The sequence below is a fragment of the Candidatus Krumholzibacteriota bacterium genome (assembly GCA_016931295.1).
In the GTDB taxonomy this organism is placed as follows: domain Bacteria; phylum Krumholzibacteriota; class Krumholzibacteriia; order Krumholzibacteriales; family Krumholzibacteriaceae; genus JAFGEZ01.
The window spans coordinates 1-57,671 of the sequence record JAFGEZ010000019.1 but is presented as its reverse complement, the minus strand read 5'-3'; the positions used below and the strand labels follow the sequence as shown (position 1 = coordinate 57,671).

General features: G+C 69.4%; 48 protein-coding genes and 1 riboswitch (1 of these 49 running past the window's edge). Of the genes, 2 read left to right on the top strand and 46 right to left on the bottom strand.

The genetic code is table 11. The annotated features are described in order from the left end of the window. From JW876_05620 to JW876_05425, 40 genes are all read right to left on the bottom strand, one after another. A protein-coding gene (locus tag JW876_05620; GenBank protein MBN1884983.1) for a UDP-N-acetylmuramate--L-alanine ligase crosses the window boundary here: on the bottom strand, positions 1-101 show its 5' portion. The gene continues 1,279 nt to the left of window position 1, outside the view; 101 of the gene's 1,380 nt are visible here — the first part of the coding sequence; the start codon lies at positions 99-101; the stop codon falls past the left edge of the window. A gap of 29 nt (positions 102-130) precedes the next feature. After that, entirely contained in the window at positions 131-1,243 is a 1,113-nt protein-coding gene (gene murG, locus JW876_05615; GenBank protein ID MBN1884982.1) for an undecaprenyldiphospho-muramoylpentapeptide beta-N-acetylglucosaminyltransferase, read from the bottom strand. Continuing rightward, complete coding sequence (gene ftsW, locus JW876_05610; GenBank protein MBN1884981.1) at positions 1,240-2,409, bottom strand: putative lipid II flippase FtsW; 1,170 nt, start codon at positions 2,407-2,409, stop codon at positions 1,240-1,242. The genes murG and ftsW overlap by 4 nt, the downstream gene beginning before the upstream one ends. Continuing rightward, positions 2,409-3,749, bottom strand: coding sequence for a UDP-N-acetylmuramoyl-L-alanine--D-glutamate ligase (gene murD / locus JW876_05605; GenBank protein ID MBN1884980.1), 1,341 nt, complete (start codon positions 3,747-3,749; stop codon positions 2,409-2,411). The genes ftsW and murD overlap by 1 nt, the downstream gene beginning before the upstream one ends. A gap of 22 nt (positions 3,750-3,771) precedes the next feature. After that, complete coding sequence (locus JW876_05600; protein MBN1884979.1) at positions 3,772-4,857, bottom strand: phospho-N-acetylmuramoyl-pentapeptide-transferase; 1,086 nt, start codon at positions 4,855-4,857, stop codon at positions 3,772-3,774. Further along, entirely contained in the window at positions 4,857-6,254 is a 1,398-nt protein-coding gene (murF, locus tag JW876_05595; protein ID MBN1884978.1) for a UDP-N-acetylmuramoyl-tripeptide--D-alanyl-D-alanine ligase, read from the bottom strand. Before murF ends, JW876_05600 begins: the two co-directional genes overlap by 1 nt. Next, positions 6,244-7,746 (bottom strand): UDP-N-acetylmuramoyl-L-alanyl-D-glutamate--2,6-diaminopimelate ligase, encoded by a 1,503-nt coding sequence (locus JW876_05590; GenBank protein MBN1884977.1) that lies wholly within the window; start codon positions 7,744-7,746, stop codon positions 6,244-6,246. The genes murF and JW876_05590 overlap by 11 nt, the downstream gene beginning before the upstream one ends. Further along, entirely contained in the window at positions 7,743-9,851 is a 2,109-nt protein-coding gene (locus tag JW876_05585) for a PASTA domain-containing protein (protein MBN1884976.1), read from the bottom strand. Before JW876_05585 ends, JW876_05590 begins: the two co-directional genes overlap by 4 nt. Then, complete coding sequence (locus tag JW876_05580) at positions 9,848-10,273, bottom strand: hypothetical protein (GenBank protein ID MBN1884975.1); 426 nt, start codon at positions 10,271-10,273, stop codon at positions 9,848-9,850. The genes JW876_05585 and JW876_05580 overlap by 4 nt, the downstream gene beginning before the upstream one ends. A 1-nt stretch (position 10,274) precedes the next feature. Further along, entirely contained in the window at positions 10,275-11,180 is a 906-nt protein-coding gene (gene rsmH / locus JW876_05575) for a 16S rRNA (cytosine(1402)-N(4))-methyltransferase RsmH (GenBank protein MBN1884974.1), read from the bottom strand. Between the two features lie 21 nt (positions 11,181-11,201). Further along, a complete protein-coding gene (locus tag JW876_05570; GenBank protein ID MBN1884973.1) occupies positions 11,202-11,564 on the bottom strand; it encodes a hypothetical protein in 363 nt (120 codons plus the stop codon). An 8-nt stretch (positions 11,565-11,572) separates the two neighbouring features. After that, positions 11,573-12,004: a division/cell wall cluster transcriptional repressor MraZ gene (gene mraZ / locus JW876_05565; protein MBN1884972.1), complete on the bottom strand. Its 432-nt coding sequence runs from the start codon at positions 12,002-12,004 to the stop codon at positions 11,573-11,575. 280 nt (positions 12,005-12,284) lie between these two features. Beyond that, the gene (locus JW876_05560; protein MBN1884971.1) at positions 12,285-13,082 is read right to left on the bottom strand and encodes a class I SAM-dependent methyltransferase; all 798 of its coding nucleotides are present in this window, start codon (positions 13,080-13,082) and stop codon (positions 12,285-12,287) included. Next, the gene (locus JW876_05555; GenBank protein MBN1884970.1) at positions 13,079-14,584 is read right to left on the bottom strand and encodes a glycosyltransferase family 39 protein; all 1,506 of its coding nucleotides are present in this window, start codon (positions 14,582-14,584) and stop codon (positions 13,079-13,081) included. Before JW876_05555 ends, JW876_05560 begins: the two co-directional genes overlap by 4 nt. After that, complete coding sequence (locus JW876_05550; GenBank protein MBN1884969.1) at positions 14,581-15,855, bottom strand: glycosyltransferase; 1,275 nt, start codon at positions 15,853-15,855, stop codon at positions 14,581-14,583. The genes JW876_05555 and JW876_05550 overlap by 4 nt, the downstream gene beginning before the upstream one ends. Then, positions 15,852-17,405, bottom strand: a complete 1,554-nt coding sequence (locus tag JW876_05545; protein MBN1884968.1) for an oligosaccharide flippase family protein — start codon at positions 17,403-17,405, stop codon at positions 15,852-15,854. The genes JW876_05550 and JW876_05545 overlap by 4 nt, the downstream gene beginning before the upstream one ends. Continuing rightward, positions 17,351-18,322: a GNAT family N-acetyltransferase gene (locus JW876_05540; protein MBN1884967.1), complete on the bottom strand. Its 972-nt coding sequence runs from the start codon at positions 18,320-18,322 to the stop codon at positions 17,351-17,353. Before JW876_05540 ends, JW876_05545 begins: the two co-directional genes overlap by 55 nt. Beyond that, positions 18,319-19,770, bottom strand: a complete 1,452-nt coding sequence (locus JW876_05535; protein ID MBN1884966.1) for a polysaccharide biosynthesis protein — start codon at positions 19,768-19,770, stop codon at positions 18,319-18,321. The genes JW876_05540 and JW876_05535 overlap by 4 nt, the downstream gene beginning before the upstream one ends. After that, positions 19,767-22,094 carry a T9SS type A sorting domain-containing protein gene (locus JW876_05530; GenBank protein ID MBN1884965.1) on the bottom strand — a complete coding sequence of 776 codons (2,328 nt, stop codon included), beginning with the start codon at positions 22,092-22,094 and terminating at the stop codon, positions 19,767-19,769. Before JW876_05530 ends, JW876_05535 begins: the two co-directional genes overlap by 4 nt. Beyond that, a complete protein-coding gene (locus JW876_05525) occupies positions 22,091-24,142 on the bottom strand; it encodes a glycosyltransferase (protein ID MBN1884964.1) in 2,052 nt (683 codons plus the stop codon). Before JW876_05525 ends, JW876_05530 begins: the two co-directional genes overlap by 4 nt. Before the next feature lie 6 nt (positions 24,143-24,148). After that, positions 24,149-24,880 carry a polyprenol monophosphomannose synthase gene (locus tag JW876_05520; GenBank protein MBN1884963.1) on the bottom strand — a complete coding sequence of 244 codons (732 nt, stop codon included), beginning with the start codon at positions 24,878-24,880 and terminating at the stop codon, positions 24,149-24,151. Between the two features lie 5 nt (positions 24,881-24,885). After that, positions 24,886-27,330: a hypothetical protein gene (locus tag JW876_05515; protein MBN1884962.1), complete on the bottom strand. Its 2,445-nt coding sequence runs from the start codon at positions 27,328-27,330 to the stop codon at positions 24,886-24,888. A 76-nt stretch (positions 27,331-27,406) separates the two neighbouring features. Further along, positions 27,407-28,291, bottom strand: coding sequence for a glycosyltransferase family 2 protein (locus JW876_05510; protein ID MBN1884961.1), 885 nt, complete (start codon positions 28,289-28,291; stop codon positions 27,407-27,409). Next, positions 28,288-29,466, bottom strand: a complete 1,179-nt coding sequence (locus JW876_05505; GenBank protein ID MBN1884960.1) for a glycosyltransferase — start codon at positions 29,464-29,466, stop codon at positions 28,288-28,290. The genes JW876_05510 and JW876_05505 overlap by 4 nt, the downstream gene beginning before the upstream one ends. Further along, entirely contained in the window at positions 29,459-30,400 is a 942-nt protein-coding gene (locus tag JW876_05500; protein MBN1884959.1) for a glycosyltransferase family 2 protein, read from the bottom strand. The genes JW876_05505 and JW876_05500 overlap by 8 nt, the downstream gene beginning before the upstream one ends. After that, positions 30,397-31,365: an NAD-dependent epimerase/dehydratase family protein gene (locus tag JW876_05495; protein ID MBN1884958.1), complete on the bottom strand. Its 969-nt coding sequence runs from the start codon at positions 31,363-31,365 to the stop codon at positions 30,397-30,399. Before JW876_05495 ends, JW876_05500 begins: the two co-directional genes overlap by 4 nt. Continuing rightward, positions 31,362-33,932: a DUF2723 domain-containing protein gene (locus JW876_05490; protein MBN1884957.1), complete on the bottom strand. Its 2,571-nt coding sequence runs from the start codon at positions 33,930-33,932 to the stop codon at positions 31,362-31,364. The genes JW876_05495 and JW876_05490 overlap by 4 nt, the downstream gene beginning before the upstream one ends. Before the next feature lie 141 nt (positions 33,933-34,073). Then, positions 34,074-35,039: a flippase-like domain-containing protein gene (locus JW876_05485; GenBank protein MBN1884956.1), complete on the bottom strand. Its 966-nt coding sequence runs from the start codon at positions 35,037-35,039 to the stop codon at positions 34,074-34,076. After that, positions 35,036-36,157, bottom strand: coding sequence for a glycosyltransferase family 4 protein (locus JW876_05480; GenBank protein MBN1884955.1), 1,122 nt, complete (start codon positions 36,155-36,157; stop codon positions 35,036-35,038). The genes JW876_05485 and JW876_05480 overlap by 4 nt, the downstream gene beginning before the upstream one ends. Further along, a complete protein-coding gene (locus tag JW876_05475) occupies positions 36,154-36,945 on the bottom strand; it encodes a class I SAM-dependent methyltransferase (GenBank protein MBN1884954.1) in 792 nt (263 codons plus the stop codon). The genes JW876_05480 and JW876_05475 overlap by 4 nt, the downstream gene beginning before the upstream one ends. A 9-nt stretch (positions 36,946-36,954) precedes the next feature. Next, entirely contained in the window at positions 36,955-37,686 is a 732-nt protein-coding gene (locus tag JW876_05470; protein MBN1884953.1) for a metallophosphoesterase family protein, read from the bottom strand. Then, a complete protein-coding gene (nusB, locus tag JW876_05465; protein MBN1884952.1) occupies positions 37,683-38,090 on the bottom strand; it encodes a transcription antitermination factor NusB in 408 nt (135 codons plus the stop codon). The genes JW876_05470 and nusB overlap by 4 nt, the downstream gene beginning before the upstream one ends. A gap of 13 nt (positions 38,091-38,103) precedes the next feature. Next, a complete protein-coding gene (locus JW876_05460; GenBank protein ID MBN1884951.1) occupies positions 38,104-38,574 on the bottom strand; it encodes a 6,7-dimethyl-8-ribityllumazine synthase in 471 nt (156 codons plus the stop codon). Beyond that, a complete protein-coding gene (locus tag JW876_05455; GenBank protein ID MBN1884950.1) occupies positions 38,564-39,829 on the bottom strand; it encodes a bifunctional 3,4-dihydroxy-2-butanone-4-phosphate synthase/GTP cyclohydrolase II in 1,266 nt (421 codons plus the stop codon). The genes JW876_05460 and JW876_05455 overlap by 11 nt, the downstream gene beginning before the upstream one ends. Before the next feature lie 41 nt (positions 39,830-39,870). Continuing rightward, on the bottom strand, positions 39,871-40,455 hold the full coding sequence (locus JW876_05450; GenBank protein ID MBN1884949.1) for a riboflavin synthase: 585 nt from the start codon (positions 40,453-40,455) through the stop codon (positions 39,871-39,873). Further along, positions 40,436-41,575: a bifunctional diaminohydroxyphosphoribosylaminopyrimidine deaminase/5-amino-6-(5-phosphoribosylamino)uracil reductase RibD gene (gene ribD, locus JW876_05445; protein ID MBN1884948.1), complete on the bottom strand. Its 1,140-nt coding sequence runs from the start codon at positions 41,573-41,575 to the stop codon at positions 40,436-40,438. Before ribD ends, JW876_05450 begins: the two co-directional genes overlap by 20 nt. Positions 41,576-41,672: 97 nt before the next feature. Next, a riboswitch (FMN riboswitch) is annotated at positions 41,673-41,799 on the bottom strand. A 125-nt stretch (positions 41,800-41,924) separates the two neighbouring features. Further along, the gene (ftsY, locus tag JW876_05440; protein ID MBN1884947.1) at positions 41,925-42,812 is read right to left on the bottom strand and encodes a signal recognition particle-docking protein FtsY; all 888 of its coding nucleotides are present in this window, start codon (positions 42,810-42,812) and stop codon (positions 41,925-41,927) included. Between the two features lie 12 nt (positions 42,813-42,824). Next, positions 42,825-46,415: a chromosome segregation protein SMC gene (gene smc, locus JW876_05435; protein ID MBN1884946.1), complete on the bottom strand. Its 3,591-nt coding sequence runs from the start codon at positions 46,413-46,415 to the stop codon at positions 42,825-42,827. Positions 46,416-46,452: 37 nt separating this feature from the next. Continuing rightward, a complete protein-coding gene (locus tag JW876_05430) occupies positions 46,453-47,955 on the bottom strand; it encodes an SPOR domain-containing protein (GenBank protein MBN1884945.1) in 1,503 nt (500 codons plus the stop codon). After that, positions 47,952-49,352, bottom strand: a complete 1,401-nt coding sequence (locus JW876_05425; protein MBN1884944.1) for an L-seryl-tRNA(Sec) selenium transferase — start codon at positions 49,350-49,352, stop codon at positions 47,952-47,954. Before JW876_05425 ends, JW876_05430 begins: the two co-directional genes overlap by 4 nt. A 208-nt stretch (positions 49,353-49,560) precedes the next feature. Here JW876_05425 and JW876_05420 point away from each other — a divergent pair, with 208 nt between their 5' ends. Next, complete coding sequence (locus JW876_05420; protein ID MBN1884943.1) at positions 49,561-51,816, top strand: N-acetylmuramoyl-L-alanine amidase; 2,256 nt, start codon at positions 49,561-49,563, stop codon at positions 51,814-51,816. 54 nt (positions 51,817-51,870) lie between these two features. Further along, entirely contained in the window at positions 51,871-52,542 is a 672-nt protein-coding gene (locus JW876_05415; protein ID MBN1884942.1) for a TonB family protein, read from the top strand. On the opposite strand, the gene JW876_05410 is transcribed toward JW876_05415, so the two are convergent. The 6 genes from JW876_05410 to JW876_05385 all read right to left on the bottom strand — a co-directional run. Beyond that, positions 52,539-54,182, bottom strand: a complete 1,644-nt coding sequence (locus JW876_05410) for an ABC transporter substrate-binding protein (protein ID MBN1884941.1) — start codon at positions 54,180-54,182, stop codon at positions 52,539-52,541. The genes JW876_05415 and JW876_05410 overlap by 4 nt on opposite strands. Further along, on the bottom strand, positions 54,179-54,718 hold the full coding sequence (locus JW876_05405; GenBank protein ID MBN1884940.1) for a gamma carbonic anhydrase family protein: 540 nt from the start codon (positions 54,716-54,718) through the stop codon (positions 54,179-54,181). Before JW876_05405 ends, JW876_05410 begins: the two co-directional genes overlap by 4 nt. 10 nt (positions 54,719-54,728) lie before the next feature. Then, positions 54,729-55,193, bottom strand: a complete 465-nt coding sequence (locus JW876_05400; GenBank protein MBN1884939.1) for a bifunctional nuclease family protein — start codon at positions 55,191-55,193, stop codon at positions 54,729-54,731. Positions 55,194-55,202: 9 nt separating this feature from the next. Next, positions 55,203-56,408: a peptidyl-prolyl cis-trans isomerase gene (locus JW876_05395; protein MBN1884938.1), complete on the bottom strand. Its 1,206-nt coding sequence runs from the start codon at positions 56,406-56,408 to the stop codon at positions 55,203-55,205. Between the two features lie 24 nt (positions 56,409-56,432). After that, on the bottom strand, positions 56,433-57,500 hold the full coding sequence (locus tag JW876_05390; protein ID MBN1884937.1) for a mannose-1-phosphate guanylyltransferase: 1,068 nt from the start codon (positions 57,498-57,500) through the stop codon (positions 56,433-56,435). A gap of 26 nt (positions 57,501-57,526) precedes the next feature. Next, positions 57,527-57,671, bottom strand: a 145-nt coding sequence (locus JW876_05385) for a hypothetical protein (GenBank protein MBN1884936.1), incomplete at its 5' end; no start/stop codon positions are given.

Genomic DNA, 57,671 nt, shown 5'->3' with positions numbered 1-57,671 from the left:
CCGCTCACCGTGAAACCGAGATTGAAGAGGACCTCCGCGATCCCGCTCATGCCGATCCCGCCGATCCCGACGAAGTGTATCCGCCGCACCCGTCCGAGCATCGTCCGTCTCCCTTCCTCTCCCTCGCCGGTCATCCGTTCCCTTCCGCGTCCGCCAGCAGGCGATCCATGTCGTCGGCGATCGCCCCCGTCGCCCCGGCGCCGCCGGGAAGTCGGCCGAGGGCCTCCTTCATCCGTTCGATCTGCCCCGGCTCCTCCAGTATCCCCCGCACGGCGGCGGCGAGCGATCCGCCGTCGAGGTTTGCGTCGGCGATCGAGACCGCCCCGCCCGCATCGACGAGCGCCCGGGCGTTCCAGCTCTGGTGATCGTCGGCGGCGTGCGGATAGGGAACGAGGATCGCCGGGAGCCCGACCGCGGCGATCTCGGCGACGCTGAGCGCGCCCGCGCGGGAAAGGACGACGTCGGCCGCCCGGTAGGCGAGATGCATCGCCTCGATGTAGGGGACGACCCGCACGCGCCGACCGGCCGGTGCGAGCATGCGTGCGATCCGTTCGTAATCCTGCTCGCCCGTCTGCACGATCCCCTGCACGCCGGTCGCTTCGGCGAGGAAACCGGCGGCGGCGTCGTTGAGCGTCCTGGCCCCCTGGCTTCCGCCGAAGACGAGCAGCACGGGACGCTCGTCGAAGCCGAAGGAGCCGCGCGCATCCCCGGTTTCGTCGAAGAGTTCGCGCCGGAGGGGATTCCCCGTCACGAGGAGCCCCGGGTGGCCGGCAAGCCAGCGGCCCGCGCTCTCGAATCCGAGGTAGATCCGCTCGGCCCGGCGCGCGAGCTTCCTGTTGGTGAGCCCGGGGATCGAGTTCTGCTCCTGCAGGACGATGCGCCTGCGCAGCGCCGAGGCGGCGATGACGACGGCCGCACTCGCGTATCCCCCCGATCCGAAGACGATGTCGGGAGCGAACCCCGTGACGATGCGGATCGCCTGCAGCACGCCGGCCGCGAGAACCATCGCGGTGACCCCCGCGCCGACGGCGCCCCGCCCCCGCACGCCTCTCGACGCGATGAACTGGATGTCCAGTTTCTCCGCCGGCACGACGCGCGATTCGATGCCGCGCCGGGTGCCGACGAACAGGATCCGCGCCCCCTCGTGCCGCGCCTGCAACTCGCGGGCGACGGCGATGGCCGGATAGAGGTGTCCGCCCGTGCCGCCGCCGGCGAAAAGGATCCTCGGCGCGCGATCTCTCATGCGACCGCCTCCCCTACCCGCCGCGCGTAGACGCGCCGCCGTCCGTTCCGCTTTTTCGCGGTCGTCGCGACAACCGGTCCGTGGCGGGAGACGTTCAGCAAAATCCCCGTCGCGGCGAGCGACGTCATCAGCGACGAGCCGCCGTAGGAGACGAAGGGGAGCGGGAGCCCCGCGGTCGGCAGGAGGCCGAGCGTCATCGACATGTTGATGAAGGCCGTCCCGGCGATCGAGAAGCCGATCCCCAGGGCGAGGAGCGCACCGAAACGGTCGGGTACGCGTCGCGCGGCGCGGATCGCCCGCAGCAGCAGGAAGGCGAAGAGGGCCAGGACGCAGGCCGTCCCGATGATTCCCAGTTCCTCGCCGATGATCGAATAGATGAAGTCGGTGTGCGCGTCGGGCAGGAAATTGTACTTCTGGTGGCCGCGGCCCGGTCCCGCGCCGAAGAGGAAGCCGGAACCGAGCGCGATCAGCGACTGGTCGACGTGGTAGCCCAGGCCGTCGGCATCCGCCCCGCCCCCGAGAAAGGAGCGCACCCGGCCGCTCACGTGCCCGAAACGGTACAGGAAGGGCGCCGAGGCGGCGATGATCGCCGCCCCGGCGCTGAGGAGGTGGAGCGTGCGGCACCCTCCGATGAAGAGCATCGTGAACGTGAGAAGAATGATGAACACGGCGTTCGAGACGTTCGGCTGGCAGACGACGAGGGCGGCCATGGCCAGCCCCGCGCCGAGCAGGGGAAGGACGTGCTCGCGGAAGTTCTCCGGCCGGCGCCAGCCGGCGAGTTTCGCGGAGAGGAAAATGATGAGCGCGATCTTCGCCAGCTCGACCGGCTGCAGCATGAAATTGAGCAGGGGGAGGAAGAGCCACCTGTTCGAGCCGCGTATGCGCCGTCCCCAGGGGAAGAGCGCCACGAGGAGGACGAACCCCGCCACGAGGAACCAGGGGGCGACGCGGCGATAGATCCCGTAGGGCACGCGCATGAGGAGGAACATGAGCGCGAGACCGACGGCGAGCCGCACGGCGTGGCGTTCGAGGAAGAAGAAGGGGGAACTGAATTTCTGCCGGGCGACGATCTGGCTGGCGGACATCACCATCACGAGCCCGATCGCCGTGAGGACGAGCACGGCGTAGAGCATCGCGCGATCGTATGCGGGGCTCTCCCGTCTCATCACCGTTCCTCCAGGGCGCGGACGCACGCGCGGAAGACCTCTCCGCGGTGCTCGAAGTCCTCGAACTGGTCGAAGCTCGCGCAGGCTGGCGACAGAACGACGAGCTGGCCGGCGGTCGCGGTGCGCGCCGCCGTCTCGACGGCCCGCTGCATCACCGAGGCGCCCGCGACCGGGACCCGGCCCCCGAGGGCCTCCTCGATCAGGGGCGCCGCCTCACCGATCGTGATGACGGCGACGAGCCGGTCCCGCACGGCGAGGAGCTTCGTGAAGTCCCCGCCCTTGTCGTGTCCGCCGGCGATGAGGACGACCGGCGCATCGAGCCCCTCGAGGCTCTTGACGGCCGCCTCGACGTTCGTCGCCTTGGAATCGTTGTACCAGGAGACGCCGTCCAGCACCGCGACGAGTTCCATCCGGTGCGGAAGCCCGCGGAAACCGGCGAGCGCCCGGCAAATCGCCGCCGCGGGCACATCGAGCCACGACAGGGCGGCGATGGCGGCGAGGGCGTTCTCGACGTTGTGCGTGCCGACGACGCCGAGCTCTCCGCGGCGCATGATCGTCTCCCGCCTGCCCGCCGAGGCCCGCACCAGTCTGTCGCCGTCGAGGAAGACCCCAGCGTCGAGCGCGCGGCGGACGCTGAAGGAAACGGTTTCGCCGGGGAAGGCCGCCGCCGCCGCGCGGCAGCGTTCGTCCTCGGCGTTGAAGAAGAAGAGATCGTCCGGTCTGGCGTTTTTCGCGATACGCAGCTTCGCCGCGTAGTAGGCCTCCGCGTCGGCGTACCGGTCGAGGTGATCGGGGGTCATGTTGAGGATCCCCGCGGCGCGCGCGCGGAAATCCGCCGCCGCCTCGAGCTGGAAGGAACTCACCTCGAGAACGCAGACGCCGTCGGGCCCGAGATCGGCGGCAACCTCCGAGAGGGGCAGGCCGACGTTCCCCGCGACGATCGCGGGGATCCCCGCCGCGTCGAGGATCGCCCCGATCATGGAGACGGTCGTCGATTTGCCGTTCGTGCCGGTCACGGCGACGATCGGCGCCCGGACGAACCGCGCGCCGAAAGCCAGCTCGCCGGTCACGGGGATCCCGCGTTCCGCCGCGGCCAGGACGATCGGATGGTCGATCGGGATGCCCGGGGAGAGGATCACCTCGTCCCGCCCGTCGAGAAGCTCCGCCGAGAATGGCCCGAGGCAAACCGCCCCCTCGACCCCCTCGATCCCGCCCTTCTCGTCGGCGCCGAGGACGTCGGCTCCCGCCGCGGAGAGGAGCCGCATCGCGGCGCGCCCGCTCCGCGCGAGCCCGAGAACGAGCACCCGCTTTCCCCGGTATCCCTCTCCTGTCGTCTGCATCCTTGTCATCATTCCGATCCCGTCACTGCAGTTTCAGCGAGCTGATGGACAGCAGCACCAGCAGCACCGCGATGATCCATACGCGTACGACGATCTTGCTCTCCGCCCACCCCTTGAGCTCGAAGTGGTGATGCAGGGGCGCCATCAAGAAGACCCGCTTCCCCGTGAGCCGGAAGGAGACGACCTGGATGATCACCGAGAGGGCCTCGGCGACGAAGATCCCCCCGATCACGACGAGGAGCAGCTCGCGCTTGAGAAGAACGGCCACCGTGCCGAGCGCCCCGCCGAGGGCGAGCGATCCGGTGTCGCCCATGAAGATCTGCGCCGGGTGGGCGTTGAACCACAGGAAGCCGAGCGTGGCCCCCACCATCGACATGCAGTAGATCGCCAGCTCCCCCGCCCCCTCCATGTAGGTGATGTTCAGGTAGTCGGCGAAGACGCGGTTTCCCGTCAGGTAGGCGAGGGCGGCGAAGGCGAAAAAGCAGAAGGCCCCCGTGCCGGCGGCGAGGCCGTCGAGACCGTCGGCGAGATTGACGGCGTTCGACGTGCCCGTCACGACGAGCATCACGAGGGGGATGTAGAAGAGCCCCCAGTCGATGTAGAGGTCCTTGAAGAAAGGGATGGCGGTCCTCGTCACGCCCTCCTGGACGAGTGGGTTGAGGTAGAGGAAGAGTCCGAGAACCGCCCCGAATACCAGCTGCCCGAGGAGCTTGTAGCGCCCCACGAGACCCTTGTTCCGTTTCTTGACGACGCTGAGCCAGTCGTCCCAGAAGCCGATCAGCCCGGTCCAGACCGTCACGACGAGCACGAGCCGGATAAAGGAGTTGCCCATGTCGGCCCAGAGCACCGTTGGGAAGACGACGCCCGCGATGATGAGGATCCCCCCCATCGTCGGCGTGCCGATCTTCCGGTTGTGCGTCTCCGGCACGTCCTCCCTGACCCCGTGTCCGCGCTGGAGACGCGCGAGGAGACGGATCAGGCGCGGCCCGAAGACGAAGCAGATCAGCAGGGCGGTGACCGTCGCGTAGGCCGCCCGGAAGGTGATGTAGCGGAAGACGTTGAACGCGAAGAAAGCGTCCCGGAGCGGATAGAGGAGATGGTAGAGCATCAGGCCTCCTCCGTTCCGCCGCCGGCGAGCCGGCGCAGGGCCTCGATGACGAGTTCCATGCGCGAGCCCCGGGACCCCTTCACGAGCAGGGCGTCGCCGGGCCCGGTCCGTTCCGCGAGATACGCGGCGAGAGAGACGGGATCGAGGAAATGGCTGATCGCGGGCGGCGCCTTGCGCTGAAGCGCCGCGGCGCGGCTGATCTCGATCGTCTCGCTGCCGATCGTCACGAGCCCGTCGACGCCCGCCTTGCCGCAGAAGACCCCGGATTCGGCGTGCAGGACGGCGCTCTCCCCGCCCAACTCGAGCATGTCGCCGAGCACGAGCCAGCGCTTCCCCTCGACGGGAAGCTCCATGAACGCCTCGACGGCCGCCCGCAGGGAAGCCGGATTGGCGTTGTAGGTCTCGTCGACGATCGTCACCCCGCCGATCCGCGAGATCCCCCCGCGCCCGGGGGGCGGGGGCGCGTCGGCGAGGGCGCGGGCGGCCGCCTCGCCGTCGACGCCGAGAACGCGTCCCACGGCGAGGGCCGCGGCCGCGTTGAGGAGATGGTGGCGCCCGAAACGGGGGATCTCCACCGCCGTGCCGCCGATCAGGCACCGGTATCCCGACCCGGTCCGCTCGGCCGCCTCCACCCGCACGTCGGCGTCCGCGGCGAAACCGAAGGAGAGGACGGGGGCGGGCGACCGCCCGGCGAGGAAGAGGCGGAATTCGTCGTCGGCCGGGATGACGGCGGTTCCGTCGGCCGGCAGGGCCTCGAGGAGCTCCGCCTTCGCCGCGGCCACACCGTCGAGGGTCTCGAAGAACGCGAGGTGCCCCGGACCGATGTTGGTGACGACCCCCGTCGAGGGGCAGGCGATCGCCGCGAGCGCGCGGATCTCGCCGGCATGGCTGGCTCCCATCTCGGCCACGAGGACCTCCGCCCCGCTCTCCATGCCGAGGAGCGTGAGTGGCAGGCCGATGTGGTTGTTGAGATTGCCGGGCGTCGCGTGGACGCGGTGCCGCGTGCGGAGCACCGCCGCGACGAGCTCCTTCGTGTTCGTCTTCCCGTTGGTCCCCGTTATCCCCACGGTGACCGGATCGACTTCGTTTCGCCAGGCGGCGGCGAGCGCCTGCAGCCCGGCGAGCGGGTCGGGCACGGCGAAGACCGTCGCCTCGCCCGCGTCGATTCCATTCGCCCGGTCGAGGGAAACGAGCACGGCCGCCGCGCCCCGCGCCGCCGCGTCGGCGACGAAGTCGTGGCCGTCCGCCTCCGAGCCGGGAAGGGCGACGAAGAGGGCGCCCTCGCATCCGGCGCGCGTGTCGATCGTGACTCCATCGACCGTTCCGCCCGACGGCTCCGGCCCCTCGTAGCCCGCCGCCGCGAGGGCGCGCGCGATCCATGCGCGATCAGTCTTCATCCCGTCCCCCCGCTTCATCCCGTCCCCCCGTCGACCGGAGCGCCCTGCGGGCCTCCTCGACGTCGCTGAAATGCCGCCGCTCGTCGCCGACGATCTGGTAGTCTTCGTGGCCCTTGCCGGCGATCACGACGATCTCGCCCGCCGATGCGCCCTCCACCGCCCGCCGGATCGCCTCGCCGCGGTCGGCGACGACCTCGAAGGGGGTCGATCCGCCGCGGAGCCCCTCGAGGATGTCCGCGACGATCGCCGCCGGGTCCTCGGTGCGCGGATTGTCGTCGGTGACGACGACCTCGTCGCTGAACCGGGCGGCGATCCGGCCCATCTCGGGACGCTTGCCGCGGTCCCGGTCGCCCCCGCATCCGAAGACGGTCACGATCCGCTTCGCGCCCAGCTCGGCGCAGAACCCGAGCACCCGCTCGAGGGCGTCGGGGGTGTGCGCGTAGTCGACGACGATCGAGGGGCCGCCGGGCCGGGAGACGAGCTGGAAGCGTCCGGGAACGGCCGGCGCCTCCTCGAGCCCGCGCCGGATCGCGTCCGGGGGGATGCCGAGGGCCGTGGCCGCCGCGGCGGCGGCGAGCGCGTTCATCGCGGAAAAGCGGCCGAGCAGACGCAGGCGAACCGGCGTCTCGCCCGTTCCCGCCTCGATGGTGAAACGGGTCCCTTCGAGATCCGCCTCGAGTCCGGCGGCACGGACGTCAGCAGGGCGCTCGATCCCGTAGGAGACCGTTTGTCCCGCGAATTCCTCGCCGATCTCCCGCACGTGGCGGTCGTCCACGTTGTAGACGAGAACGCCCGGTTTCTTCTCCCGATCCGACCCGACGAGCGAGCGGGCGAAGAGCTCCTTCGCCCGGCGGTAATTCTCGAAGGTGCCGTGATAGTCGAGATGGTCGCGGGTGATGTTCGTGTAAACGGCCGCGTCGAACTCGAGCCCGGCGATCCGCTTCTGGATTGTCGCGTGCGAGCTCACCTCCATCACGGCCGACCGGCATCCCGCGTCGCGGAAGCCGGCGAGAAGGCGATTCGTCTCGACCGGGGAGGGCGTCGTGTTGGCCGTCGCGTCGAGATGGTCGCCCGCCCCGGAGCCGACCGTCCCGATGATACCCGCCGGACCGCGGTCGCCGCCGAGTATGGAGCGCAACAGGAAGCAGACGGAGGTCTTGCCGTTGGTGCCGGTGACGCCGGCGAGGGTCATGTCCCGGTCCGGCTCGCCGTAGAACCGCCGGGCGAGAAGTGCGGCGGCCTCCGCGCCGTCGCGCACCCGCAAGACGGGAACCGTCGTCTCGACGTGCCGGTCCGCCGCCACCGCCGACGCGCCGAGTTGCACGGCCTCGTCGATGAAATCGAGTCCGTCGGCCCGCCCGCCGCGGATCGCGACGAAGAGCTCGCCGCCGGTCATCTCCCGCGTGTCGATCGCGATGCCGGACACCTCGACCGCCCCCGCGGCCGCGGATTCCACACGGCCGATCCCCGCGCCCAGCGCCGTCAGCATCATCGCCCGCCTCCCCGCGAGGCCATCGAGAGATTCGTCTCGCAGCGCAGCCGGACCGCCGCGCCGCGCTTCACCGAACGCCCCGGCTCCGGGGTCTGCCGCCGCACCTCGCCGGAGCCGTCGATCCTGCTCTCCAGGCCGCAGGAGATCAGGAGCCGCCGCGCCTCGCGGATCGAGAGCCCCCGGCAATCGGGGACGGCGACCGTGCCGGCGAGCGGCCGCGGCGAACGGTAGAGCAGCCGGATTTCGTCGCCCCGCTCCATCGGCGTTCCGGGATCGGGCGACTGCGACCAGACGATCCAGTCTTCCTCGCCGGCGCCGCTGATGACGAGCCCGCTTCCCGAGGCGAGACGGATCGCGTCCCGCTCGGTCAGCCGGAGAAAGGAGGGGGCCCGGAACGTCCCGCCCTCCCGCTCGCCGAGGGCGACCTCGCCGTCGGCCGACCGGCAGAGCATGTCGGTTGCGAGATTGATCCCGCCGACGATCCCCCGGAAGACGACGGCGGCCGACTCCCCGCCCCACCAGTACGGATACGCCGGCTCGTCGAGCAGAACGAGACAGACGAGCCGGGGATCCTCGGCGGGGCAGAACCCGATGAAGCTCGCCACGTACCGCCCGCGGACGTACCTGCCTCCCGAGGCCTTCTGCGCCGTCCCCGTCTTTCCCGCCACCGTCATGCCCGGCACGGCGGCCTTCCGCCCCGTCCCCTTCCTGACGACGGCGACGCAGAAATCCTTCATCCGTTCCGCCGTCTCGTCCGAGAAGACGCGCCGCACCTGCAGCGGCGGCATCTCCCGGGCATCGCCGCCAACCCGGTCGACGGTGCGCTGCGCGATCCGCGGAGAGGTGAGCACGCCCCCGTTCGCCAGGGCCCCGTAGGCGAGGGCCATCTGGAGCGCGGTCACGCCGATCTCCTGCCCGATCGCGATGCTGGGCAGGGACCGCGCCGACCAGTCCCCGGGATCGCGGAGCGTGCCACGCGACTCGGCCGGAAGATCGACACCGGTCCACCCGCCGAATCCGAAGTCGAGCAGCCACCGGTGGAAATCGCGGGGATCGGCGTTCATCACGGCCTTGATCGTGCAGACGTTGCTCGACTTGACGAAGGATTCCTTGAAGGAGTACCACGCGTCCTCCCGGTGATCGTCCCGGAAGGTGCCGAACTCGAACTCGACCTCGCCCCCCTCGGTGTCGAAGACGTCGTAGGGATCGACCGCGCCCCGTTCGAGCAGGTACGCGTCGGTGACCAGCTTGAAGGTGGAGCCGGGCTCGTAGATGCAGCTCACCGACATCAGGCCCTCGCCGCCGGCGGCAACTCCGCCGTCTCGGCGCTTCTCGGAGAGGGCGAGGATGTCGCCGGTGCGCGGGTCGAGGACGATCGAGATCCCCGCGGCCGCGCCGTACCGGTCGACGGCTTTCTCGAGCTCGAAGTCGACGATCGCCTGCACCCGCGAATCGATCGTCAAATAGACGTCCCGCCCGTCGACCGGCTTGCGCCCGGGGGCGTTGACCGGCCGGAACACGTTGCTGCGGGCGTCCTTGGAGACGAGGAACCAGCCGTCCTCGCCGGCGAGCAGGGAGTCGAAGGCCTGCTCGATCCCGCTCACCCCCCGCCCCTCGTCGTTCACCGCGCCGACGAGGCCGGGAGCGGCCGCGCCGAAGGGATGGATCCGGTCGGGGCTGGGATCGAGCCGGACACCGGGCATGGCGGAGAGGAGCCCGACGGCCTCCTCGTTGAGACGGCGATCGCGGGCGAGCGGGACGTAGGGGCGGTCCTTCCGCAGGGCGCGGCGGACGGTGCGGACGGAGACGCCGACGGCTTCGGCGAATCCGGCGATCGCCCCGTCGTCGCAGGGAAAGAGCGACGGGGTGACGCCGACCGCCCAGGTGCGCGACGTCACGGCGAGGGGCATCCCGTTGCGGTCGAGGATGCTTCCCCGGCGCGACGGCCAAGCGACCTGCTCGTGCCATTGCCCGTCGGCCCGGTTCTTGTAATGGACGTGCCGGACGATCTGGACCTGGACGAGGCGGTAGAGGAGAGCGCAGACGATCGCGGCCGCGCAGAATGCCAGCAGTCGCAATCGCCAGGCTGGAACGTGCCTCGTCATCTCTTCTCCACGCTCGCTCCCTCGGGGGCGATCGTCCCCCCGCCCGTGGCCGCCTTCGCGAGACCGAGGTGCTCGCGGGTCACCCGTCCGCCCCGCCCGTAGAGGGCGAGACGCGTCATCTCGCCGGGCGAACCCGCGCGCATGCCGTAGCCCGTCGCGATCGGGATGATCCGCTCGGGCGAGACGAGATCGTTGTAGCTCGCCGTGAGCACGACGTTCCGCCCGCGAAGCATCTCGAGCCGGTCGGTGCTGTCGGCGATCTGCTGCGAGATGGAGAAGAAATGGACGTGCAGCGAGATGTAGAGCAGCACGATCGTGGAGAAGAAGCCGAGGAGCAGCAGGAAATTGAGCGACGAGAGCCGCCCGTGGAGCGCCTGCCGCACGATCGTCGGAATATCGGGTATCGTGTTCTGCCGCTTCATGTCAGATCCTCTCGGCCGCGCGAAGCCTCGCGCTCCGCGCCCGCGCGTTTCGTTCGATTTCCTCTGCGGTCGGCCGGAGCGGCCGACGCGTCAGCACCTCGAGCGTTGGCAGCCGCCCGCACCGGCATTCGGGAAAATCCGGCGGGCAGATGCAACCCCGCTCCTCGCGCCGGAAGAATCGCTTGACGATGCGGTCCTCCAGCGAATGGTACGAGATGACGACGATCCTCCCGCCGGTCGACAGGAGGTCGAGCCCGACCGGGAGCAGCTCCTCGAGCGCGGCCAGCTCGTCGTTGGCCCAGATCCGCAGCGCCTGGAAGACGCGTGAGAGCGTCTTGACGGCGCGGTGCGCCGGAACGGCGGCCTCGACGACGGCCCGCAGTTTGCCGGCCGTCTCGATCGGCGCCTCGTTTCGCGCGGCCACGATCGCCCGGGCGATCGACGCCGCCCGCGTCTCCTCGCCGAAACGCCGCAGCACCGAACGGATCTCCCGCTCGGGGGCTTCGGCGATCATCCCGGCAGCCGAGCGGCCGTCGGCGCCCATCGTCATCGAGAGCGGGCCGTCGGAGCGATAGCTGAATCCGCGCAGCGGATCGTCGAGCTGTATCGAGGAGAGCCCGAGATCGACGAGCAGCCCGTCGAGCGGCCCGGTCCCGGCCAGGCGCGCGAGATCCCGGAAATTCCCCTGCTCGATCCGCACCCGGTCGCCGTAGGCGGCGAGCCGTTCCCCCGCGGCGGCGAGGGCGGCCGGATCCCGGTCGATCCCGACGAGCGTCGAACGCGGCGCCGCATCCAGGATGCGCGCCGCGTGCCCGCCGCCGCCGAGCGTCGCATCGGCGTACCGGCCGCCCGCCTTCGGCGCGAGCAGCCGCACCACCTCTTCCGCCATGACCGGGATGTGTCGCATGCGCCGTCGTCTCCATCCGTGTCACCGTCCCGCGGCGGCGACCGCCGCCGGCGCGATGAGCTTTCCCCGCTCCGCCATCAGGTGCCGGAAGGCGTGCCGCCAGTTCGGATAGACCGGAAGCGATCGCAGTTTCCCGGCGAAGGCGAAGATGTCGAGAACGTAGTCGCTGAACCCGGAGAGCAGCAGCTGTGCCCCCCGGGGAACGCCGTCGAGAAGCTGGAAGGCCCGGTAGTCGACGTGATCGACGTGCTCGAAATCGATGATGACGCAACCGCCTCCCCGTCCCGCGATCGACCGCACGATCCTGCGAACGTCGTCGGCCCCGACCGTACCGTGGAGCCGCAGGATGCCGACGCCGTCCTTGTCTGTCAGATAGACCTTCATCGCCGCGATCAGTACTCCCAGTCGCCGTCGAGGTACGTATCGAGAGCCTCGCCGCGCACCTGCTCGTAGCTCTCCTCGGACCAGATCTCCATGTACGTCAGGGCCCCGATCACGACCACCCTGCGGGGGTTGTCGATCAGGGAGAGGAAGGGGGGCGAGATCGCCACCCGGCCGGCCTTGTCGAGATTGACCGTCTGCGACTTGTCGCTGTAGAAACGGATCAGGTTCCGCTTCTTCTGCCCCGGGGGAAGGTTCTCGAGGCGCTCGATCACCCGCTCCCACTCGGCCGACGGGAAGAGGTTGAGGCACTGTTCCTTCCCCTTGGACAGAACGAGCACCTCCCCCGAATCGGTGGGCAGGAGCCGCCGGAACCGGGCGGGGATCATGATGCGGCCCTTGGCGTCAAGGGTGCACGTGAAGCTGCCCACGAAGCTGCGCATCGGTCCTCTTCTCTCCCGGAGTTGATCCCTCGTGAATGCCGGCTCGCAGTGCGTCCGGCGCGTCCGAAACATCCTCGTCCAAGACATTTCGAAACACTTGCGCCCCACTTTAAGACACCTTCTCCCACCTGTCAAGCCCAAAAAGGGCGGCGAGGCGCATTTTTTTATTCGACTAATGTGTTGTCAATAAATAGATAACGGAATCAGGTGCACTGCGCGCGTTCAAAAATCCGCGCATACCCCCATTTCCCACCATCCGACACGCGCGGTGGCGGGATGATCAGCGTTTCACGGCGGCGACGACGAGGGTGGATGCGAGACAGCGAATGAGCGGTAGGCGCTCGAGGAGCGCCTCGGCGAGTCGGCAGAGGGGAAACAGCGCGTCGGGGACGTTCTTCCAGACGAAGATGATCCGCTTGACCGTAGCCACCTCGAATCCCTCCTCCTCGAGGAGGCCGACGAGCTGGCCGGCGGGAACTGGGCGGTGGTAGGAGTAGGGGTGGTACGCGCTCCGCGAAACAACCCCCGCCGGGTAGCACATCGGGGGGCAGAGCCGCTTGAGGCGCGGAAAGCGGACGAGGAGCCGTTTGCCGGCCTCGACGAGACTGTGGTAGTTGGGCGTCGAGCAGACCAGCCGCCCGCCCGGCGAGAGGACCGCGCGCATCTCCCGGACGGCGCGCCGGCGGTCGGGCTCGTAGATGTGCTCGATCGTCTCGACGGTCGTCACGACGTCGAAGCTGCCCGGGCGGAAGGGCAGCGCGCTCACGTCGGCGCCGGCGATGCGCGCCTTTCCCCCGTTGGCCGCGGCGATCGCCCGCGCGGCGAAGAAGTCATCCTGCACGATGTCGATGCCCACGGGCCGCCAGCCCCTGCGCTCGAGCAGGAAGAGGGCGTAGCCCCAGCCGCAGCCGACGTCGAGGGCCCGACCCGGTCCGTCTCCGGCCAGCCCGGTCACCTCGAGATAGCGCCGGGTGGAAAGCCAGCGCTTCGCCTTCGAGCCGAGAAACCAGTTGCGCAGCAGGCTCGGCATCCGCTCGTCGGGTATGTCGCCGGGGATCACGGGACGGGGCGGGCTCATCCTCCCCCCCTCTCGAGGCGGTAGAGGACGTAGACGACCGGTTCCGGCTTGCGGATCCCGAGATTGGACACCTCGCCCCGGAAGACGGAAACGAAACGCACGCCGCGGATCGTTCGATTCTCGAAGCGCGCCGGCGTCTCGTGGCGATCGAGGAGATAGTCGCAGCCGAGATCGAGGTACAGCCCCTCCTCCACGATCCGCTCGACGTCGATCCGCCGCCGCATCCGGTTGATCTCCGGGGAAACGAGACCGCCGAGGTCGAGGATGTAGCGGCCCGAGTACCAGCCGACCGCCCCGATGTCCGGCGCGGCGACGACCGCACCGGGCGGACTGTTCGCGGCGAGCCACCGCCCCGCGCCGGCGATCGTCTCCTCGAGCCCGCGCGAGAAGGCGCGCGTCGGGCCGGCGACGACGGCAACGTGGAAGACGATCCCCTGGGCCACGGCCGCCAGGACGAGCGCCCCCCCCACCAGGCGTGCAGTGGAAGCGGGGATGCCGGCGAAGAGCCGCGACGCGCCGGTCGCGGCGAGAATGGCGACGACGGGCGCCACGGGCAGCAGGTAGCGCGAGAGGATATGGAAATCGAAGAGCACGTAGACGGCCGGGAGGGCGACGACCCAGAAGAGCATGAGCACGACGGCTCCTCGTCCCCTCTTTCCCGCCGGCAAGAAGAGGGCGTCGATCGACCGGCCGCGGCGTATGCCGGCGGCGGCCGCGGCGAAGAAAACGAGCCAGGCGATCGCCCCCGTCGCGCCGAGTATCTTCACGGGAACGAGCATCCGGCCGAACAGGGCCGCGGAAACAACGGGGCGCCCCTGCTTGGCCCCCGCCGTCAGGGGCAGGAAGGTGCCGGTGTGCGCGCGGATGAGGATGAGCCAGGCGCCGTAGAGGACCGCGAAGACGGCGAGCCAGAGCCAGCGCGGGCCGCGCGGGCCGCGCTCGAAGGCGAACGCGACGACGGCCAGCGGCGCGAGGAGTATCGTCTCGGGGCGCGCCAGGACGGCGAGGAACAGGATGAAACCGAGGAGCATGCTTTGCCGGTTGGTGCAGAGCAGGTCGATCGAGCCCCGGAGGAAGAGCAGCGTCATGAAGACGGCGAAGGAGGTCTCCATCCCCACGGCCGACCAGCGCACGAGCCAGGCGTCGGCGGCGACGACGGCGGCCGCGGCGGCCGCGGCGGCCGGAACGTTCGAGAGACGCCGGACGGTCGACCAGACGAGACCCACCGAGAGGAGGCCGAAGACGATCGACAGAACGCGGCACCAGAGGAGGTCATTCCCTCCCGCCGCGTGCGCGATGGCGAGAAGAGCGACCCAGAGCGGGCTCGTCGCGCCGTAGGAGGGCTCCCCGCGGTTGAAGGAGAGCTCCCCCGCCTCGGCGAGGTTGCGGGCGTAGACGAGATGGATGTACGTGTCGTCGACGAGGACGCCGCCGAGCGAGGCGACCATCGACGCGAAGAGGAGCGCGCAGACGAAAAGAACGCCGAGTTCCCGCCGGCTCATCGCGTTTCTCCCATCCGCCCGAGGAGATCGGCGAGGCGTTCGGCCGCCGCCCGTCTCGACAATCCGGGCGCCGGTCCGAGATCGTAGTCCCGCTCGAGCGTCCCCGCCTCGTGCCGACGGTAGAGCCGCTCGATCGCGTCCGCGATCGCCCCGGCCGAGTCGAGCGGGGCGACCTCGCCCCGCCGGAGGCGCCGGACGATCGCCGCCGCCTCCCCCTCGGGGACGAGGGCGAGGATCGGGCGGCGCGCGCCGATGTACTCGAAGAGCTTGCCGGGAACGAGCCCCCGGTATCGCGGATCGTCGTGCTTGACGAGGAGCAGCGCGTGGCTCTCGGCCTCCCGCCGCACGCAGGCCTCGTGCGAAAGGGTGTCCTCGAAGCGGACGGCATCGCCGAGGCCGAACCGCCCGACCCATGCCTCGTTCGCCGTCTCGCGCGGTCCGATGAAGGCGGCGGCGATCCGTTTGCCGAGTTCCGGCGACCGTTCGAAGAGCCGCGCGAGCCCGGCGAGGAAGGGTCTCGTCGAGCGGCCGAGCGTCAGCATGCCGAAATGCGAGATCGTGAATGGCCCCGCTGGACGATCGGGCCGGAAACCGGCGAAATCCTCCTCCTCGTAGCCGTTCGGTATCTTGACGACCTGCGCGCCCGGATACCGCCGCTCGAGATCCTCGAGCTGCCAGTCGGTGGTGACGAGGACGCGGTCAGCCCCGGCGGCGCGTCTTTCCATCGACCGGTGGATTGCCGCGTGCAGGGCCGTCGGCGGCCGGCGCAGGTGGAGCCCGATCCACGGGTCACGGAAATCGGCGACCCACGGGATGCGGAATCGGCGCGCGATCGCGGCCGCGGCGAGGTGCGTCGAATCGGGCGGGCTCGTCGAGTAGAGGCGGTCGAAGCGCTCCGCCCGGCAGAGCTCCGCGGCGGCGCGCCGGGCGAAGGGGACCCATCCCCGGTAGGTGTCCGGCAGAACGAGGAATTCGCCGAGACGCCGCAGGACGCCGAAGCCCGAGGAGGAACGGCGCGAGTTCGCCGCCCGGCCGCGGCAAAGCAGGCGGGCGCCGGAGGCGGAGCGGGTGCGGACGACGCGGACCCCGTCGGGGATGGCGCGGGCGAGGGCGGGGTCGGAGATCCAGAACTCCCCCGGCTCGGGCGTGACGACGGTGACACGCCAGTTCGAGCGGGAAAGATGCCGGACGAAGGAGAGCGGGCGGTGCACGCCCCCGCCCCCCGCGGGCGGGAAGAAATTCACGAGCATGAGGATCGATCGCTCCGTCATCGCGCCTTCTCCGCGTTGAGCAGCCAGGAGAGGAGCCGTTGCCCCCGCCCCTGCGGCAGGATCGAGAGGAAGACCGCCGTCTCCTTTGCCTCGAAGACCCCCAGTGTAGCGATGAGCGCCCTCGCGGCGAAAGGGAAAACGAGCAGGAAGACGATCGTCGACGCGGGCCCGAGCGCCCGGGTCAGGTACGCCCCCGCCGTCGCGGCGACGAGCAGGACGCCGGCGAGCCGGCCCGTTCCCCTTCCCACGCCCCCCCAGAGCCCCTCCCTGCGGGCGAGGAGGATCGCCGCGACGAGCTGGACGACGCAGGCCGCCCCCTGCGCGAGCGCCATCCCGGCGATGCCGGCGGTCTGGACGAGGGGAACGAACGCGCCGAAATAGGCGGCCATCCAGAGGAAGTCGCAGAGCACGGCACCCCGCATGGCGTGGAGCGAACGCATGGCTGCCACGAGCGGGGCGGTGGCGGCGGAGAGTGGAATCGTCGGCAGCAGGATGAGGAGGATCCGGTAGGCGCCGCCGTAGGCCTGGCCGGAGAGAAGGCCGATCAGGTGGCGTCCGGCGACGGCCGCGCCCGCCGCCGCGAAGAGCGAGGCGACAACCGTCCCGTGCGTGAAGACGCGGATCTTCGCCGGGATCTCGCCGACGCGCCCCTCCTCGTAGAGGCGGGTGATCTCGGGGCTGGCCGCGACGACGGGGAGGCCGAGAAACCGCTTGAGAACGTTGTGCACGCGCGAGGCCACGTGGAAGAGCGAGACGGCCGAGACGGGCAGCATCGTGGACATGACGAAACGGTCGACGTCGGTGAAAGCGAGGGCGACGAACGAGAGGAGCACCGATCCGCCCCAGTAGGGAAGGAACCGCGGCAGCTCGGAGCCCGCGGCCGTCTCCCCCCTCCCGAGAAAGTGACGCCGGACGAGCGAGCGGTAGACGGGCAGGCCGGCGAGGAAGACGATCCCGTTCAGGGCGGCGAGGGCGCGAAAGAGCCCGGTCACCTCGAGGCCGTCCCGGCGGAATACGACGTAGAGCGTGAAGACGAGAAGGAAGACCGGCTCGAAGAGCATCTGCATGCGCATCTCGCGCAGCCCGCCGAAGGCGCCGTAGAGGAGGAGCTTCAGGGACAGGGTGATCGCGGCGGCCACGGCCCAGAAGAGCAGTGCGTCGCCGGCGATCATCATCCGGGCCCCCGCCGGCAGAACCGGGCGCCAGAGACCGCGCGACAGGAGGATCGCCGTCCCGAGGAGAAGAACGACTGCCGACGCCGCCGCGAAGAGGATCGTCGCGCGGCTTCGTTCGCCCCGCGCCCGCAGGCTCGGCAGGAACCGGACCAGCACCTGCGGCAGTCCCGCGAGGGCGATCGTGGCGAGGAGGAGCGAGAAGCCCCTGAGCGCGACGAAGAGCCCGAACCGCTCCCCGTCGAGAAACCGGCTCAAAAGGGAAAGCTGCAGGACGGTGAAGACGAGCCCGGCGGCGCCGCTGGCGGCGAGGGAGAGCGTGTTCAGCGCGATGCGCGAGTGCCCGCCGGCCCTCTCGGCCTGATCCATGTCCACCATCGCTTTCTCCTGGCGAGCACCGTGTAGTCGCACTCGCGGGCGCCGAGCGACCGCTTGAAGAAGAGGAGCCCCTCGTCCCCGAGGCTCGAGCCGAGGTTGAAGATCCGGGCGCCGCGCCGGTACGCCTCCTCGACGGCCCGCACGACGAGAACGGTCGCGATGTCGTGCTCGTGCGCCTCCGCGGTGTGCCCGGCCTGCCACGCCTGCGCCGTCCGCCCGAAGTAGAAGTCGATGTTTCCCCCGAGCAGCCGGTTCGCGAGGAACCCTCCCCAGAAGACGACGCCCTCGTCCCGCCGGCGGAAGAGCTCGACGAAGAGACGCTCGGGGTAGGGATGGACGCCCCCCCACCCGCGCGAGCAGCGGGCGTAGATCCGGTGGAAGGCCGCCACCTCCTCCACGGTCTCCAGCGGCCGCGCGACGATCCCCTCACGGAGCGCGCGGTTGCGGAGCTGGCGCTTCTTGCCGCTCAGACGGGCGAGGTAGTCCGCGATTCCGCCGTCGAGATCGACGACGCTGCACTCGCGCGTCACGGCGCCGGCGACGCGCGGGCGGTCGCCGCCCCGAAACGGATCGACGAACGAAACGACCGCATCGAGGCAGTTGAACCCGGCTGCGGCGCGGAAGAACCGATCGAGGAGTGCGCCGCACGCCGCCTCGTCGCCGACCGGATCTCCGTAGGTGCCGAAGGGCATCGCCTGCAGCGAGTGGAAGGGGCCGCGGGCGATGTCGACGTAGGGAAGGAAGGCGAGAAGCCGGCCGTTTTCGCGGGCGGTCAGCCATCGCGGCCGGAAGCGGGGCCAGGCGGCGGCGAGCGACTCGGCCCAGGCGGGCGTGTGGAAGAAGGTCGCGCCGGGGCAGCGCCCGGCGAGCTCGAGGAGCTCCGCCCGCGGCGTATGCCGTTCGGCCCTGATTTTCACGTGGCCGTCGCCCCCGGGAAGGGGCCGGGCGGCGGATCGAACCCGGGAAGCAGGCGCGCGAGACCGTCGACGACGGCCGCCCCGTCGCGCCGCAGGGCCGCCTCGACGAGCGCGTCCACCTCCTCCTCGATCCGCGCCGGCAGCGCGGCCGTCGGCCGGGCGAGCAGGATCTTTTCCTCCCCCACCGGAACGAGTTCCTCGTCGGCCGTGACGAGGACCTCGTGGAGCTTCTCGCCCTCGCGCAGCCCGGTGATCTCGACGGGGATCTCCGTCTCCGGCTCGTGCCCGCTCAGCAAAATGATGTCGCGCGCGATCTCGAGGATGTTGAGCGCCTCGCCCATGTCGAGGATGAAGGTCTCCCCCCCGCGGCCGATCACCGAGGCGCGGAGCACGAGGAGGGCCGCCTCGCGCACCGTCATGAAGAACCTGGTCGCCTCGGGATGGCTCACCGTCACCGGTCCCCCGCGCCTGATCTGGCGGAGGAAGAGGGGCACGACGCTCCCGTCGGAGCCGATGACGTTGCCGAACCGAACGGTGATGAACCGGCACCCTCCGGGGGGACGCGAGCGGAGGTAGAGCTCCATCACCCGCTTGGTCGCACCCATCACGCCGCGCGGATCGGCGGCCTTGTCGGTGGAGATGAAGACGAGCCGTTCGACGCCGCGCCGCTCGGCCGCGAGGACGAGATTGCGGCTCGCCGCGACGTTGTTGACGACGGCCTCGGCGGGATCGCGCTCCATGTAGTGGACATGCTTGTGCGCGGCGGCGTGGTAGATCGCCCGCGGGGCGATCTCCCCGACGAGCGCATCCACGGCGCCGGCGTCGCGGAGATCGTTGATCACCGCCCTGACCGGAAGGGCCGGGTAGGCGGCGCGCAGCTCGTCCTCGATCCGGAAGATCCGGTTCTCGCCGCGTCCGAGCAGGACGAGGGCGCCGGGTTTCGCCTCGGCGAGCCGGCGACAGAGCTCCGAACCGATCGACCCGCCGGCCCCCGTGACGAGGACGGTCCTGCCCTCCAGCGCCTCGTGGACGGCTGCCATGTCGAGCTCGACCGTCTCGCGCCCGAGCAGGTCCTCGACCTCGACCTCGCGGATCTGCTCGATCTTGACGGTTCCGCGGATGATCTCCATGAGACCGGGGACGATCTTGAAGGGACGGCCCGCGCGCCGGCAGCGCTTCACCATCTCCCGGACGAAACGGCCCGGCGCGGTCGGCACGGCGATGAGTATCTCGTCGATTTCGTCTTCGCCGATGACGCGCTCGAGGTCGGCGGTCGTTCCGAGGACCGGCGCGTTCCCGACCGTCCGGCCGGCGAGGGCGGGATCGTCGTCGAGGAATCCTGCGACGACCGCATCGAGCTCGTCGTGGGCGCGGATCTCGGCGGCGGCCATGCGCCCCGCCTCGCCCGCCCCGACGACGAGGATTCTTCTGGTCTCCTCGCATCTCATCTGATCAGCGCGACCTTCCTGACCTCGTTCCGTCCGGTTTTGTCCGTCACCCGCACGAGGTAGATCCCCGAACGGGCACTGAACCCGTTCAACGTGAGCAGATCCCATGCCACGTCGCCGTCGACGATCCCCGTCGCCTCGTGGACGAGCTCGCCCTCGAGCGTGTAGACCCGGATGTCGACCTCGCCGGTCACGCGCCCGATCCTGACCGCCTCGTCCCCGCGCCCCACGTGTATCGGGTTCGGATAGAGGATCATCGACGAGAAGGGCAGCGTCTCCGCCCCGGCCGGCGTGACGTCGAGCGAGGCGAGTCCCCGGTCGGTCCCGATCCAGAGGAGATCGGTCGTCTCGTCGTAGGCGAGGGCGCGGACGTTCGCCGAGGGAAGGGGCGAGACGGCCGACGTCGGATAGATGTCGGAGAGATCCCGCTGCCACTTCGCGATCGACGTGTACGGGGTGATCAGGCCGTCCGGGCCGATCCGGTCGATCCCGCCGTTCGTCCCCACCCAGAGGGCACCGAAGCGGTCGACGGCGAGATCGCGCACGTCGGAGCCGAGGAGCCCCGTGTCGCCGGAATAGCTCTTCGCGCCGATCTCCTCGATCACGAGGGAACGGTAGCGGACGAGCCCGCCGGCCGTCCCCGCCCAGAGCGTCCCGTCGGGCGTCATTTCGATCGAGGTGAGATCGGTGCTCGTCAGGTCCTCCGGCCCGGCGATGGTCAGCCAGACGTCGTCTGTCAGATCGGTGAGCTCGGACCAGTCGAATCCCTGCGTGATCCAGAGCTGGATCCCGTAGTCGCGCAGGGCGAGGTAGACGCGGTCGTCGCCGTCGAAGACGCAACCGAAGACCGATCCGCTCTCCATGCGGCTCTCGACGATCGGATCGACGGAGAGCCAGCCGGTCGTGTCGAAACGGACGATGTTGATCCCCCACACGCCCGATTCGAAGAGGACCGCGTCGGAGAGGAACCAGCAATTCCCCGCCGGGTCCTCGGCGGCCGCGACGAAGCGGTTCGAGGTGATCGTCCCGCTCTCGAGCGCGAAATGCGCCCATTCGTCGTCGGTTTTCACGAGGGGATCCCCCGCATCGAGCAGGTCGAGGTCGTAATCGAGGGCGTTCAGCCAGAGGCGCCCCCGCGAGTCGTGGAGGACGGCGAGGTTGTTGAATCGGTAGGACGGGAGATCGTCGTTGCCCGGATCGTCGGGGCGCATCAGGGTGTAGTTGTTCCACGCCCCCGAGGGATCGCGGTAGCCCACGCCGTTCTTCTCCGTGCTCAACCAGACGCCTCCGCCGGAAACGGCGGCGAGCCCGCGCTGCGCCGCGGCGTTGTGCGGGGGCAGACTCGGCGCCCGGTTGATCCATGCGCCGTCGACCCGGCCGCTCACGTAGACGCCGCGCAAAAGCAGCGTGAACTCGCCGCCCACCCACGGCGTCCCGTTGCCGTCGACGGCGACGGCGCGGAGGATGTCGTTCCAGCCCATCCGGTACAGCTCGTGGTGGAGCGTCTTCATCCCGCCGATGTCGATCGCGGCGAAGACGTACCCGTTCCACCGCCACGCCCCCTCGTCGGTGACGGCGACGAACTCGCCGCCGCCGGCGGAGATCGCCAGCGGTTCGTGGCCGTTGAAGACGTCGGCATAGGGCGTCCAGACGTTGTCCGCGAATTGCAGCACGCCGCCCGCGCCCGCCGCGTGGAGCCGTCCCTCGAACACGCAGAGGGCGTTGACGCGCCCGATATCGAAGCTGGCCAGGGAGAGCGTGGCCCGGTTGAAGCAAACGACCCCCGCCTCCGTCGCCACCCAGAGCGTGTCGCCGCCGATCGCGAGCAGGTCGTTGACGCGGACCCCCTCGAGCGCATCGGTGAGCCCGGGCTCGCGGGAATGGAAATTGTCGAAGAACTTGGCCACGCCGTTCGTCGACCCGTAGTAGATCTCGTCGCCGATCGCCGTCATCGCGGTGACGCTGTCGGCGAGGAGACCGTCGCTCGGGCCGTAGCGCTTCGCCGTGGGATCGGGGGCCGACGGATCGTCGATGCGGACGACGCCGCCGCCGTAGAATCCCGCCCAGAGCGTCCCGTCGGCGGCAGGCGCGACCGAGGAGACGTCGGTCGACACGAAGGAAAGCCCGTCGGCGATCTGGGTGAAGGTCGAGTCGCGGAGGTCGAAGAGGAGGATGCCCCCGTTCGTGCAGCACCAGAGCGTGTCCCCGGTCACCTGGAGCCGGTAGGCTACGCTCGCGTCGAGGTGGATATGCCATTCCCCGGGGGCCGCGATGAGCGGCGCGGCGAGTAAGAGCGCCAGAAGCACCGTCAGTGTGCGTTTCACCGTTCGACCTCCTGCGTGAACCAGTCGGGATATCGCCCCGCGGCCATCACCCGGAGCGAGCGGGCGATCGTGACGAGGTCTCCGGTGAAACGCCGGTTGCGCATGGCGAGCAGTTCGTCCTCGATCGCGGTGCGCGCGTCCGGCGCCCCCGCGTACCGCCAGCGTCCGGCGATCCCCGGTCTCGCGGCGGGCGGGTCCGGGGGAAGATCCCTCGTGTCGAACACGGCCGGCGGCCCGGCGAGGGCCAGCCGCCCGGTCAGAAGATACACGAAAAGCGTCGGATTGAGCAAGTCGGAGGCGTCCCGGCCGTCCGCGCGGAGCGCCCGCGGCCACCGGATCGCCCGTTTGTTTGAACCGAATCGCGTCTCCCGCCGCCGTCGGGGCGCGCGCCCGGCGATCGCTGCCGCCGTCCACGCGGCACAGGAGACGACGAGGAGGATCGCCGCTGCCGCGACGTCGAGGCAGCGGGCGGACAGTCGCCGCATCGCTCCCCCGCCGCCCCCCCCGACCGAGAAGAGGGAGAGCCCGCCGATCTCGTCGACGCGCGCCGTCTGCCCGATCAAACCGGCCAGCGGCGACGCGATGCGGACCGGGACGCTCTTGCCCCGGTGCAGGAGCACGGAAACGAGCAGCTCCCGCTCGTGGCGCGAGGGCAAAACGACGATCTCCTGGATCTTGTGGAGCTCGATCGCCGCCGAGAGATCCCCGATCGCGCAGAGCGATCCCTCCTCACCCGTCACGGCCCCGACGACGTCGATCCCCGTGTCGCGGTCGGCCGTGAAGAGGCGCCGCGCGGCCGCCGCCTCTTTTGCGGAGCCGACGAGGAGGACGCGCTTGAGGTCGAAGCTCGTCCTGACGAGCTGGCGATGGACGATCCGCACGATCCGGCGGAAGAAGGCGACGAGGATAATCGAGAAGACCGCCTGGCTGAGGAGGACGGCGCGCGAGTAGATCCGGATGCGGCCGAGATAGGTGGCGGCGAGAAGGATCGTGAACACGAGGAAGACCGCGCGCGCGACGCGTATCGACTCCTCGGTCCAGTGGGTGCCGCGCTGCACGCGATAGAGTCCCGAGAAGGCGAAGGTGCCGACGAAGACGAGACTGGAGAAGAGGATGAAGACGCGGTACCAGTCGAGCGGATAGAGCCCGTAGACGAAACGTGCCTGGAGGGCGAGACGGAGATAGTAGGCGGCGAAGAAGGCGGCGTTGATGGCGACGAGGTCCGCGCACACGAAGACGGCCGTCTTGAGCGTCTCGCGGTGACGGCGGAAGAACCAGGACAGCCGGTTCCACTTCTCGACGTAGCGGAGCAGGCTGAGCACGTGCAAAAGGAAGGGCTTGCGCAGCATCGACGCGCTCGACCGCTCGTAGCTGTGCACCATCGTCGAGGCGGGCTCGTACCACACCTCCCAGCCGAGATGCTGCATCCGGTAGCACCAGTCGATGTCCTCGAAGTAGAGGAAGAACCGCTCGTCCATCATCCCCACCTGCTCGATCGCCTCGCGCCTCGCCATCATGCAGGCGCCGATGACCCAGTCGACCTGCCGGGGCGTCTCGTGGTCCCAGTCGGTCATGAGGTGCGCCCGAAGCGCCTTCGCCCGCGGGAAGAGACGTCCGAGGAAGGTGCGGCGGAGGATGATCGCTTTCGCCGTGTAGAAGGCGCGGCAGGAATGCTGCAGCCGTCCGTTTGGATAGACGAGCCGCGAGGCGACGATCCCGGCCCGCGGTCGGGCGTCGAGGGACGCCAGCAGATGGCCGACCGCGTCGTCGCGGAGCTCGATGTCCGGGTTGAGGACGAGGATCGCGCGGCCGGTCGACATCCGGATCCCCTGGTTGACGCCGCGCGCGTAGCCGACGTTCTCCCTGTTCGCGGCGAGCCTGACGCCGGGGAAACGGTCGCGGATCATCTCCGGCGTGCCGTCGCGGCTCGCGTTGTCGATGACGATCGTCTCGTGCGCGCACGCGGGGGCGTGGCGCGCGAGGGAGTCCAGGCAGCGGGCCACCGGCTCGACGCTGTTGTGCGTGACGACGATGATGGAGACGTCCATGTCTGATTACGTCCCGGCGGCGGCCCGCCAGCGCCGCGGGTTCATGAAACGGAGGCGCCAGACCATGAAGGCCGCCTCCCAGATGATCTTCTTCGACATCTTCGACACCCCCACGCGGCGGTCGGTGAAGATGATGGGGATCTCCTTGATGCGGAAGTTCTTCTTCCAGCAGAAGAAGTTCATCTCTATCTGGAAGGAGTACCCGTCGCTGCGGATCGTCTCGAGAGGCAGCTGCCGGAGCACCTCGCGCCGGAAGCACTTGAAGCCTCCCGTGGCGTCCTTCAGGGGGAGTCCCGTGATGATACGGGTGTAGACGTTCGCCCCGCAGCTCAGGAACAGCCGCCGCAGTGGCCAGTTGACGACGGTGATCCCGCGGAGGTAGCGGGAGCCGATGACGAGATCGTTGTTTCGGATCGCGTCGAGGAAATCGGGGATGGCGCCCGGATCGTGCGAGAAGTCCGCGTCCATCTCGAAGACGTACCGCGCGTCCGTCTCCTCGAGGGCCCAGGTGAATCCCCGGATGTACGCGGAGCCGAGACCGAGCTTTCCCTCGCGGTGGATGACGTGGACCCGGTTGTTTCCGGCGGCCATGCGGTCGACGATGTCGCCCGTTCCGTCGGGGGAGTTGTCATCGACGACGAGCACGTCGATCCCCCCGTCGACGGCGAGGACCATCTCGACGATCCGCTCGATGTTCTCCTTCTCGTTGTAGGTCGGGATGACGACCAGGCTCTCCACGCTGGCTACTCCTTTCTCCGCGCGACCAGGCAGGCGGCGGGGACGGCGAGACACAGGAAGACGAACGCGATCGAGACGACGAGCGACCGCTCGAGCGTTCGCGACCGGTACGCGAATCGTATCCGGTGGTCTCCCGCCTCGAGCGCCAGGGCGCGGAGGCAATAGTCGGCGGTCAGCACCTCGCGCTCCTCCCCGTCGACCGTCGCCCGCCAGTCGGGATAGGCGATCTCGGAGAGCACGAGCACGCCGGGGCGCTCGAGGTGCGCCTCGATCAGGATCTCGTTCAGGTCCCAGGAGACGATGTCGGCCCGCGCGTTCTCTGATATGTCCGGCGCCGGGTCGGGGGCCGTCTCGAGAAGAACGGTGCGGGCAGGATCGAAGTTCGCGTCGACGAGGGTCTCGAGGATCCGCTCGCGCGGAAGCACCCGCGCCTCCCCCGCGACGAAGACCCGCGGCAGAACGCGCGTGTTCTCGTAGATGTACTGCCCGCCGTCCTGCCACACGAGCGGGAAGACCTCGTTCTCGCGGAAGATCGGGAAAAAGGAGAGCAGGTACTTCGCCCCGAGGAGATCGAGGAGCGGCGCGGGGAATCCCCCCGCGTTGAAGGAGGCGAACATCCCGTCCATCACGTCCTGGTAGCCCTGGAGCTTGGCCGCGTGGTAGCCCCCGAGCGAGGCGATCCGGGAGACCATGTAGCGGTTCTCGCTGAACGGGCGCACGTTGTGCGACCACTGCCCGCGCTGCGCGTAGGGAACGGGGAAGATCCGGAAGAGCGACGGGTCCTTCTGCAGGAAAGCGATCGCCTCGTCCGGTTTCTTGAACGCCTCCCGATCCTCGACCGGCCGCACGATCCGGTACTCGTCCCGCTCCCACGTCGACTCGGGATGGAGGATCGGCCGGTCCGCGACGAAGAGATCGGCCGCGGCGACGAGCGCCGTCGCGGCGAGGAAGCGGCCGGCGGAGAGACGCCGCGCGGAGGCGGCGAGGATGAGCGCGACGGCGAGGAGGAAAAAGAAGGCCGTGCGGACCGCGTCGGCCGCGAACCGTTCGCCCCCGAGGGCGCCCCATCCCCCCTGCACCCGCCCGCTCGCCGCCGCCCGGCTTTCGAAGCCGGCGCGCAGTCCCTCGCCGCCGGCGACGGCGAGGACGAAGAGGACGACGGCCGCGAGCGCGGCCCACCTGAGCCGGTCGGGACGAAGCCAGCGCGGCAGGTCTCCCGCCGCGAGCCGGTCGAGATACGCGTCGATCCCCCCGGCCGCCAGCGCCGTGAGGGCGAGCTGCTGGACGACGATGATCATCACCGGAACGCGGAACTTGTTGAAGAAGGGAAGCCACCGGAACATCGGGTCGTAGAGGATCGGGAAATGGCTGCCGAAGCTCACCAGCGTCGAGAGCAGCGCGAGGGCGACGAGGAGCCATTTCCAGCGGCGCCGGACGAGGACCGCGCCGATCGCCGCCCAGAGGGCCGCGACGACGCCGAGATAGTTCGGGTAGTCGGTGAAGGGCATCGCCCCGAGATAGGTCGCCTTCCCGTAGCCGAAGGCCCACGGGAAAACGAAGGTGATCATCTCCTTCGGGTGCAGGCTCCAGCCGGTTGCGTAGCCGTAATCCAGCCCGCCGCTCCCCCCGCGGATCGAGTACTCGGCGTACTCGCGCACCGGCAGCACGAGGACGGCCGAGACCCCGAGAGCGCCGACGACGGCCGCCGCCAACGCGGCGGCGTTCGCCGCGGCGGCCCGCCGGTCGCCCGCGCGCAGAACCGCGACGGTCTCCCAGAGGAAGATCGTCCCGACGACGAGGAAGGTGTAGTAGGAGATCTGGATGTGCCCGCGCATCATCTGGATCCCGAGGACGAGGGCCAGGAGCGACGTCGTCGACACGCGGCTTCCGCCGCGGAAGAGCCGCAGGGCGAGGAGCGCGGCGAAGGGCATCCAGGCGATCGCCGACGCCTGCGACCCGTGCCCGTGCGCGCCGACGGCCACGTAATTCGGCAGGATCATGAAGAGGACGCCGGCGAGCGCCGCCGGCCCCCACCGCATCCCGAGCGAGCGGCAGAGCAGGTACATCCCGGCGCCGGCGAGGAGGTAGTGCACGAGCAGCCATCCCAGCTCGGGGAAGCCGGCGTACGCGTGCAGCAGGTGGGTGACGAAGGAGACGGGATAGACGTACGGCGTGTACATCTGGCTCGGGAAACTCGGCATCCCGCAGAAGATGTAGGGATTCCAGAGGGGGTATTCCCCGGCGGCGAGGCTCCCGCGCCCGACCGTCGCGAAACTCTCCCACGCCGTCGCGTCGGGAACGAGGAAGATCCTGTTCTGCAGCGCCGCCTCCGGCATGAGCGCGACGAGGACGGCGCAGAGCAGCGCCACGACGACGAGTCCGCGTTTCCACGGCGCGGCCGATTCCAGCGCGTCGATCGGCTCCGGCCGTGTGTCCGCGCGGTCGTTCATCGATTCACCTCCCAAGTGTCCGCTTCTCACGAGTCTAGCATGTTCCGCCGTTCCGGGTAAACCGGCAAAACGGCGCCTATCGTCCCCGCAGCGCCCCCGCCGCGCCGCGGAGGGCGGCCGCGGCGAGCCGGCCGCGTCCGGCCGCGAGAAGCCCCGCGACGAGCAGGAGAAACGCAGCCCCGTGGATCGGCGCGACGAGGAGCCGCCACGCCCGCCCGCGGAAGCGCCGGTGGAGCCGCGCCGTCGATCGGAGCCGGTGCTCGAGCTTGAAGGGAGTCATCCCGCCCCCGCTGCTCGAGGAGACCTTGTGCAGGACGCGCGCGTCCGGCGCGTACGCGCAGGAGAAACCGGCTTGCCGCGCGCGGAGACAGAAATCGACGTCCTCGCAGTAGATCGTGTAGGAGGGGTCGAGAAGACCGATCCGCTCGAAGACCTCCCGCCTGACGAGCATCGCGCAGCCGCTCACCCACCCCGTCTCGCGGGGCGCCCCCCCCGCATCGTCGGGGCGCCTGATCTCCTCGTGCCGGGGCGTCCAGAGCAGGGGCGTGAAGCCGCCCCCGCCGTACCACACGCGGCCGGGATCGTCGTGGTAGAGGATCTTCGGCCCGGCGATCCCCGCCCCGGGAACGTTCTCGAGGGCGTCGAGGAGTTCGGCGGCGAAACCGGGATCCACCTCGGTGTCGTTGTTGAGGAGGAGGATGTACCGCGCGCCCTCGTCGAGGACGCGCCTCACGCCGACGTTGTTCCCCTCGGCGAAGAGGAGGTTGCGGTCGTTGCGGACGAGCGCGACCTCGGGAAATCGCTCGGCGACGATCCGGTCGGACCCGTCGCCGCTGTCGTTGTCCACCACGGTGACCCGCATCGCCGGACGCTCGACGCGCCTCAACGACTCGAGGCAGGGCCCGATGACGGCCGCCCCGTTCCAGTTGAGCACGACGCAGTCGATCGAGGCCGCCGTCACCCGTCCCCCTCCCCCGTGCCGACCGACGCGAGACGCTCGATCGCCGCCGCCATCGCCCGCCACGAGAAGCGCTCCTTTTCCCGGGCGAAATGCCCGCGCATCCGCTCGCCCCATCCCCCGCGGAAAAAGGTCTCCACCGCCCCCGCGATTGCCGCCGGATCGCCCGGATCGACGACGAAACCCGTCTTCCCCTCGGCGACCACCTCGGGAAGCCCGCCCACGCGGGTGACGACGACGGGGCGCTCGAAGGCGAGCGAGATCTGCGCGATACCGCTCTGCGTGGCCGAGACGTACGGCAGCACCACGAGATCGGCCGCCGTGAAGAAATCGGCGACCTCCTCGTTCTGGACGTACCGGTCGACGAAACGCACGACCCCCTCGAGTTCGCGGTCGGCGACGATCTGCCGGTAGGGCGCGGGGTCCTCGTAGAACTCGCCGACGACGAGGAGCCGGGCGCCGGTGGACGCGCGGATCGCCGGCATCGCCTCGAGGAGGTATTTGAGCCCCTTGTAGGGGCGGACGTACCCGAAGAAGAGGAGGAGCGGGCCGTCCGCGGCCTCCTCGATCGCCGCGCGCGCATCCTGGCGGCTCCTTGCCCCGCCGACGAAGAAATCGTAGATCGGGTGCGGGCGGACCTCGATTGGCGCTCCCGGCCGGATCCGTTCGAGATTCCGTCGATCCTCCTCCGACTGGACGACGAATGCGTGCGCGAAGGAGAAGGCGAGACGCGAGAGAAGGCGGTCGACCACCGACCGCTCGTGCGGCACGACGTTGTGGCAGACGAAGATCACCTTGCCGCGGCGCGCAATGCGGAGGATCGCGCCGATCTTGCCCAGCGCGGGCGCGAAGCAGGGATGCCACCACTGCACGATCGTCGCGTCGGGACGCCAGTTCGCGATCCGCCAGCCGGCCCGGATCCACGTGAGGGGATTGATCGAGTCGATCAGCCGCTCCGACGGGAAGCGCAGCGCGCTGTCAGTCTCGTCGAGCTGCGTCCTGCCGGGGAAGAAGAGTTCGGGATAGAGGCGCCGGTAGTTGACGAGGAGCACGTCGTGGCCGCGGGCGAGCTCGCCGGCGAGACAGGTGTTGTAGTGCGAGATCCCGCCCCGGTAGGGATAGGCGGGCCCCACGAGGCAGAACCGCGCGCGCCGGCCGTTGTCGTCCGTATCAGTCATCGACCTCGTACTCGCGGATCGCGAAGGTCTTCTCCGCCCGCCAGGTGAAGAGCTCGGCGAGAAGCCCGAAGGAGGCGATCTGGACGGCGATGACGATCATCACGAGTCCGCCGACCATCAGGGGCCGCACGCGCAGTCCCCTCCCCGCCAGCCAGACGGCGAAGAAGTACAGGGTGACGAGCCCTCCGGCCGCGAAGAAGACCGCGGCGACCCGCCCGAAGAAGTGCAGCGGCGAGGAGGAGCGCCGCGTGATGAACCAGACGGTCATCATGTCGAAGATCCCGTTCAGGAAGCGGCTCGCGCCGTACTTGCTCCTGCCGAAGCGGCGGGCCGAGTGGCTGACCGGCTTCTCGGTCACCCGGAAGCCCTCCCAGCCGGCGAGCACGGGGATGAAGCGGTGCAGGTCGCCGTAGACGCGGACCCGCTTGACGACCTCCCCGCGGTAGGCCTTCAGCCCGCAGTTGAAATCGTGGAGCTTGATGCCGCTCACCAGGGAAACCATCGTGTTCCAGACCCGGGAGGGCAGCGTCTTCGAGATCGGATCCTTGCGGTTTTCCTTCCAGCCCGACACGAGATCCCAGCCGTCGTCGAGCATGGCGACGAGGCCGGGGATCTCGTCGGGATCGTCCTGCAGGTCGGCGTCGATCGTGACGACGACGTCTCCGCGGGCGGCCTTGAATCCCTCCGCGAGCGCCGCCGATTTGCCGTAGTTCCTGCCGAAGGAGACGATCTTGACGCGGCGGTCCTTCGCGCGCAGCATCCGGAGGATGTCGAGCGAGCGGTCGGTCGAGCCGTCGTCGATGAAGAGCATCTCGTGCCCGGCCGCCGCCGACTCGAGCATCGCGGTGAGTTTCCGGTAGAGCTCCTCGAGGCTCTCCTCCTCGTTCAGGAGGGGAATCACCATCGACACGAAATGGGTCCGGTCCGCGATCATGCCTCGCTCCCTTCCTCACGCCCGCCGCGACGCTTTTCGTACCAGGCGGTCTCCCTGGCCAGCCCCGCCTCGAAACCGACCCGCGGACTGAATCCCAGCTCGACCCGCGCCAGCGAGGTGTCGGCCCACGTGTCGATGACGTCCCCCTTCGCGCGGTCGAGGAAGCGGATGTCCAAAGCGGTGCCGGTCAGCGACGCGATACGGTCGAGGACGTCGAGGATCGAGACGCGGCTGCCGCCGCCGATGTTGAAGATCCGCTCCGCCCCGCCGTAGCCGGCGGCGAGGAGATTCGCCTCGACCGCGTCGTCGACGTAGGTGAAATCGCGCGTCTGCCTGCCGTCGCCGTAGACCTCGATGGGCCGCCCGTCGAGGGCGGCGGTGATGAAGGTGCTGAAGGCCATGTCGGGGCGCTGCCGCGGTCCGTAGACGGTGAAATAGCGGAGCGCCGCGTAGGAGAGCCCGAAATTGGCCCGGTAGAGCTCGCAGAGATGCTCGCCGGCGAGCTTCGTCGCCCCGTAGGGGGAGACGGGGCGCAACCGGTGTCCCTCGCGCATCGGCAGCTCGGTCGTCTCGCCGTAGACCGAGCTCGAACTCGAGAAGACGAGCCGCGCGGGGCGCGTCCTGAGCGCCTCGAGCAGGCGCTGCGTCGCGCGGATGTTCGCGTCGACGTAGAGGTGGAACTCCCGTCCCCAGCTCCGGCGGACGCCCGCCTGTGCGGCGAGATGGAAGACGACGTCGGCGCCGTCGAGGAGCCGGTCGAGATCGCAGTCGTTCAGATCCGCCTCGACGAGCGTGAAACCCCGGGCGCGGCGGGCGGTCTCGATCTGCAGCCGTTTGCGGGCGGGACTGTAGTAGTCGGTGAAGGAGTCGATCCCCCGGACAGTCCATCCCTCGGAGAGCAGGCGCTCGCTGAGATGGGAGCCGATGAATCCCGCGGCGCCCGTGACCACCGCTGTCCGGCTCACTGGGTCCCCCCGTCGATCGAATCGGCGGCGCGCCCGAACCCGTACTCCTGTTCGAGGACGCGGTCGATGTCCCGGTAGAGATCGGCGAACTGCTTGTCGGCCGGGTGCGACTCGACCCAGCGCTTCACCACGTCGACGGCGATGTCGCGCTGTCCGAGCATCGCGGCGAGACGGAAGCCGTACTCGAAGAGCGTGCGCTCGTTCGGCACGGCCTTCGTTCCCTCGAGGAGCACGGCGAGGGCCCTCGGCATGTCTCCCGTCCGCTCGTAGACCGAGGAGAGCATCAGCCAGTGCTTTCCGACGCCCGGTTTCTCCCGGACGAGCTTCTCGTAATGGGCGAGGGCCTCCTCGTTGCGGCCGGCGTTCATCAGGTAGAGCCCGAGATACTGCTCGGAGAACTCGAATCCCGGGGAGAACTCCAGGGAGAGCTCCGTCCAGCGGACCGCTTCCTCGTAGTTCCCGTCGAGATAGTTGCCCTGCCCGAGCTGGAAGGCCGCGACGGCGAAGTTGATGAACATCCCCCTCGTGTCGGCGTCCTTGTACATCGAATCGTCTGCCTTCATCTCCCCGTCGAGAACGCCGCGGAACGAGTAGATGTCCCGGAAATTCCGGGCCATGAGGAAATAGTTGTTGTTGAATTCCTTCTTGTAGGGCACGAGCCGTCGCACCATCCCCTGCATCTCGAGGTAGTCGGCGTAGGGCTTCCAGACCTCCTGCGGGACGGTGACGGCGAAATAGACCGGCTGCTTCCAGTTGTTCTCCTGGATGATGTGCTGCACGGCGAGGTCTCGCTTCCAGGCCACGCCCCCCGAGCGGAGCGCGATCGGACGGAGCCGCTCGATCTCGGGGTCGGAGAGGGATATGGGCACCTTCGGATACTCGTCGCGGAGCTGCTCTATGTACCAGTTGGTGTTGAGCAGGCTGAGGTTCGCCACGCGGACGTCCTCGCGGAATTTCTCGACCGTCTGGATGTACCAGAGGGGGAAGGTGTCGTTGTCGCCGTTCGTGAAGATGATCGCGTCGGGCTCGAGCGCGGCGAGCATGTTGTAGGCGTAGTCGCGCGCGATGTAGTTGTCCGAGCGGTCGTGCTCGTGCCACTGGGCGTGCGCCGGGAGCATCGAGAAGACGAGCAGCACGGCGCCGAGCGGCACGACCGACCGGAACGCGTCGCGCGCCGCCTCGCGCGCCTGCGAACGCAGGAGCATCAGGAACGAGCCCGTCCCGATGCCGATGAACATCGTGAAGAAGTAGAAGCCCCCGCCGTAGAAATAGTCGCGCTCGCGGACCTCGTGGTCCGAGAAGTTCAGGAAGAGGATCAGACCGAGCGAGTTGAGGAGCAGCGAGGAGAAGATGACGATCCAGCTCTTCTTCTCGCGCCGGAACCCCTCCCAGACCCCGTAGAGACCGAGGAAGGTGGGGATCATGACGGCGGCCATGGCGAGGTTGAAGGGGCCGATGAAGAGATCGTTGAACATGCGGAACTGCTGCTTGTAGTACCCCCAGAAATGCCCCAGCTGGAAGAAAAGCGACGCCTTCCTGTTGAGAATGTTCATCGGCGGGTACTGCTCCCGCCGGAGGTGGGCGTACAGGGCGCGCCACGTCTCGGGATCGACCTCGTCGATCGCCGGGTTGAGCCCGGAGCGGATGTAGAGGAAAAGGTGCACCGAGATCCCGAGGGCGAAGAGGAGCGAGGCCCAGAGGGCGAAGCGTCCGCCGCGCATCACGCTCCACACGACGAGGACGGCGAAGATCACCAGCCCGATGACGGTCAGGTTGCTCTGCTTGTGCATCGTCATGTCGGCGACGACGACGGCCATCCCGAAGGTGAAGACGAGCAGCTCGAAGTTCGAAAAGGTCTTCTCCCGGACGGCGAGAAGGGCGAGGAAGACGCCGCCGTAGACGAGGATCGTCCCGAGGTGGAACCCGATCCCCATCGAGAGGAGATAGACGATGAGAAGAACGAGGTTGCGCGCGTGCGAGGCCCCCTGGCGGTTCAGTCGCTCGACGGTCCGGGCGGCCTCCTGCTCCCCCTTCTCCTCGACGAGGGCGCGCCGCCGCTCCTCGTCGACGGCCCCGGAGGGATTGGCCAGCCACCGGAGGGCGAGCAGCGTGCAGAGCCCCATGACGAAGGCGGAGAGGGAATAGACCTCCGCCTCGGTCGAGTCCCGCCAGTAGGTGTCGCTGAAGGCGAGGTAGAACGCGCCGACCGCCGGCGCGGCGAGATGGATGAACCGGGTGAGTTTGTCGACCGGGCGGCCGAACATGAAACGCAGGGCGGACGCCGATATCAGGTAGGTGAGCAACACGCCGAGGGCGCCGAAGACGACCGAGAGGAAATTCACCCGCTCCGCGACCGACATGCCGATCGGCAGCATCGAGAAGACACGTCCGACGAGGACGTAGAGGGGCGTGCCGGGGGAATGGGGGATGCCGAGGATGTAGGAGGTCGCGATGAACTCCCCCGAGTCCCAGAAGGAGGTCGTCGGCGGCATCGTCGCCACGTAGGCGAGGAGGCTGGCGAAGAACACGGCCGCGGCGAGCAGCCGACGCAGGGTCCTGTCAGACATCGATTTCCACCTCTGTCGGTTGCAATGGATACGCCGCCGCGCCGCACGGCGGTTCCGCGGCGGCCGACGACCGTCTCGACATGTCTTTAACCCGAGAAAACTACTATGATTCCGGGAAAATGAAAAGGCGTTTTTCGCCGGTCACCGTCGGCCCAATTGGCGGGCGAGGAAGAAGAGCCCGCCGAGGAGCGAGACGGCCACCTGCACGACGTAGGTGATGAACTCCATGAGAAAGGCCTGGCTGCCGGCGATCCCGAGTCCGGCGAAGAGGACGACCCCCGTGCCCTCGCGGACGCCGAGGCCGTTGAGGGAGATCGGGAGCGTCATGACGAGGCCGAGCAGCGGCACGATCACGTAGAAGCCGAGGAGGGTCTCCGCCCCCGCCGTCACCCCGAGGGCGCGGCCGACGAGGACGTGCGTGGCCACCCGCAGCGCCTGCACCGTCATGGCGAGGAGCATCGCCCTGATCATCAGCGACCGCATCGCCCGGAAACCGCCGAGATGGCCGACGACCGAGTCGATCCGCTCGCCGATCCCCCTGAAGCGGATTTGCCCGAGCAGCCGGCGGACGCCCCCCGAGAGCCGCCTGTTCGCCGCGAGGAGCGCGACGGGCAGGATGCAGCCGGCGAAGACGAGCATGTAGACCGGAAGGTTGTCGATGACGCCGAGCGGCAGGAGGGCCGTCGAGGCGGCCAGGGCGAGCAGGCAGAGCGCGGTGATCCCCGCGACGCGGTCGAGGAGCGTGACGGCGAAGACGCGGTGCGGGTCGTTGCCGTCGTGGACGACGTCGAAGATCTTCACCGCGTCCCCGCCGACGTTCGCCGGCAGGAAATTGTTGAAGAAGAGGCCGACGAAATAGAGTTGGAAGGCGCGCCGGAAGGAGAGCGGCACTCCGCCGCCGTCGAGGAGCATCCGCCACTGCAGGGCGCCGAGCAGCGAGCTCAGGAAAAAGACGGCCGACGCGGCGACGAGGTACGGCCCGTCAATCCGACCGAGCGAGGACGCGATCGTCCGGGGCGAGATCCTGGCCACGAGAAAGGCGATGAGCCCCGCGCTCACGGCGATCTTCAGCGCCCGCAGGAGGCGGGAACGGGCAATCGGACTCACCGGGCCTCCTTTCCCCCGCCGGCGACCCGCCGGAACAGCGCCTCCGATTCGAGTGCGCAGCGCTCCCAGGTGAGCTCCTTCACGCGGGCGAGCGCCGCCGCGCTCATCCGCCGCCAGAGCGGGTCGTTCTCGATGAGTTCGAGCGCCTTTTCCGCGAAGGCCGTCTCGTCGCCGTAGGGGACGAGGAACCCCGTCTCGCCGTCGATCACCGAATCGCGGAGCCCCGGCCGGTCGCTGGCGACGACGGGCAGACCGCAGGCATTCGCCTCGACGACGGTCAGTCCCCACCCCTCCTTCGGGCTCGGGTTGAAGAGGAGGTGCGACCGGTTCAGCAGCCTGACCAGTTCCTCGTGCTCCATGAAGCCGCGGAACTCGACGCCGTCCCCGAGACCGAGACTCGCCGCCTCCTTCTCGAGGGCCGGCCGCCAGGGGCCGTCGCCGACGATGACGAGCCGGGCGTCCGGTCGCGAGCAACGGACGATTTTGGTCGCCCGGAGGGCCACCTCGACGCTCTTGTACCGGCGGAGCCGGCCGAGATGGACGATCGTCGGGCGGTCGTGGCGCTCGATGTCCAGGTGCCGCCACGTGTCGTGGTCGAGCCCGCAGAGGATGACGTCGATCCGGTCCGCGGGAACGCCGCGGGCGACGAGATCGTCCCGCGTGCTCGGGGAGATCACCATGAACCGGCTCGCGCGGTAGACGCGGGGGATGAACTTCTCCAGGAAGAGCACGTAGAGGCCGATCGGGACGCCGGCCTCCCGGAAGACCGTCGTGCCGAAGAGGTGGGGGATCGTGGCGACGACGGGCGTTTTCGTGAAGAGGGGCATGAAGAAGGGCAGCTTGTTGATGTCCTCGACGACGACGTCGTATTCGTTGTGGCGCATGTGCCGCCGCGCGAAGACGGGCAGAACGAGGTTGGCGTCGTACCAGTGTCCCCGCCGGAGGACGCGGACGCCGTCGATGCTCGCTTCCGCCTCGCATCCGGGCCATGCGGCGGCGATCAGCGTGGCCTCGTGCCCGCCATGCACGAGGCGCGAGAGGATCTCGTGCAGATGCAGCTCGGCGCCCCCCGCCTCGGGGTTGCGTATGTCCCTCCAGTTGATCGCGAGGATCCTCATCCCTGCGTCCCTTTCTCCGGCTTGCGGGCGATCGTGCCGATGACCACCGCCGTGTCCATACCCCACCGGGAGCGCAGGATCGCGTCCCGTACGGGGCGGAACACGCGGCGGAGCGAGGTGAAGACGGCCGGGTACATCGGCAGTCGGAGGCCGATCGGCAGCAGCGCGCGGCGGAGCATCCTGAACCAGATCGGCGGATTGAGCCACTCGCCGTAGCTCGAGACGATCTCGAAGCCCCGGTCCCGGAGCAGCCGCTCCAGCTCCCTCCTGGAGAACTCCGTCTCCCAGCCGGCGAACCACCGGTTCGCCGCGATCATCGCGTGCTTCACGAGGGTGTAGTAGTGCCATCGCTGCGGGACGTCCACGAGGAGCAGCCCGCCGGGCCGCAGCACGCGCAGGTTCTCGGCGAGGAGCGGACCGGGATCGCGGAAATGCTCGAGGAGCCCCTGGTGGAAGACCAGGTCGAAGACCCCGTCGGGGAAGGGCAGCGCGAGGGCGTCCCCGCCGCAGAGCAGGACCCGGTCCCCCGCCTCGAGCTGGGAGGCGACCATGCCGAGACTCGGCATGCTGTAGTCGAGCGAGACGACCGTCGCGCCGCCCCGCGCCATGAGGACGCCGTCGCGGCCCGTGCCGGCGCCGACCTCGAGTATCCGCCGCCCCGCGAAGCGGCAGGCGCCCGCGAGATGCCGCGAGACCCGCTGCTCGTTGTCGTAGATCTCCTCGACCCGCCCGGCGCCGATCCAGAAATCGTCCCAGTGCCGTTTCTCGCTTCTGCGTGTCGTCGTCACGTTCCTCTCCTACTTCCCCTCGCGCAGCCGCTCGGCGTAGAAGGCGGGGATGGGGGTTCCGCGGAAATCGCCGATCGCGGCGTCGATATCGTAGGGGATTCGGCTGAGGGTGATCGAGGCCGCCTCCGTGTCGTAGACGAGGCAGGCGGCGCGCGGGTCGCCGTCCCGCGGCTGCCCGACGCTGCCCGGGTTGACGACGTATCGGTCCCGGTCGTCGACGGGGATCTGGACGTCGGCGGGAAACTCCACCTCGCCGCCGTCGAAGGTCGCCAGCATGGGCAGATGCGTGTGCCCGGTGAAGCAGACGTGGAAATCGAGCGCGTGGAAGATCTCCATCGCGCCGACCGCGGAGAAGACGTAGGTCCACCGCTCCGGCTCCACGGGCGAGGCGTGGGCGGCGATGATCCCCTCCTCGTTCCACTGCATCGTGAAGCGCTCCCGCAGGATCGCGCGCTCACGTTCGCCGATCTCCCGGGACGACCAGCCGAGCGCCTCGAGGGCCCGCGGGTTCATGTCCTCCCTCGCCCGCGCGTCGAGGAGGGCGGCATCGTGGTTGCCGAGAAGCAGGTGCGCGCGGGGAAGCCCGGCGATCCGCTGGAGGCAGCCCGCCGGGTGGGGGCCGTAACCCACGCAGTCGCCGAGGAAGAGGAAGTCGCAGGGCTGTTCCTCGCGGTAGCGGGCGAGGACGGCGTCGAGGGCGCGCACGTTGCCGTGGACGTCGGAGCAGACGAAGAGCTTCACGCCCCGCGCACCTCCCGGGCGAGCCGGTCGAGGATCCCGTTGACGAACCGCCCGGCGTCGTTCGAGGAGTATCGGTGGGCGATCTCGATCGCCTCGTTGATGATGACGTTGGTCGGCGTCTCCGGACAGTAGAGGAGCTCGGCGAGCGCGATCCTGAGTATCGTGAGGTCGACGACGGACACCCGGTCGAACCGCCAGTTCTCGAGACGCTCCTCGATCATCCGGTCGAGCTCCCCGCAGTGCGAGGCGACCTCGGTGGCGAGCCTGCGCGCGTATTCGACCGCCTCGTCGGAGGACTTCCGGCGCACCACCGTCTCGGCGAGCGCCTCCTCCCAGCCCTGCCCCGAGATGCGCTCGGTGTAGAGGGCCTGCAGGGCCATCTCCCGTGCCTTTCGTCGTTTCATCCGGCCCCGCCCGTCAGTTCCCGTCGATCTCGCGCCAGAGACTCGCCATCTCCAGCGCCGAGAGCGCCGCCTGCCAGCCCTTGTTGCCCGCCTTGCTCCCCGCCCGCTCGAGGGCCTGGTCGAGGGTGTCGGCGGTGATGATGCCGAAGGCCACCGGCTTGCCCGACTCCCGTCCGACCGCGGCGACGTCCCTGACCGCCTGGTTGGCGAGGACGTCGAAGTGCATCGTGTCGCCCCGGATCAACGCGCCGACGCAGACGACGGCGTCGACGTCGGTCTCCGCCGCCTTTCGCGCCGCCTGCGGGATCTCGAAGGAACCCGGCACGCGGTAGACGGTGACGTCCTCCTCGGAGACGCCGTGCCGCGTGAGGCAGTCGACGACCCCCTCGAGCAGGCGCCCCGTGACCAGCTCGTTGAAACGGCCGACAACGACCGCGAACCTGAGACCCGTGCCGATCAGCGTGCCGGCTTTCTCACGAACCATCGTGCTCTCCTTTTTCGATGACGACCCGGTCGGGTCCGTCGGCCTCGTCGCCCAGTGTCGTGAAAAGATGCCCCAGCTTGTCCCGTTTTGTCGAGAGATACTTGATGTTCCGCTTGTTCGGCGCCACCTGGATCGGCACCCGCTCGACGATCTCGAGCCCGTAGGCCCTGAGCCCGACGACCTTCCGGGGATTGTTGGTGAGAAGGCGGATCTTGTGCAGCCCGAGGTCGGCGAGGATCTGCGCCCCGGTGCCGTAGTCGCGGAGGTCGGCGGGGAAGCCGAGCTCCTCGTTCGCCTCGACGGTGTCCCTGCCCTCGTCCTGGAGCGCGTAGGCACGCACCTTGTTGACGAGCCCGATCCCGCGTCCCTCCTGCTGGATGTAGAGGAGGACGCCGTCGCCCTCGGCGGCGATCATCCGCATCGCCGCGGCGAGCTGCTCGCCGCAGTCGCAGCGCAGCGAGCCGAAGACGTCCCCCGTCAGGCACTGCGAGTGGACGCGCACGAGCGCGGAGACGTGCACGGCCGGCTCCCCCATGACCAGGGCGACGCTCTCCGAGCCGTCGAGCAGGCCCTCGTAGGCGATCAGCCGGAACTCCCCGTACCGCGTGGGCAGGGTCGTCTCGGCACGCCGGCGCACGAGCTTCTCGCGGCGCCTGCGGTAGCGGATCAGATCGAAGACGGTGATGATCTTCAGATCGTGCTCGCGGGCGAGTTCGAGGAGCTCCGGCGTCCGCGCCATCGATCCGTCCGCGCTCATCACCTCGCAGAGCACGCCGGCGGGCTGGAGACCGGCGAGCCGGGCGAGATCGACGGCCGCCTCGGTGTGGCCCGCGCGGCGGAGCACCCCGCCCCGCGCGGCGCGCAGCGGGAAGATGTGCCCGGGCCGGGCGAGGTCCCCGGGGGTCGTCTCCGGGTCGACGAGGGCGCGGATCGTCACGGCGCGGTCGTGCGCGCTGATCCCCGTCGTCGTCCCGCGCGCGGCGTCGACCGAGACGGTGAACGCGGTCCCCAGCTTGGCCGTGTTCTCCTGCACCATCATCCCGAGCCGCAGATCGTCGAGGCGCTCCCCGAGCAGGGCCACGCAGACGAGTCCGCGCGCGTTCGTGGCGAGGAAGTTCACCGCTTCCGGCGTGATCTTCTCCGCCGCCATGATGATGTCCCCCTCGTTCTCCCGATCCTCGTCGTCGACGACGACGACCATGCGGCCGTCGCGGAAGTCATCGATCGCATCCTCGATCCTGCTGAAGTCGCTCACGTTGCACTCACCTCTCGTCCCCGGCCGGCGCGAACCGGCCGTCACCCGCGGTCCCCGAGGAACCGTTCCACGTATTTCGCCACGATATCGACCTCTATGTTGACCCTGCGCCCCGCGTCGAGGGCGTGCAGGTTCGTCGAATCCCACGTGTGCGGGATGATGAAGACGTCGAAACGCCCCCCCCGCGGATCCGGCCCGACGGTCAAACTCACCCCGTTTACCGCCACCGAGCCCTTCGCGACGATGTACCGGAAGAGGCCGTCGTCGACGCGGATCCGGATCGAGCGCGGATCGCGCGCGATTTGCTCGACCGTCCCGGTGCCGTCGACGTGCCCGTTCACGATGTGTCCGCCCAAGCGGTCGCCGACGCGGAGCGCCCGCTCGATGTTCACGAGCAGGCCGGGGCGGAGCGATCCGAGATTCGTCGCGCGGAGCGTCTCGGCGAGCACGTCGCACGAGAAGAGCCCCCCGCGCGGCTCGACCGCCGTGCCGCAGACGCCGTTCACCGCGATGCTTTCCCCCGCTGCGATGTTATCGAGGGACGTGCGGACCGTCAGCCGCGCGCCCTTCCCGCGGCGCAGCATCGAGACGACGGTGCCGGTCGTCTCAACGAGTCCCGTGAACACGTTCGTCCTCCGTCGTTACGCGGTCCAGGTAGCCGCGGACCGCCGCGCGGTCGTAGACCGCCATCAGGTCGTCCCCGATCCGCTCGACGGCGGTCGGGAGCAGTTCGTTTCCCTCGAGCCACCCGGGGCGTTCCCCGCAAAAGAGGGGCGCCCCCTCGGCCCCGCCGAATACGGGCGCGTAGAAGAGGGCGAGCCGGTCGAAGAGCCCGTCGGCGATGATCGATCCGGCCACCTCGCTCCCCCCCTCGACGAGGACCGAGACGATGCCGCGCGCGGTCACGTCCCCGCGCCACGCGGCGAGATCGATCCGCCCGCCGAGCCCGGGCAGCGGCGCGATCTCCGCCCCCGCCGCCTCGAGCGCCCGCCGGCGGATCGGATCGGCGTCCTCGAGACAGTAGACGATCGTTTGTTCTCCCGCGGCGAGCCAGCGGTGGCCGGGAGGAAAGGACAGCGTCGAGTCGAATACCATGCGGACGGGCGGCGGCGGCGTTTCCGGCGCGAACCGGCGGTCGAGAAGCGGATCGTCCGCGCGGATCGTGCCGATCCCGACGGCGATCGCCTCGGCCCACGCGCGGAGACGATGGACGCGGCGGCGCGCGTCGTCGCCGGTCAGCCGGGTCCGGCCCTCCGCCGTCAGCCTGCCGTCGAGGGTCGCGGCGAGCTTGAGGAGCACGAAGGCGCGCCCGGCGATCTTGCGGTGCACGTAGGGAAGGTTCAGCTCGAGCGCCTCGCGCGCCATCACGCCAACGCACACCTCGATTCCCGCCGCCCGGAGGATCGACGCGCCGCCGCCGCACACGCGGTCGTCGGGATCAAAGATCGAGAAGACGACGCGGCGCACCCCCGCATCGAGGATCGCCGACGTGCAGGGGGGCGTCCTGCCGTGGTGGCAGCAGGGCTCGAGATTGAGGTACATCTCGGCGCCCCGCGCCTTCTCGCCCGCCTCCCCGAGCGCGACCCGCTCGGCGTGCGGCCGACCGGCGGCCTCGTGATGACCCTCGCCGACGATCTCGCCGTCCCGGACGACCACGGCGCCCACGAGGGGGTTCGGAAAGGCCCGTCCCGCTGCGCGGGCGGCGAGCTCGAGGGCCCGCTGCATATGATGGCTGTCGCGGTCCACGGATACTCCCGGCGGAGCCCGGTCCTCCGCCGTGACGTGCGGGGCGGTTGCGGGAAAACGGACAGGGGCGGGCGGCGCCCGCGGGGGGCGTGCTCGTCGCGACCTTCTCCCATCCAGACTGTGACTGTCGGGCCCGGAATTCCACCGGATCGGTGAGCCCCGGAGGGGCTCATTCGCGGCCTGTGACCGCCGGTCGGGATTTTCACCCTGCCCCGAAGGTTTCGCGGCGCGCGCCGGGGAGACCGGCGCGCGTATTCCTATGGTAATAGAGGGATCGCGCGGTGTCAAGGCGCGAGTGCGTTCAGGCGCGCCGGAGGATCCCACTGCGGAAAAAGCGCGGCCGCCGGCGTCATTCCTCGAGGAGGGAATCGACGAACCGGGCGGCGTCGAAAGGCTCGATGTCGTCCAGGCCCTCGCCCACGCCGACCCAGAGGACCGGGACGCCGAGCGAGCGCTGGATCGGGACGATGACGCCCCCCTTGGCGGTGGAATCGAGCTTCGTGAGAACGAGCCCGGTGACGGGAAGGATTCCGGTGAAGACCTCGGCCTGCCGGACGCTGTTCTGCCCGGCGTTCGCGTCGAGAACGAGCCAGGCCTCGACGGCGGCCCCCTCGATGCGCGTCTCGACGACGCGAACGATCTTGGAGAGCTCCTCCATGAGGTTCGTCTTCGTGTGGAGACGGCCGGCGGTGTCGACGAGAACGATGTCGATCCCACGCGCCGCCGCCGACTGGACGGCGTCGAAGGCGACCGCCGCGGGGTCCGCTCCCATCGTCTGCCTGACGACCGAAACGTCCGCCCGCTCCCCCCAGAGCTCGAGCTGCTCGATGGCGGCCGCGCGGAAGGTGTCGCAGGCGGCGAGCAGGACGCTCTCGCCCTCGCGCCTGAACCGGCGGGCGATCTTGCCGATCGTCGAGGTCTTGCCGACGCCGTTGACGCCGACGACGACGATCACGCGCGGGCGGCCGGCGGCGACCGGCGGCGAGGGCACCTCGCCCATGACCGACCGGATCTCGTCGGCGACGATTTGCAGGTGGTCGCCGTTTCCGGATCCGATCCGCTCCCGGAGGCGTTCGACGATCCGCTCGACCGTCTCCACGCCGAGATCGGCGCCGTAGAGGAGCGCCTCGACCTCCTCGACCGTCTCCTCGTCGAGGCTGCCCGAGGCGAGCGCCCGCCGCAGGGGGCGGAACAAACGCTCCCTCGTCTTGCGGAGTCCCCTGAAGAAGGTTTTCATCGCGGAATCGTCCTACTGCCTGGAGACGGCCGCTCCGGCGAGGACGCCGGCCGACGCCGGCCGCTTCTTCTCCATGACGTCCTCGACGTCGGTGAGGTCGACCGAGACGACGCTCGAGACCCCCCGTTCCTGCATCGTGACGCCGTAGAGGCGGTCGGCCGCTTCCATCGTGCGCTTGTTGTGGGTGATGATGATGAACTGCGTGTCCTCGGAGAACTTCTTGAGCATCCGCACGAAGCGCTGGATGTTCGCGTCGTCGAGAGGCGCGTCGACCTCGTCGAAGATGCAGAAGGGGCTCGGCTTGGCCTTGTAGAGCGCGAAGAGGAGCGCCATGGCGGTCAGCGCCCGCTCGCCGCCGGAGAGGAGCGAGATGTCCTGGAAGCGCTTTCCCTTGGGCCGAGCGACGATCTTGACGTCCGCCTCGAGCGGGTCGGTGCCCTCCTCGAGCGAGAGGGCCGCGTCGCCCCCCTCGAAGAGGACGCGGAAGGTCTCGCCGAAGAAGCCGCGGACCTTCTCGAAGGTCTCGACGAAGATCTTGCGGGCCTGGCGGTTGATCCTGGAGATCGCCTCGAGGAGCTCCTCGCGGGCCTTGACGAGATCGTCACGCTGCGCCGTGAGGAACTCGAGCCGCCGGTTCTTCTCCTCGTATTCCTCGACCGCGGCGAGATTCACCGGACCGATCCGCTCGAGCTTCTCCTTCTCCTTCTCCAGCATCTCGTCGGTCACCGCCCGCTCCTCGTCGGTGAGGGGAAGCTCGGTTCCCTCGAGATAGCAGGAGAGGTCCGTCTCGTGCATCTCCTTCCCGCGATCGATCAGCTCCCGCATCCGGGCCTCGATCGTGGAGAGCTTCACGCGGAATTCGTTCTCGCGGGCGATCACGCCGTCGCGCTCGCTTTTCAGTTCCTTGAGCTCCTTCTCGATCGCCGCGACCGCCTCGCGCCGCTTCTCGAGCGAGCCGCCGAGGGTCTCGAGCTCGGCCTGGCAGGCCCGTTCCTCCTCGAGAAGAGCGCCGACGCCTCCCCGCTCCGCCTCGATGCCTTCGGCGAGCTCCGCCGCCTCCCGCTCGGAGTCGACGATCTCCGTCTCGCGCTGGGCGACGAGCCCCGCGAACTGTTCCCTCATCTCGCCGAGACCGCGCAGTTCCTCGAGCGTGCGGTCGATCGAGCCCTGCAGCGAGGCGAGTTCGACCTTGCGATCGGTCAATTCGGCCTCCTGCCGGCTTCGCTCCTCCTGCAGCCCGGCGAGCCGCGACTCGAGCTCGGGGACCTCGGAGACCTCGCCCTTTTCGCGACTCATCTCGAGGGAAAGCCTCGTCTCCTCGAGACTGGAGAGGATCTCCACGCGCGACCTCTCCGTCTCCTCGAGGCGCTGCATCAGCATCGAGCACTGTTCCTTCACGGTGAGGTGGCCGCGGTCGGCAACCTGCACTTCCGCCGATTTCGACGAGATCGCCGCGCGTATCTCCTCGATCTCCTTCGCGACGCCCTTCCCCCGGCCGTCGAGCTCGGCCGCGTTCCCGCGCTCGCGGACAGAGTCCGCCTCGAGCGCTTCGATCCGTTCCTCGAGCTCCGCGATCGCGCGGCCGGTCCGCTCGATCTCCTCGCCGCGGGCGAGAAGCGAGATCTCCTCTCCCGGCGTCCCGGCGAAGCAGATCCCCTGCAGGCCGATATGGATCCCCGAGAGGGTCACCGCGTCGCCGCCCCCGGCGGCCCAGGCGATCGCCGCGTCGATGTCCTCGAAGAGGACGACGTCCCCCAGAAGCCGCCGGGCGAGCTCTCGTCCGGCCTCGTCGGTCTCGACGACGTCGACGAGGCGGCCGATCGAGTCCGGAGGCGCTTCGAGGTCGGCATCCGGCCGCTTGCCGGCGTCCCCGACGAGCAGCCGGGCCCCCCCGGTCCGCTTCTCGAGAAGCTCGCGCGCGATGTCGGCGGCGCCGGTCATGCCGTCGATCACCACGCCGTCCATCACGCCGCCGAGAACGGCGTCGAGCGCCAGGCGATGCTTCTCGCCAACGCGCATCAGGTCGCCGAGAGGGCCGCGCACCCGCTCGTCGCCCTTGGTGAGAACGTACCGCGCGCCGCCGGGATAGCCCTCGTATTCCTCCTGCATGCGGCAAAGCAGATCGTGCCGCGAGACGAGGCGCGCGGCGTCTGTGCGCGATCCGGCGAGCTCCCGCTCGGTCTCGCCGAGGCGATCGACCGCCTCGCGCTTCGCCTGTTCCATCTCCTCGCGCTCGGCGGCGAGGGCGGCGAGTCGCTCCTCGAGACGCAGGAGCTCGCCGGCGCGCTCGTCGCGGACGGCGGCGCGCCGGATCGTCTCCCCCTCGAGATCGACCACGCGGCCGCGCATCTCCGCGGCCTGCGCGTCGAGATCGGCGAGGAGCTTCTCGTAATGCTCGATCGCCGAACGGGCGCGCGCCTGGTCCTGGAGGAAGTCGAGTTCGGTCTGCTTGAGTTCGATCAGCCGGGACTTGAGGGAATCGATCGACGCCGAGATCCTGGTGAACTCGCCGTTCAGCGCGTTGACCTTCTCGCCGACCTCGCGGATCCGCTCCTCGACCGACGCCTTCGAGGCATCGGCGGAGGCGGATTTCTCGGCGATCTTCTCCAGGCGGATGCGGGCCTCCTCGATCTCGCGCCGGGCCCGTTCGATCCGGCGTTCCGCCTCGCCGCGGCGCTCGGTGAGCTGGATCACCTTCTCCTCGGCCGTCTGGATGTTGCGGCGGATCCCGTAGCGCGCGTTCTGGCGGTCGGTGTGACGGTTCTCGAGCTCGACGATCTCGAACTTCCCCTCCTCGACGCGGCGCTCGAGGTCGCCGAGCGAATCGTCGCCGCGGCAGGAACGGTCGTGCAGTTCGCCGAGGGCCGCCTCGGCCTCGCGCTTCCCGGCGACGAGGGCCGAGAGGTTGCGCCTGAGTTTGATGACGCTCCAGGCGCGGATCCGGTCGACGATCCTCGCGTACCGCTTCGCCTTCCCCACCTGGTACCGGAGGGAACGCACCTGCGCGTCGAGTTCCTCGAGGATGTCCTCCAGGCGGACGAGATCCCCCTCGGTCAGCTTGAGCTTCCGCTTGGCCTCTTCCCGCCGCATCCGGTACTTGACGATGCCGGCGGCCTCCTCGAACATCTGCCGGCGTTCACCGTGGGCGTCGTTGAGGACGTAGTCGACCATCTCCTGCTCGATGACGGCGTATGAGTGGGATCCGGTCCCCGTGTCGGCGAAGAGCTCCTTGATGTCCTTCAGGCGGCAGGGCGCCTTGTTGATGAAATACTCGCTGATCCCGGAGCGATAGACCTTCCGGGTGATCATGATCTCCGAGTAGTCGACGGGAAAGAACCCCTTCTCGTTGCTCAGCGTCATGTTGACCACGGCGTAACCGGTCGGCCGATGTTTCTGCGTGCCGTTGAAGATGACGTTCTCCATCTTGCTGGATCGCAGCTGCCGGGCACTCTGCTCGCCGAGCACCCAGCGGACGGCGTCGACGATGTTCGTCTTGCCGCACCCGTTCGGCCCGAGGATCGCCGTGATCCCCTTCCTGAGATCGATGGTGACCGGCGCCATGAACGACTTGAATCCGACGAGTTCCAGTCTCGACAGGCTCACTGTTGCCCTCTCTTCAGGATCGGAACGTCTCCCCGGTTTACTCGACCGGCCGCCTGATCACCCGCGCATCCGCGACGCGCCTGAGCGACAGCAGTTCGAGCTTCGCTTCATTCGCGTCCTCGACGGTCTCGAAGGATCCCACGAGGACGCGTATCCATCTCTCTCCCCGGATGTCGACCTCGACCGTCGTCGCGTCGAAGCCGTTCGCCTTCAGGTACTCGATCTCGCGCGTGACGCGCGCCGCGTCGCGGAAGGAGGAGACGTGCACGGTATACAGCCCCGCCGCGGCCGGCGCGGCTGCCGGGGGCGTCTCCCGCGCGGCTCCGTCCCCGCCGTTCTCGGCGTCAACGGTCGTCGCCTCCGCCGGCTCCCCGGCCGGCGATCCCGCGTCGCCGGTCGTTCCGGTCTCCTCCGGCGCCTGTTCCTCCGCCGCATCGATCCCGGCCGACGCGTCGTTTAGGGCGAACGGCGGGACGACCGTCTCCCCGGCGGTCGCTTGAACCGGCGGCTCCTCGTCGCGCCGTACCGAACGCTCGATGAAGAACCACCACGCGAGGAATCCGGCGACGATCGCGACGACCGCGATCGTCACGACGCGCGGCAGGTTGACGCCGGTCCGCTCCTCTTCGTCGCCGATCTCCTCCTCGTCATCGAAGAAGGGTTCCCCGTCCAGCCCCGGTTCCTCGTCCCGCGCCGTCTCATCCCCGGGCGCCGTCTCCCCGTGATGCCCCGTCTCCCCGTCCGAAACCTTCGTGAAAACGAGGTCCGGCGCCGCGGGTTCGGCCACCGCCGGGGTCCGTTCCGCGGGCGCCTCGCCGCCGCGCGCGCAGAAACAGACCAGCTCCGCCGGGGGCAGGCCGGCGTCCAGGTCGTCGATCGACCGCCGGAGCTGCCCCTCCTCCATCTCGTCGATGCGGCAGCAGAGGACGAGGCCGTCGACGAGCGAAGCGAGCGGATTGGTCTCGCCCTCCTCGGTGTAGAGGGTCGAGCAGTAGATGACGACGTCGCTCGAACGGGCCAGGTGTCCCCTGACCTTCGCGAACTCCTTGCGGGCGAAGGGAACGGTCCTCGTGACGGGGAAGGATCCCGGCCCGGTGACGCTCACGCCGTCGATCCCCGTCGGCCGCATGACCGTCTTCAGCGAGGAGCCGTAGAGGAGCAGGTCCAGGAAACCGAGGTCCTCGACCTTCTCGACGAACCCGCTCAGCCCGGGCTCCAAAAAATCGCAGTCGACGACGAGCACGCGCTTGCCGCGCTTGGCGAGCACGTGCGCGACGTTGACGACGGTGAAATCCCGCGCGAGCCGGTCCGCGGTGACCGAGAAGGCCATCAGGGAGACGCCCGCCTCCGCGGCCGACCGGCCGTCGACCGCCGCGGCGATCTCCTCGAAGTGACGGAGTTCCCGCGCCGACGAGAAATCCCCCGCCTCCATGAAGGAGGCGATCGTCTCGCCGTCGATGAAGATCGAGTAACCGCCCTCGACGGCGTCGTGCCCCGCCCCGCAGGCGTGCTTCCGTTCGCTGTCCGACATGCCGCTCATCCCTCCTCCGCGGTGCGTCCGATCCCCTCGGCCAGCCGCTGTGCGAGTATCCCGTCCTCGTGCGCGGCGACCGAGCGGAGGTCGACGAGCACGCGTTCGTCCTTGATCCTGCAGACGATCGCGGGATCTTGCCCGCGAAGAAACCGGGACAGCCGCGCGGGCTGCCCGGAGGGTAGAGTAATCTCCACGAGAACCGTCCGCAAGGGATTAATGGGAAAAGACCCGCCGCCGATGGAGGATTCCCCTTCCCTGACCGACACGCCGACGCCGGGAATCGACCGGAGGCGCCCGGCGAGTTCCTCCGCCCGTTCGCCGAGGCGGCCCGGGTCGGCCGTGATCATCCCGATGGCCGGCAGCGCATCCGTCTCGTTCCGCCAGTAATGCAGGAGGACGCGTTCCAGCCCCGCGAGGGTGAGCTTGCCGACGCGCAGCGCGCGGGCCAGGTGGTCGCGGCGCATCCGGTCGACGAGCGGGCCTCGCCCGGCGACGACGCCACCCTGCGGCCCCCCCAGCACCTTGTCGGTGCTGAACGAGACGAGGTCCACGCCGGAAGCGAGGACCTCGGAGAGCGATTCCTCTCCCGCGATCCCCTCGCCGGCCAGGGGATAGAGGATGCCGCTCCCCTGGTCGTACATCGTCGCGACGCCCGCCTCGCGGCCCAGTCCGGCCAGCTCCTGCAGGGAGACCTCGTTCGTGTAGCCGACCACGCGGTAGTTGCTCGTGTGCACCTTGAGAAGGAGTGTGGCGCCCTCCGAGACGGCCGCGCGGTAGTCGCGCAGGAAGGTCCGGTTCGTCGTGCCCACCTCGATCACCCGTCCCGCGGCGGCGGCGAGGATCTCCGGCAGGCGAAAGGAGCCGCCGATCTCGACGAGCTCGCCCCGGGAAACGGCGACCGCGCCCCCGCCGGCGAGGGACCGCACGGCGAGCAGGACGGCGGCGGCGTTGTTGTTGACGACGTGCGCGTCCTCGACATCGAGGATCAGCGAGAAGAGACGGTCGACGCGCCGGCACCGTTCGACCCGCTCCCCCGTCTCGAGGTCGGTCTCGAGATCGACGTACCCCGCGCCGGCCAGATCGATGGCGCGCCGTGTCTCCTCGCCGAGCACCGCCCGTCCCAGATTGGTGTGCAGGATGACGCCCGTGGCGTTGATCACGCGGCGCTGCCGGTTCGATTCGAGGCGTTCGAGGCGCCAAACCACCTCGTCGGCGACGGCGGCGGCGAGGGCGTCGCGATCGACCGCCGCCTCCGTCCCGTCGCGGAGACGCTCCCGCCGGGAAGCGATCGCCTCCCGCACGAGGCGCGTGACGCCGGCGCGCGAAAAGAAGCCGAGGCGTCCGGCGATCCGTTCGTCTTCCAGCACCCGCTCGACGGCGGGCAGGTTCCTGAGCGATCCCATGTTCGACATATCCGTATCCGGGGGTTTCCTCACGTCGTTGATTTCGACGATTTCTACCATATGTAGTGTGTCCGGTCAATAACTTTCACAACATATTGCCCCCCGCCACCTGAAGCCGTTTCGAGGAACCCGCCTGCGAAATCGCTCCTTGCCGGAGCGGCGGCCCGTCTGCTATAGGATGGGGACGGAACCGGGAAAGGAGCGTGCGATGAGACAGGGAAGGCGGCTCGGTACGCTGGCGGTCCTCGCCCTCGCCGCGGTCGTCGGCTGCGGCGGCGGCGACGGCTACGACCGACTCTACGAGCGATTGTCCGAGGAGCCCGCCGCGTTCGATCGCGGCGTTCTCGCCGGCAGGCGGATCGTCGTCGATCCGGGGCACGGCGGCGAGTTCGACGGCGCCCGCGGCGGCGGGGGTCTCGCCGAGGCCGAGGTCAACCTCGGCGTCGCGCTCCACCTCTGGGGCATGCTCGACGACGCGGGAGCCGACGTCCGCCTGACCCGGACCACCGATCGGGATTTCCTTCCGGAAGACGGGACGGAGGTTCGCGACGACCTCGCCGCGCGGATCGAGGAGGCGAACGCCTTCCTCCCCGAGGTCTTCCTCTCCATCCACCACAACGCCTCTTTCGCGCGCGACCGCGGACGGAACGGCATCGAGGTCTACTACCGGGGCGACGACCCCGGAGCCTCGCTCGAGCTGGGACGCGACGTCCTCCTCCACCTCGCCCGGAACCTCGGCATCCCCTCGGGAGAGATCCGGCCGGGCAACTACTTCGTCCTCCGCCGCTCCGTCGCGGGCGCGGCGATCCTCACCGAGGCGAGCTACCTCTCCAATCCCGCCGTCGAGGATCGCCTGCGGCTCGCCGAGAAGCAGCGGCTCGAGGCTGAGGCGCTCTTCCTCGGTCTCGTCGGCTACTTCTCCCGCGGCGTCCCGACGGTCGAACGGCTCCTTCCCGCGACCGACACGCTCTCCGCCCCCGCCGAGGTTTTCTTCCGGGCCGTGCCCGCCGCGGGGATCCCGCTCGATCCGTCGAGCGCCACGGTGCGTGTCGACGATCGCACCGTTCCGGCCGTCTTCGACGGAGGGTCGATCCGCTGGACGATCCCCGCCTCGGCCCCGAACGAACCGATGAGGGTGCAGGGCTCGATCCGCAGCGCCCGCGGCGCGACGGTGGCGAGCGCGCCCGCCACCCTCCTCCTCGCGCGCCCGGCCGTCCACCTGCTCCCCCTTCCCGCGGAGCGGGAACGAAACGGCCGCTGGCGGATCGGCGTCGCCGTCCTCGACGCCGAGGGCCGGGCGGTTGCCGACGGGACGCTTGTCACGACGACGCTTCCCGGCGGCGCGCTCGTCGAAAGACGCAGCCGTGCCGGGCGGATCGAGATGATCGTGCCCGACGCCGACGGTCCTTTCGTCGTTTCCGCGGCGTCGCGGCGGGACACGCTGCGCTTCGGGAAAAGCGACGGCGGCACGCCGGCGCTCGTCCTCGACGCCCGCAGCGGCGACCCGGTGCCCTTTCCCGTCGCCGCCGGCCTCCCCGGCGTCTCGTCGACCGGCGACCGGGCCGGCAGGCTCTCCCTCCCCGTCGGCGGCGGCTTCGTTCTCGTCTCGGCGCGGGGATACCTTCCCGAACGGATCGAGGCGCCCGGCGACACGATCGGCGTCCTGCTCCGCCTCGAGCCCCTTTTCGGCGGATGTCTCCTCGGGCGTGCCGTCGCCGTCGACGCGGCGGGCGGCGGCGCCGACCTTGACGGCCTCGGCGACGGGCGTCTCCGCGGAGCCGACGTCAACATCGAGACGGCGCGGCGGCTCGCGACGATGCTCGAGGCCTCCGGCGCGCGGGTTTTGCTCGTCCGCCGCGGCGAGGAAACCCTCTCGCCGCACGATCGCGTCGCGCGCGTGAACGCGGCCGGCGTGGACGCGGCGCTTCGCATCGGACGCGCCTCGGGCAACGACGCCTGCGTCGTCCGGCACTACCCGGGCAGCCTGCGAGGGGCCGCCCTCGCCCGCCTGCTGGCCGACGCGCTCGCCGGTCTGCCCCCCTGCCGCGAGACGGCCGTCGGCGAGGCAACCGACCCCTTCCTGCAGCAGACGAACTGCCCCGCCTGCGTGGCGAGGAGCGGCCCCGTCGAGGGCGACGCGGAGAGACTCTTCTCCCATCACGCCCGGCCCGCGATCGAGGCGGAGCGCCTCTTCGCCGCCCTCGTCGCCTTCTTCGGCGACGAACGAACGGCACAGCGACCGGTCGTGGCGACGGACGGCGGTCTCCCGGTCGCCGGCGCCCTCGTCTGCCTCGACGGAACGGTTTCGCTCGAGACCGACGAAACGGGAGTCGTCCGTTTCACCTGCGTGACGCCGGGGCGACATGTCCTCGGCTGCGCCTGGCCAGACGGGCGGGAGACGGCGCTTTTCTTCGACGCCGACGTCTCCCCCGTCGACACGCTTCGGATCGAACGGCGGCCGTAGCGACCCGGCTTGACATCCTTCCGCTTCGGGCGGCATATTAGCCGGGGGAGCGATATGGCCAGGATCAGAGAGTACGACCGCAGGATGAACCGCCGGCTGGTGCTGCTCGTCCCCGTCTCCCTCCTCGTCATCGTCATCCTCCTCGTCACCGTCGAGCGGCTGCGCGTCGTCGAACGGATCATGCAGGTCGGTTACGAGGGTCCGGCCAACGACGTTGCCGTCATCACGATCATCGACGAGCAGAGCCTGTTGCGGGAAACGACGCGCGAGGAGCTCCACGAGCGCCAGGTCGAGCGCATCGTCATCGAGAACGAGCCCGAGGACCCGGAAACAAACGACGATGCAAAGAGGGAACGATCCGTCGCGCCGGAAAATCCCGACGAGCTCGCCATCGACGACATCGACGGCATCGACCGGGTCCGCTCCTACCGGTCGCGCGCCGACGTGCCCTACCGCGAGGACTACGTCATCCTCAAGATGGTCCGCCCCGTCTATCCCCCCGGTCCGCTCTCGAGGGGGGAAGAAGGCTACGTCGTCGTCGAGGTCTACGTCGACGTCGACGGCCTCGTGAGCGAGGCGTACGTGCGGAGCGCCTGGGGCGACGTGAGTTTCGAGGAATCGGCGCTGGCGGCCGTGCGGCAGTTCCTCTTCAGGCCGGTATCGGAGAACGGCCGGCCCGTCCCCTTCTGGATCAGTTTCCTCGTGAATTTCAAGTACGGGTCCTAGGGGCGGAACTCGACGACGTGTTCGTCGCGGACCGTGCGAAAGGCCACGCCTCGTTTCGAGGCGAGCTCGAGGTAGGGATGGAGGCGGTGTTCCAGCGCGCGCTCCATCTCGCGCCTGAGCGACTCGCCGCCACGGCCGGCTGCGACGGCGGCGTCGACGATCGTTTCGACGCCCACGTATCCCCCGACGGTGAAGGGATTGCTCTCGATGTCGGGCCTGTCGAGGAGCTCGACGGCGACGCGGAACCGTTCCGCCTCGTCGACGCCCGCCGTCTCGACGGGGAAGATCGCTCCCTCCATGTCCTTGGCGGCCATGCGGAGGAGGCGCCGGGAATTCCACGCGCTCGTGCCGAGCAGCTGCACGCCGAACTCGTAGAAGGAGAACTGCGGCAGCAGCAGGAAGAGGTCCTCGGTCTCGGACGCCAGGAAGAGGGCCTCGGGCGCCGCCCGCCGGACGGCCTCGATCGGCTCGCGGAAGTCCGATGAGCCCTCGTCGTAGAGGACGACGGCGACGAGCTCGCCTCCCGCCCGCTCCACCTCGGCGCGGAAGAGCACCGCGGCGCGCCGCGAGCGCTCGTTGTCTGCGGCGATGAATGCCACGCGCCTCGCGTCGAGCGTCCCGCAGGCGAGGCGGGCGACGGCCGTTTCCTCGATCTCCTCGCCACCCGACGCCTGGAAGATCCACTCGCCGATGGATCCGATCCCCCGCGCCGTCGCGACGGGCGAGAAGAGGACGGCGCCGGCGCACTGCGCCGCCTGGGCGGCGGCGATCGTCGACGAGGAGAGGACACCGCCGATGACTGCGATCACCGATTCCTCCTCGACGAGGCGCCGGACGGCGCGATAGGCGGACAGCGGATCGCCGCGCGTGTCCGCCGCGACGAGCTCGATCCCGGTCAGGCCGCGGCGACGGAGTTCGCCCGCCGCGATCGCCGCTCCGTGGAGAAAGGCCTCTCCGAGCGGCGCGTACCGCCCCGCGAGCGGGCAGATCAGGCCGATCCGGAGGACGGATCCCGCCGGCCCGGTCTCATCGCTCGTCTCGAGGACCTCGCCCAGCGAGCGGACCGCGGCCGAATCCCCCGCCGCGTAGGCCCGCGAGAGGCGCTCCCGCGTGAGCGTTTCGAGCCCCGGCCTGCCGGCGTGCGTTTGGGTCAGGCGGTCGAGCGCCTCCGCGTCGACGAGTGCCGCCGCCCCGGCGAGGGAGGCCTCGGCGGCCGCCCTGGCCGTTCCGTCGATCGGCGTCGAGAGCGCCCGGAGAAGATGCCCCGCCGCCGCCTCGAAATCCCCGTCGGCGGCATGAACCCTCGCGAGAAGGGCGAGCGCGCGGCCCTCGTTCGCGTCCCCCCGTCCGGCGAAAACGATCGGCTGGAGGAGATCCGACGCATCGCCGTAGAATCCGAGCTCGGTGTCGGCGGCGGCGACGAGGAGCCGCACCTCGTCCGCGATCGCATCGTCGGAACGCCGCCCGAGAAAGCGCATTCCCGCGAGACGGACCTCGTTCAAATCGCCGGCCGCCTCGGCGGCGCGGAGCGAGGCGAGGATCTCGGTTCCGGTCAGCGGCTCCTCGGACGCCTTCGGGGGAAGGGTCGCGCAGCCGGCGAGGAAGACGGCGGAAAAAAGGATCGCCGCAACCCGTCTCATACCGTCTCCTCCGGCAGGGGAAACTCGCCGAGCCCGAGGTAGGCGCGCGCGAGACGGTGGTACTCGTCGGCCTGTCCGCGGAGCGCCTCGATTGTCTTCTCATCCAGCGTCTTTTTCACCGTGCCCGGGATCCCCGCGACGAGGGAGCGCGGCGGGACGACGGTTTCCTCGAGGAGGACGCATCCGGCGGCGACGATGCTTCCCTCGCCGACGGCGACTCCGTCGAGAAGGATCGCCCCCATGCCGACGAGGCAGTCGTCGCCGATCTCGCACGAGTGCAAAACCGCCCGGTGCCCGACGGTGACCCGGTCGCCGACGACCAGCGGCGGCCCCCCCGTGGTGACGTGGAGGACGCAGCCGTCCTGGATGTTGGCGAGCGCGCCGATACGGATGCGCCAGCAATCCCCGCGGACGACTGCGCCGTGCCAGACGCTCGCGCCGTCGCCGAGGACGACGTCGCCGATCACCGTCGCTCCGGGGGCGATGTAGACGTCCCTGCCGATCGTCGGCTTCCTTCCCTCGAATTCGCCGATCATCGCCGTCTCCTCACCACTCGAACCGTCCCGGTCCGCGTTCGGTCTCGGGCGCGTCCGCGCCCGACTCGATCGCGATCGGCCGCTTGCAGGCGGACCAGAGCTCCTCGTCGACGAATATCGGGGCCCCGGCCCTGAGCGCGAGCGCGATCGAATCGCTCGGACGGGCGTCGAGGTAGTACTCCTCCTCCCCGCGTCTGAGCACGATGCGGGCGAAGTAGGTGTCCTCGTGGATGCCGGTGATCTCTATGCGGTCGACGGCCGCATCGAGAACGTCGACGATGATCCGCATCAGGTCGTGTGTCATCGGGCGCTCGAAGGAGCGCCCGGCGAGCACGGCGGCGATCGACGACCCCTCGGGGCGACCGACCCAGATGGGAAGGACCTCGTCGTCCTCCCCGGCGCCGAGCAGGATCACGGGATGTTCGCGTTCCCGGTCCCAGGCGACACCGCCGACTTTCGCTTCACGGACGGCCATGGCTCGTCGCTACTCCTTCTCCTGCCCGTTCTCCATCGCGTCGCGCATCTCGTCGACCGACTGGAACTTCGGGTGGGGCTTCTGCAGATTGTCGATGAGCCAGCGGGCCGACTCGACGACATCCGCGTCGGGGTAGTTCCTGATCAGTTCGTCGAGGCTCTTGCGGGCGTTCACGTGGTCGCTGAGCTCCTCGGCGTAGGTGAAGCCGATCATGAAGAGCGCCTGCGGGGCGTAAGGATCCTGGGGATAGGCGTTGACGATGTCGCGGTAGAACTGGATACGTCGCACCGTATCGTTCTCGAGCTGCGCCGCCTCCCAGAGCTCGCGGGCGCTGCGCAGGGTCTTCACGTACTCCTCGCGGGCGTAGTTGACGATCCGGGTGGATTTCCTGAGCTCCTCGAGGGCGTGATAGAACTGCGCCCTCCCCTTGCGGTCCTGGAGCGTCTCGATGATCTGCTTGCGCACCTCGGAGAGATCCTGGACCCTCGCGGGAGTCTTCTCGTTGACCTTGACGATCGAGAAGCCCTTCTCGAAGGGGATGACGCCGCTGACGTCCCCCGCCTCGAGCTGTTCGACCGCCGCCGACCATCGGTCCGAGTAGCCGATCGACTTGACGTATCCGCCGGGATTGAAGTACCCGAGGTTGCCGTTGACGAGCGACGTCGTCTCGTCCTCCGATTCCTGGCTCGCGATCTTCGCGAAGTCCTCGCCGTTGCGGAGCCTGCGCACCCACTCGTCGGCCTTGGCGCGATCCTTCGTGAAGAGATGCTGCGCCCGCATGAGGGTGCGCGTGGTGAATTCCTCGACGTTGTCCCGGTAGTAGGCCTCGATCTCCTCGTCTGTCACCTCGATACGCGGCCGGATGACGCGCTGGTAGTACTCGGCGAGAAGGATCGCCTTTTCCGAGAGGGCGATCTGCAGCCGTATCTCGGGATCGCGGTGAAGCTGCTCCTTCTTCGCCTGCTCGTAGATGAGTTCTTCGTCGATCATCATGTCGAGGAAACGCGCCCTGCCGAGCTTGCCGGCGTACTCGCTTTTCTGCTGGGTATTGAGACGGTCGAGGCGGAGTTCGACCTCGCGGTCGGTGATCGTGGCGTCGCCGACCCGCGCGGCGATCCCGGAGGTGATCTCGAGATCCTTCTCCTTCCGGGAACATCCCGCCGTCAGCAGCGCGGCGGCGGCGAGTATCAGTGTCATGGCTGTGGCGCGTCGCATCGTGACCTCCTTGCGACCGTGGTTCTAGAGCAGATCGTCCCGGCCCGCTTTTCCGACGGCGTCGATGAGCTCGCGGACCCGCTGGCTGTCCCCCTTCCGACAGACGAGGACGGTCGATCCCTCGACGACGACGACGAGGTCGTCCACGCCCACCGCGGCGGTGAAACCGCCGGGGTTGAAAAAGAGGCAGCGCCGGCTGTCGATCGCCGCGCAGCCTCCGGCGACGGCGTTGCCGTCGCCGTCCCGGTCGAGAACGTCGGCGAGGGCGTCCCACGAACCGACGTCGCTCCAGCCGAGATCGGCCGGAAAGACGAGAACGTTCTCCGCCTTCTCGAGTATCCCGTAATCGACGGAGACGGCGGGCATCCGAGGATACTCGGCGGCCGCCGTTTCGGCGAGCTCATCGGTGCCGAGGGCGGCCGCGATGCGATCGAGGGGTTCTACCCCGTCGGGGAGATGGCGTTCCCACGCGGAGAGGAAGATCGACGGTCTCCAGCAGAAGATCCCGCTGTTCCAGTAGAACCCCCCCCGCTCGACGTACCGGCGGGCCCGGTCTGCGTCGGGCTTCTCGTGGAAACGGGTTACCTCGTGGAAAAGCCGCCCCGCTTTCTCTCCCGCGAGCGGCCCCGCCTCGATGTAGCCGTAGCCCGTGGCGGGGAAGGTGGGGGCGATCCCGAAGGTGACGAGCGCCTCGCGTTCAGCGGCGACCGCGGCCGCCGCGGCGACGATCCCGTGGAATGCGCCGGTGTCGGCGATGAGATGGTCCGCGGGGCAGCAGAGCATCGGTTCGTCTCCGCCGCGGCGGGCCATCGCCGCGGCGACGGCGAGCGAGGGCGCCGTGTTCCGTCCCGCCGGCTCGGCGAAGATGTTCTCCCCGGGGATGTCGGGACATTCGCCCTGGACGAGATCCACCTGGTCGGCGACGGTGAGAACGAACGTTTTGCCGGGAGAAGCGAGTGAGGCGAGCCGACGCCGGGTGACGGAGATCATCGATCCCTCGCCCGTGATGTCGAGGTACTGTTTGGGCTTTTTGCTTCGGCTGACCGGCCAGAACCGGGTGCCGCGTCCGCCCGCGATGATGACCGCGTACACGATGAGCCGCTCACTTTCCCGGAAACTCAGCGGAGTTCCCGGACGTCGACGTATTCGCCGAGCAGGTCGGCGATCTCCCCCCTGATCCGCCCGAGTTCCCTTTCCGTCTTCGCCTCGAAGCGGAGGACGAGGACGGGCTGCGTGTTCGAGGCGCGGACGAGCCCCCAGCCG

What these genes read in the sequence shown, in the direction of transcription:
- JW876_05460 (MBN1884951.1), bottom strand. Translation starts at nt 38,574, where the DNA reads ATGGTTCGTGAGAAAGCCGGCACGCTGATCGGCACGGGTCTCAGGTTC.
- JW876_05535 (MBN1884966.1), bottom strand. Translation starts at nt 19,770, where the DNA reads ATGAGATGCGAGGAGACCAGAAGAATCCTCGTCGTCGGGGCGGGCGAG.
- JW876_05550 (MBN1884969.1), bottom strand. Translation starts at nt 15,855, where the DNA reads ATGACGGAGCGATCGATCCTCATGCTCGTGAATTTCTTCCCGCCCGCG.
- rsmH (MBN1884974.1), bottom strand. Translation starts at nt 11,180, where the DNA reads ATGCGACACATCCCGGTCATGGCGGAAGAGGTGGTGCGGCTGCTCGCG.
- JW876_05425 (MBN1884944.1), bottom strand. Translation starts at nt 49,352, where the DNA reads ATGGGATCGCTCAGGAACCTGCCCGCCGTCGAGCGGGTGCTGGAAGAC.
- JW876_05560 (MBN1884971.1), bottom strand. Translation starts at nt 13,082, where the DNA reads ATGAGCCCGCCCCGTCCCGTGATCCCCGGCGACATACCCGACGAGCGG.
- JW876_05480 (MBN1884955.1), bottom strand. Translation starts at nt 36,157, where the DNA reads ATGAGGATCCTCGCGATCAACTGGAGGGACATACGCAACCCCGAGGCG.
- JW876_05400 (MBN1884939.1), bottom strand. Translation starts at nt 55,193, where the DNA reads ATGGCCGTCCGTGAAGCGAAAGTCGGCGGTGTCGCCTGGGACCGGGAA.
- JW876_05430 (MBN1884945.1), bottom strand. Translation starts at nt 47,955, where the DNA reads ATGAGCGGCATGTCGGACAGCGAACGGAAGCACGCCTGCGGGGCGGGG.
- JW876_05500 (MBN1884959.1), bottom strand. Translation starts at nt 30,400, where the DNA reads ATGATCGCGGACCGGACCCATTTCGTGTCGATGGTGATTCCCCTCCTG.
- JW876_05570 (MBN1884973.1), bottom strand. Translation starts at nt 11,564, where the DNA reads ATGAAGGTCTATCTGACAGACAAGGACGGCGTCGGCATCCTGCGGCTC.
- JW876_05515 (MBN1884962.1), bottom strand. Translation starts at nt 27,330, where the DNA reads ATGAACGACCGCGCGGACACACGGCCGGAGCCGATCGACGCGCTGGAA.
- murG (MBN1884982.1), bottom strand. Translation starts at nt 1,243, where the DNA reads ATGAGAGATCGCGCGCCGAGGATCCTTTTCGCCGGCGGCGGCACGGGC.
- JW876_05505 (MBN1884960.1), bottom strand. Translation starts at nt 29,466, where the DNA reads ATGACTGATACGGACGACAACGGCCGGCGCGCGCGGTTCTGCCTCGTG.
- ftsW (MBN1884981.1), bottom strand. Translation starts at nt 2,409, where the DNA reads ATGAGACGGGAGAGCCCCGCATACGATCGCGCGATGCTCTACGCCGTG.
- JW876_05415 (MBN1884942.1), top strand. Translation starts at nt 51,871, where the DNA reads ATGGCCAGGATCAGAGAGTACGACCGCAGGATGAACCGCCGGCTGGTG.
- JW876_05590 (MBN1884977.1), bottom strand. Translation starts at nt 7,746, where the DNA reads ATGATGCTGACGGCGCTGGGCGCGGGGATCGGCCGTGTGGAATCCGCG.
- murD (MBN1884980.1), bottom strand. Translation starts at nt 3,749, where the DNA reads ATGCAGACGACAGGAGAGGGATACCGGGGAAAGCGGGTGCTCGTTCTC.
- murF (MBN1884978.1), bottom strand. Translation starts at nt 6,254, where the DNA reads ATGAAGACTGATCGCGCATGGATCGCGCGCGCCCTCGCGGCGGCGGGC.
- JW876_05490 (MBN1884957.1), bottom strand. Translation starts at nt 33,932, where the DNA reads ATGTCTGACAGGACCCTGCGTCGGCTGCTCGCCGCGGCCGTGTTCTTC.
- mraZ (MBN1884972.1), bottom strand. Translation starts at nt 12,004, where the DNA reads ATGCGCAGCTTCGTGGGCAGCTTCACGTGCACCCTTGACGCCAAGGGC.
- JW876_05405 (MBN1884940.1), bottom strand. Translation starts at nt 54,718, where the DNA reads ATGATCGGCGAATTCGAGGGAAGGAAGCCGACGATCGGCAGGGACGTC.
- JW876_05395 (MBN1884938.1), bottom strand. Translation starts at nt 56,408, where the DNA reads ATGCGACGCGCCACAGCCATGACACTGATACTCGCCGCCGCCGCGCTG.
- JW876_05600 (MBN1884979.1), bottom strand. Translation starts at nt 4,857, where the DNA reads ATGCTCTACCATCTCCTCTATCCGCTCCGGGACGCTTTCTTCGCGTTC.
- JW876_05420 (MBN1884943.1), top strand. Translation starts at nt 49,561, where the DNA reads ATGAGACAGGGAAGGCGGCTCGGTACGCTGGCGGTCCTCGCCCTCGCC.
- nusB (MBN1884952.1), bottom strand. Translation starts at nt 38,090, where the DNA reads ATGAAACGACGAAAGGCACGGGAGATGGCCCTGCAGGCCCTCTACACC.
- JW876_05545 (MBN1884968.1), bottom strand. Translation starts at nt 17,405, where the DNA reads ATGGTGGACATGGATCAGGCCGAGAGGGCCGGCGGGCACTCGCGCATC.
- JW876_05525 (MBN1884964.1), bottom strand. Translation starts at nt 24,142, where the DNA reads ATGGACGTCTCCATCATCGTCGTCACGCACAACAGCGTCGAGCCGGTG.
- JW876_05585 (MBN1884976.1), bottom strand. Translation starts at nt 9,851, where the DNA reads ATGACGAGGCACGTTCCAGCCTGGCGATTGCGACTGCTGGCATTCTGC.
- JW876_05555 (MBN1884970.1), bottom strand. Translation starts at nt 14,584, where the DNA reads ATGAGCCGGCGGGAACTCGGCGTTCTTTTCGTCTGCGCGCTCCTCTTC.
- ftsY (MBN1884947.1), bottom strand. Translation starts at nt 42,812, where the DNA reads ATGAAAACCTTCTTCAGGGGACTCCGCAAGACGAGGGAGCGTTTGTTC.
- JW876_05580 (MBN1884975.1), bottom strand. Translation starts at nt 10,273, where the DNA reads ATGAAGCGGCAGAACACGATACCCGATATTCCGACGATCGTGCGGCAG.
- JW876_05410 (MBN1884941.1), bottom strand. Translation starts at nt 54,182, where the DNA reads ATGAGACGGGTTGCGGCGATCCTTTTTTCCGCCGTCTTCCTCGCCGGC.